Origin of the sequence: Bacillus sp. ISL-55, from assembly GCF_018613155.1 — a bacterium.
Classification (GTDB): Bacteria; Bacillota; Bacilli; order Bacillales; family Cytobacillaceae; genus Mesobacillus.
The window spans coordinates 1-57156 of record NZ_JAGGQU010000024.1; the positions used below are offsets into that span (position 1 = coordinate 1).

The following is a 57156-nucleotide window of genomic DNA, read 5'->3' on the forward strand; positions in this document are numbered from 1 at the left end:
TAAACGGGGGCACAGTTCATAGCTGGAAGTCTCTTTTTTCTATTAGTGGACTAGATTCCCCTTCGTTTGCGAGTTGTCCATCAGCCAGCTATTTTCCTCATTGGCGACCATTATTTCGTTGATGTCATATGTATTGTAATATTTTTCTTTGATGAAAGGATCTTTTTCCACTAATCTGATTGCTTCATCGATACCATCGCAGTTGAGGATGATCATGGCTTGCTCGTTATTTTTAAGAGGACCGGCAATTACTATTTGTCCCGCCCGATTCAACTGCCTAAGATGTTCAATATGCCTTGCCAGCAAGCTGGAATCCAGTTTGCCATTTCGTTTCCCCTTCAGGAACACAACAAATTTATTCATAAAAAAGACTCCTATCCTGAAAATCATCAGTTCATTATATCATTTCCAATATACCCCTTCATTTAAGCGGCATTTCGTTCGTTGTTAAAACTGAACAAAATTGTGTAAAAAAGCACCATGCCTTACGTGATCGGCAACTGGCATAACTTATTCTGTAGCTTGACATATCCAGAAAAAAAGAGGGAAGTAATTGTGCGCATTTGCGCTTTACCTCCCCTCCTCACTTATCGCTTCTTCAAGCAGCCTGGCAAACCTTTCTTCTCGATATGGCTCCTTTACGAAACTCTCGTCTGCTATTTTTTCCAGAAGCTTCCTTCTTACTGTTTCATCTTTGACAGCCGCTTTGATTTCTTTTCGGCAGGCTGCCAGGAACTCCAAGTAGCTCTCAAATTGCTCGTCAAATGTCTGTTCCAGCTGGGTGCAAATCTTTTTTGCCAGTACTGGACTTGCTCCCGATGTAGAGACCGCAATGGTCAATTTGCCTCTTTTCATGACAGATGGGACCTGGAAGTCCGATTCCTCTGGATGATCTGCAAGATTAACCAATTGATATGGTGCTGCATCCCTTTTAACTGCCAGATTCGTCTCTCGGTCATTAGTGGCGGCAACGATGAGCAAAGCTCCTTCAAGATCTTCCTTTGCATAAGGCTCAGGCCGCCAGGAAATCTCGCCTGTTTCGGATAGCCGCAGCAATTCACTTGTTAAGTCCGGGCTCACTACCTTCACTTTAGCTCCAGCATCCAGCAAGCCAAAGACTTTACGTTGAGCGACTTTGCCCCCGCCAATCACCACGACATTTCGATCCCGTATCTTTACATTTATAGGGTATAACATGCATCCACTCTCCATTTATTGGCGATGTTCACTGCGAATTATATTTTATTTGCAGAGTTCACGGTTTAATTGGCGCAAATAGAAATTTTATTGACGGTTTTCACAATTTTATTGGCGAAAATAAAAATTTATTGTCGGAGTTCACAGCTTTATTGGCGAAAATAAGAATTTATTGGCGGTATTCACAACTTTATTGGCGATGTTCACAATTATGTTAGCGAGGAGCTTTTTTATAGGTTTACCTCTCTCTTGCTTCATCAACTCTTTGAAGAAGCAGCTCGCCCAGGCGGTCATCGAAGCCGACTGGTTCGCACAGAACAATCTCTCTGTCCTGATCTTGAACCAAAATACTATTTATTGTTTCTTTCATTTTAACAGTAAAGCCGCCTGTATAAAGCAGGTATGGCAGAACGTACACCTTCTTTTGAACCTCGCTTGCCAATAGCTTTTCTCCATAGAATGGCTGTGTTGTTATATAGCTAGTTTCCACTTTGGATGGAACTTGTTCCTGAATCCTACGTGCCAGCTGTTCAAATTCCGCCGCAGCCTGGGGATCACGGCTGCCATGGCCGACGAGCAGGATGGTCTCTGACTTCAATCCTGAAAAGCCTTTTACCTTCAGACGGTCCATGACGATTTCCAATATCGTTTCATTCACACCAACCGGCTGTCCATAGAAAATCTCTATTTCCGGGTACTTTTGTCTGACCCTTTCCAGCTCCTCGGGTATATCAACATTTGCATGGATTCCCGGAAGCAGCAATACCGGAACGACGGTTACAGATGATGCTCCCTTTAAAATGCATGATTCAACCGCTTCGAAAATGGTAGGCCGGGCATTTTCAAGGAACCCATAGGAAGCATTCGTACTCTTTCCTGTTGAAATCACCTTCTCGATGAATGTTACAAACACCTTGTTTCCTTGCTCACTTCTGCTTCCATGGCTGATGTAAACTGTTGCTTCCATATCTTTCTCTCCTTTAAAAACAAATCCCTATACGTATGCCAGTTCAGACTCTTTTCTGGCCAAACAATCGACCAGGGCGGTTTTATTGGGAGTTTCTATAACCTCATTCGGACATATACCATATTCGGCTGCAGTTTCTGCTGTCCTAACTCCCATGCAGACAACCTTTGCTGTGTTCAGGAGCTGCTGGGGAATAATTTCCTTCAGAATCCCTTCTTCAATAATTGTTTTTACAGATCTGCTGCTTGGCAAAACGATCGTATTAACAGAAGCTTCTTCAAGAACCCTTTTAAAAATCGGAGTGAATTGCTCGTCGATGACCTTTTTTGATGTTATGAACATTTCACCATGTGGATAACTCTGTGAAAAATCGTTGTCATCTACTATTAACAGCTCGCCAGTCAGCGGCATCTTCCCTTCCAATTCTGCAAAAAAACCTTTTTCGTTTAATGCTTTAATAGACTTCGTTGAACAGCCGTAAAAGTTTGCTTTCACCTTTCTGATGTCGATCCCTTCAGAAAATATGATCTCAAAGAATTCCCTGACACCTTCAGGAGATGTAAAAAGAATCTGTTCGTATTCTGAAATTCTATTGACCACCGCATGATCTACAGGCACGGATACCCTTTTCCATTTTGGGAATTCAATTACGTCTGCTCCCTGCTCCACCAACTCTTTGGCTAGTTCACTCTCATCCGTTCCTGTTCTGGCCAGCAATATTTGCTTCCCAAATAACGGCTTTTTTTCAAACCAATTCAACTTTTCCCGAAGTGAAACGATATCACCTACAAGTGTGATGGCAGGATTGGTGAAATTCACTTCCTTCGCCTTTGCGGCAATATTGGACAGAGTTCCTTCTAAAGTCTGCTGCCGGGAAAAAGTTCCCCATTGGATGAGGATCACTGGTGTGTCCGCCGGTTTTCCATGCTTGATTAAATTTTCGCTTATATAAGGAAGATTTGAAATCCCCATGTAAAAGGCAATGGTGTCAATGCCTGTGGCAAGTCCCTTCCAATCCAGTTTTGGCTGTCCATTTTCAGATTTATCATGGGCAGTCACAACTGCGAAAGATTCGCCAAATTCGCGGTGAGTGACGGGAATTCCTGCATAAAGGGGTGCTGATATTCCTGATGTGATTCCCGGTACAATTTCAAACGAAAGACCATTTTCAGCCAAAGCCGCTGCTTCCTCTCCTACACGCCCAAACACGCCAGGATCACCGCCTTTGAGACGGACAACGATTTTTCCTTCAAGCACTTTTTCAACCAGAAGGTCGTTGATTATTTCCTGGCGAAGGACGTGCCGGTCCGGAAGCTTGCCGCAGTATATCAGCTCGCAATCTGCATGAGCATAATCCAGCAGTTTTGGATTGGCAAGGCGGTCATATAGAATGACCTGCGCCTTTTTAATAGCTTCCATTCCCTTTACTGTGATCAACTGTACGTCTCCCGGCCCAGCTCCGACTAAAAATGCTCTTCCTTTTTCCATTGTGTTCCCGCCCTTTCAATGCTGCATAAAGTGTACACTTTTCACAATTAGATTAGTGTCCAGCTCCAGCGCCTAGCCCCTCGTGTCGCTTGCGCTTTTTAAAATTGAGAGGGACGTTCCCCCTCTTAGGTCATATTGTTATATACACTTCATTTTCGATTACTTCAACATAATATGTTCTTACTCCGCCTGTATCTGGTGCCTGTACTTTCCCGTCTTCCAGCGATATCTTCAGGTCGTAGACTGGACAGTAGATAAACTTCCCGCTTACGAGTGCATCGGCAAGGGTCCCGCCTTTTCTGTGGGGACTGCGATTTTCAACCGCTTTGACATCTCCATTGGATATCCGGAACAAGACGATGTTCACGCCATCTACTGTAACTGCCTGCCCTGCCCGTTCAGGCAGGGAATCATAATCAGCCACTTTGATTCTCACTTTTGTCATTTGCATCTTCATCCATCCTCCCTATTCGACTGTTACGCTGCGGACTTGATAGTATTTTTCTTTAATTTCGTTATCAGAGATTGCTTCCTGCCATGGCTCGTTATATCGTTCCAAAGTTTTATCCAGTCTTTCGTTCAACTGCTTTCTCATGCTCTCATCGGCGAGGACTTCTTTAACATGATAAAATCCCATCCTTTCAAGCCAAGGAGCAGTCCTTTCAAGATATGCAGCTGTTTCACGGTAGTATTGGAGGTATGCTCCTGTTATTTCCATTGCCTCTTCTTTTGTTTTAACGGTATCAAGCAGGTCGGCAGCACGCAGGTCAGTTCCGCCATTCCCGCCGATATAGATTTCCCAGCCGCCATCGACTCCGACAAAGCCAATATCCTTGATTCCGGACTCCGCACAGTTCCTTGGGCAAGCAGAAACTCCCATCTTCACCTTATGTGGTGTATCGAGTCTCTCAAACTTTTTCTCGAGCTCGATTCCAAGTCCCATTGAATCCTGTGTGCCAAATCGGCAGAACTTTTCACCAACGCAGGTTTTTACAGTACGCAGTGTCTTCCCGTACGCATATCCAGAAGGCATCCCCAGGTCTTCCCACATTGCAGGAAGATCCTCTTTGTTGACACCGAATAAGCCAATCCTCTGTCCGCCCGTCAGTTTTACCAAAGGCACGTCGTACTTCTCGGCAACTTCGGCAATTTTCTTCAAATCTGCAGCAGTCGTAACGCCACCATACATTCTTGGTACAACAGAATATGTTCCATCTTTCTGGATGTTGGCATGCATTTTCTCGTTGACCAGCCTTGAATCGCGTTCATCCTTATAGCCGCCATAATTGACCATTCCTAGATAATAGTTGATCGCCGGACGGCATTTCGAACAACCTTCCTCCTGGGACCAGCCGAGAACATTCATGACTTCCCTGACATTCGTCAAGCCTTTCTCTCTGATTTCGGCCACAATTTCATCTTTGCTTAAAGTTGTGCAGCCACAAATCCCTGCCTTTTTCGCCGCAGTATCATACTGGTCGCCAAGCGTATATGCGAGGATATCGGATATAAGCGACTTGCATCTTCCGCAAGATCGGCCAGCGTTTGTGCAGCCACCCACTTCATCGACAGTAGTCAACTCATTTGTCCGGATCGCCTCAACAATCGTTCCTTTTGTGACACCATTACAGCCGCAGACTAGCTCATCATCGGCCATCGCCGCTACATCGCCTGCTTCCCCGCCGCCGCAGCATCCGCTTGCTTCTAAAATTGATACGCTGGTCATTCCGCTGATGTCTTCTCTTTTCGTCAGCATCCTGAACAGTCGGTTGCTGTCCTTTGTATCACCATAAAGCACAATCCCGGCAATCATGTTGTCACGAATGACTATTTTCTTGTAGATTCCATCAAACTCATTGTGAACCTTGATTGATTTCGTTCCTTCATCATCACCAATTTCACCTGCTGAAAACAAGTCACAGCCTGAAACCTTCAACTGGGTGCCGCAAATCGTCCCTTCATAAGGGTTAGCCGTAATCCCCGCAAGGTTAGCTGCAAGTACTTTTCCCTGTTCACACAGCGGTGCCACAAGGCCATAGACGATTTCCCTATGTTCAGCACATTCGCCAACGGCATATACATTCTCTACATCTGTCTCCATGTAATCATTGACGACAATCCCTCTGTTGACAAAAATGCCGCTGTCTTTGGCCAGCTGAACATTCGGGCGGATCCCGACAGCCATGACAACAAGGTCTGCCTTTATTTCGGTACCATCAGAGAAGCGAAGCCCGGTTACTCTTTCATCTCCTAAAATTTCTGCCGTCTGTTTTTCAAGCAAGAAATTCATTCCCTGGTTTTCCAGCTCTTTTTTCAGCATTCCGGAAGCTGTCTCATCAAGCTGTCTTTCCATCAGATGCGGCATCAAATGGACAACATCGACTTCCATCCCCAAATTCAGCAACCCTCTGGCTGCTTCCAGGCCTAACAGCCCACCGCCAATTACAGCTGCCTTTTTATACTGTCTGGAATCTTTGATCATCATTTCACAATCATGGATATCACGAAATCCGACTACTCCCTTTTTATCAGACCCGGGCACGGGAAGAATAAACGAGCTGGAGCCTGTAGCAATGATCAACTCATCATAATCAACCGTACGTCCCTGGTCTGACATTACCAGTTTCTTCTGCTTGTCTATCCCGACTACAGCCTCCCCTGTATAAAGCCGAATACCATTACTCTTGTACCATTCCCAATCATTCATGATAATGTCTTCGATTGACTTATCTCCCTGAAGGACAGTGGACAACATAATTCTATTGTAGTTAGGATGTGGCTCATTCCCAAAAATAGTGATCTCATATCCATCTGGCTGAAGTTTAAGCAGCTCTTCAATTGTCCTTACTCCTGCCATTCCGTTTCCTATCATGACTAGTTTCTTTTTCATCTTGTTTGTCCTCCCATAGTTAAAGCTTCTGTTCCGGAGTTTTCATTAATGATATTTCCTCTATGTATAAATTGTATTGTGATTTAAGTCTCTTGTTTGTGAAGTTCGTCACATTCTGAGGTGAGTATGTGCATGATTTCACAAATGCTTCAAAATTAGCAATTTCCACCTTTCTTATGATTAGCAGTTATGTCATGGCCTAAATTGGGTATTGTACTTGTAATGGAATTAATGTAAAAGGAGGCAAGCTTTATGATTATTGTTTATATAAGTATCGCTGTTATCGTGGCAGCTCTGGGTTATCTTGGATATGTTGTTTATAAAACATATAAAGATGCCAAGCCAACGATCGATAGTCTTCAAGAGACTGCAACCCGGGTACAGAACAAAACGAATGCCATCAAAGAAGAAACCGATTCACTGAAGTTTAAGCAGCAGAAGCTGATGACTGATTTTGATAAGAAAAAGAAAGCTGTCAATACCGTTGTTTTTTCAGTAAAACAGACACCAGTTGAATTCAAGAACGCACTAGTGGCAAAACCTGTCGCTGAACTTGAACAGAAGTATAAGGCAAGACAGTGGAACCGCAAGCGTCGCAACCGAACAATGCAGCCGCAATAAAACAGGGCACTCGCCCTGTTTTTTTATTTGCCTCAGCCTGGTGACTATCTTCCTATATCCTCATTCAGATTTATTTCCCAACAACGTAAAAATCAAGCAACATCAAGGTTTATGTTACCGAGACAAATATTTAGGAGTTTTGTACGATAGCCGAAATAATATTTAGTTATTATCATGTATAAATATACAAAATATTTTTTTTCGGAGGAATACATAAATGAAACATAAAAAAATTATCTCTGGTTTAGTAGCTGCAAGTTTGCTGGCATCCTCACCATGGACTCCAGCGCTCGCTGAGTCGTTAAAATGGAATTATGTAAATGCATACGAAGAAAAGGACGGCAGCTTGTTCAACAGCGAAAACTATGATTTTATGAAATTCTCGGAAATCGGCGACAAGCTTGCTCAAATCGAGAAGCAATCCAATCGTGTGAAGGTCGAAGTAAAAGGCCAATCATCAACAGGCCAGCCTCTTTATGTCGTGACGATTGCTGCCCCTGACTCTCATGGCAAGTTCGGCAAGATTCAAGCATTAAGAAAACAAATGTTCAAAAACCCTGGCAAAGCACAGGACTGGATTGAAAACAACCCAGACTTCAAGGTGCCCATCATGATCAATGGCTCCATTCATGGTACGGAGTTCATCGGCAGTGACGCGGTCATGCAGCTGATCGAGCGCTTTGCTCTTGAAAATGATGACACAACGAAGGAAATCCTGGATAATAACATCCTGATTTTCAATGTTGTTCAGAATCCTGATGGCCGGATTGATGCTACACGTTTCAACGGAGAAGGAATCGACTTGAATCGCGACTTTATCACCCAGTCACAACCGGAAACTCAGGAGACCGTTTCCCTGATCAAGGAGTGGAATCCGATGGTCTTCCTTGATACACATGGCTATGTTAAAAATTATGCACCGAACAAGCAGGGGCTCATTGAACCTTGTACGGTTCCTCATAACCCTAATTACGAATATGATTTGTATGAAAAGTGGGCAATGGACCAGGCTGAAGCAATGGAAACTGAAATCATGTCGAACAAGGACAATTTTACTGGTAACTTGTATCAAAATATGGTCGGTACCTATATTCCTCAGCGTGATGACGCAGAAGGCTGGGATGATTATCCGCCAATCTTCACGCCAATGTATGCAATGTACCATGGCGCATATGGCCATACGCTTGAAGCGCCAACAAATGATGAAGACGGCGTTCGCTGGATGTATGACGCCATCATGGGCGCATTGAAAAATGCTACAGATAACAAGCAGGAAATGATCAAAGACCAAATCGAGATGTTCAAGCGCGGCATCAATTTTGATCACCCATTCCATGAAGAGGGCTTCTTCCCGACTGCCTATGTGCTCCCTGTTGATTCCAAAGATCCAACCGTGACACAAAAGGCTGTTAATCATCTTCAGAAAAACGACATCGAAGTCGTCCAGTCTTCGAAGGCTTTTACAGCGGATGGCAAGTCTTATCCTAAAGGCACCTATATCGTAAAAATGGATCAGGCAAAAGCGGGGCTTGCCAATACGATGCTTTGGGATGGTGAGAACATCACCGAAGACGTTGATGCCATGTATGACATCTCAGCATGGAGCCTGCCAGAGCTCTGGGGCTTCGAGGCAATTGCGGTCGAAAGTGATTTTGATGTGACAGCTACGAAAGTGAACCAAATACAGGAACAGGGATCTGTCAGCGGCAAAGGTCCATTCCTGATTCCGAACAGCTCAGTGAAAGCTGTTAACCTTGTGAATACTCTTCTTCAGCAAGGCGTTAATGTAAAGCGCGATTCTGAAGGCAATTTTTATACAAAAGCAGCTGCGAACGTGATTTCAGCAGCAGTAAAACAATCCGGACTGCATATTGAATCAACTAAGGTTCCGGATGAAGCGGTTGAAGTGGCAGACATGAAGGTCGCAATCTTGAAGGATGGCGGCATGAATAAGGCTCAGTCGCACTCTGGTACAAAGCTCGCCCTTAAACGCCTGGGCTTCAAGGTTATTGAAGTAACTCCGGCAGAGGTGGCAGAAGAAGGTCTTTCCAGCTTTGACGTCTTCGTTTACAGCGGCACGGAAGGATTGATTGCCAAAACTCAGTCACGTGATGGCAATAAAGAGTTCGGGTTCCAAAATCCAGCTCAGTTTGATAGTTTCAAAGCGAATGTAGAGGAATTTTTAAATAATGGCGGCAAATATATCGCAGTCGGTGCTGGCGCATCGCTCGCAACAAAGACATTGGGACTAACTGATGACGATATTGTCGTGGCAGGCTACAGCAGCAACGGCATTGCAAAGGTTGATTACAGCGGCGAAGGTGTGACTGGAGGATATGGCGAGGATGATCTCGGTTTTGTTTATCGCCCTGTCTGGTATGAAAACACCGGTAACGACGAGATATCCGCAACATTTGACGACAACTCCGACTTCTTCGTCGCCGGCCACTGGAAAAACAATGGTGTAGCACAGGGCAAGGCAGTCATCGTCAAAGAACAGGATAAGGACGTTACAATGATCGGCCTGGAAGCTGGTTTCCGGGACCATACCGATTATCTGTTCCGACTTCTTTCCAACAGCATTTTTGAAAAATAAGAATGTAAAAAGCATCGGGTAATTTGCCCGATGCTTTTGTTAGTTATGAGAATAGTATTTTTCAAGAAGCAGATAATCCCGAGTCTTCACGATTTCGATATTATTAGCAAGAGCAAACTCTTCAAGCTCACCTATCAGCTGTTCGCTATTAAAGTAGGCCACACTGAAATTGAAACCTCCCCTCACCTTCACCACTGCATTCTTCGTCGTCCAGCCAATCCGGCCGAACTTTATATTTCTGATATTCTCAGTTGTAAGTACTTTTCGGTATATTGTTATATTTGAGATGGTCATTTTATATTCAAGTTGATTTGAAGAAATCGTTAAATGGAATCGAAGATAAATAATTAGAACTAAAGCAATCGGAATCAGTAATTGAAAGAACCTGTTAAAGTTTGATGAGAAAGGCATAACAACTAACAATGAAGATATTATGTATATTGGTGCCCTGCCAGAATAAGTCAACTAACTCCCCCCTCATTCATTTTATTTTACCAGATAAATCCAGATTATGATATAGAAAAAGACCACCTTCACAGGTGATCTGCTTTTTCATAGGTAAAGTCCCGCAAGAAAAATCCCCAATGCTTCTTCATAAATCTCATCGAATTGCGAAAGCGGCAGCGGGTTTATTCCGAAGCCGAGCTCGACGGTAAAGCCCGGGCGCCGCCAATCCTGGATGAACCAGTCTTTATAGCCGGCATAGCTCTCAATCGTTTTGACCGGCTGGTAACCGCTCACCCTGGCAAATTCATTGACCATTGCTTCTGATTCAGGCGGCTCTAGGTTATCGAACCCCCAATAAATGACTTCTCCCTGGGTATGGAACGCCAGAACCCTGGCAAAATCGCGTCTTCTTGTCATTTCTGCCATCGCAACCGCTTCTGGTTCGGATAATGGATTTGGCCCAACATAATCCCTCGGGCCAGGCTGAGTTGGGTTCCGATCTCTTTCAAGTTCCCATTTTGCCGGAAATTGGTCGTTCAGGTCCACGCCTCTTATATTCGCCTTCCAACCGCTGAAATCGAGGCTTCCTCTATTCAATTCTACTACTCTTTCATTCCATGGTTCCGCATCAGGCGGACCATTGAGCACGAGATTGACTCCATCGGGATTGACCATCGGTACAATCGATAATGTCGTCTGTCCATAGAAATTCTGCATCGACAGGCCCCGTATTGAGGACTTATTTGTCAATGCCAGCAGATAGTCGTTCAGAAAAGTCATGATGATCGGAGTGGTAATCCATTCATTGGCATGGAACGATCCATTATAATGAACCCGCTTATTGCCGTTCCCAATCAAAGTTTCTGGTATGCTTTTACCTAAGACAGAATTGCCAATGGAAGGTACCCTCATGAAAGGATAGACATTTTCCAATCGTCGCAAATCACTCATCAGCGAGGCATAATCATAATTCTTTTTCCCCTCGACGATTCTCCAGGTAATTCTTAATGGGACCTTGATCATCTGTCCAATGTAAAGCCCATTTGGATTAATATTGCGGTTGGCCAGCAGCAGTGCATCGACCTGCAGATTCCTGCTTTGGGCAATTTTCCACAGAGTATCCCCTGCACGGATCCGATAATCCACCGCTGCAAAACCGGGAATCCTCACCGTCTGCCCCACATCCAGTGCATTCGGGTCGATATCACGGTTGGAATCTATGATCAACTGGAGAGGGATGTTGAAAATATTGCTGAAATACCAAAAGGAATCTCCTCTTCTCACATATATATCCATAGCGCGCCTCCTGTTCTTTCAAAGTTGCATCTATACATATGTATATGAGTGGCTTTGGATTCTATTTCAGAAGATGAAAATTAGCCTTATTTTTTCAAGCCTTTGATCAAGGCTGCGACTGCGAGCTGGTAACTTTCATCCAGATCCAGCGACATCCCGAACCCCCTGCTTTGTTCCAGTGATGCAAATCCATGCATCAAACTCCTTAACCCGCGGACAGCATGGATGGCTTCCTCTTCCATTAATCCAAATGGTTGGATGGCTGAAATGACGAGACCAACAATTTTTTTACCAGCGTCATTGACTGTCTCATCTGCAGGGTCAGGGGCTGCTAGCGCGAACTCGTACAGTCCAGGATTTCTTCTTGCAAAGGTTAAATACGCCTGGCTTAATGCCATGATGGCTTCGTCTCCTTTAGACTTTCCTTGCGCTTCCTCCGCCAAACTGTTGTACAGTTTTTTAAGGGAGTAAACGGCCAGCTCTCTTTTAATTCCCGGCAGGCCATCAAAGTGATTGTATAAGGAAGGCGGTTTGATGCTGAGTTTTTTTGCAAGCATGGCAAGCGTTACATATTCACTTCCCTCCTCATTCGCTAGCTCCGCAGCTGCTAAAATGATCGTATTTTTATCAAGTGCAATTTTCGGTCTTGGTGACATGTTTTCATACTCCCTTATTTTGTAAAAGTTGCCTCAGCTTTTTGGATGGCTTTTTCAATATCTGTTCCAGGATTTCGAAGTAATTCACCGTGCCCAACAGCCAACAGACTTGGGTTTAACCCATGAATTTTCCGTGCACTTTGCAAGGCGGTTTCTCTATGCCAGGTCGCCATCGCCGGAAAAGGAAACCATGGGACTGTCACCCCTGAAACGGCTGTACCGCCCCTGGTTTGAAAAGCATCCCCCGCAATCAGCATATTGGTTCTTGGGTCGAGGAATGAGATCGAACCTGGTGTGTGTCCAGGAGTTGAGATTGCCTGCAAAGAACCGATATAATCCCCTTCCTTTACAAGGATATCCGGTCTTGTTTTGATCTTCTTTGGTACGCCGCCACGAATAGGCGTTTGGGGTTCTGTTGAGTCAAGAGAGGTATCACCAGCTAAAAGGCGCGAATCCCGGCCAGAAATATAAACCGGAACTCCCAGTTTGTCTTTCAGCTCATCAAGCGCACCAATATGGTCGCTGTGAGCATGTGTCAAAACAATCCTTTTGATTTGCTTTCCGATTTTTTCAGCTGCCTGCAAAATTGGCTTCGCACTGTTCGGAAGTGCCGCATCAATTAAAGTCAGTCCATCCTCCTCCTCGATAAAATAACAATTCACAGGAAAAACCCTTGGCATGAATGACAACTGATATAAAAAACCCTCTTTGATCACTCTCATTTTAGTGAACCTCCCAAAAAACTAATATCGTTAGTTTTATTTTAACTAATGTCATTAGTTTTAGCAAGCATTAATAGGATAAATTATGAAAAATGTACCGGTTCCTCCCCATATCTTAGATTAATGCTGATATTAGACTGCTTTGATGGCTATCTATTGTGTGATTGGCAGTGAACTTATCAGTTTTTCGATGGTCAATTGGTTTTGTAAAGTGAATTTACGGTTGGAATCAATATTTTTACGGTTGAACAATTTTTATTTACGGTTGCACAGCTTTTATTTACGGTTGCACAAATTTATCTCCAGTTAAAGCAGATTTATCTCCAGTTGTACAACTTTTATCTCCGGTTGAAGCAGATTTATCTCCAATTGTACAACTTTTATCTCCGGTTGAAGCAGTTTTATTTACGCATGTCCAAAAAAAAGAAGCACCGACGATAAAAAAATCGGGCTTCTTCATCAAACTATAATACCTTGCTCAAAAACGCTTTCGTGCGCTCATGCTGTGGATTTTCAAAAATCTCATTCGGCTTGTTTTCTTCCACAATCAATCCGCCGTCCATGAAGATGACTCGGTCACCGACTTCGCGGGCAAAGCCCATTTCGTGGGTGACGACGACCATCGTCATTCCTTCGCGCGCAAGCTGTTTGATTACCTCTAATACTTCTCCGACCATTTCTGGATCAAGGGCAGAAGTTGGTTCATCGAACAGCATGATTTTTGGCTCCATGGCAAGGGCGCGGGCGATCGCCACCCGCTGCTTTTGCCCGCCGGAAAGTGATTCCGGGTAGGCTTCTGCTTTGTCCTCAAGCCCTACCTTTTTCAGCAGCTCCATACCTTTCTCCCTTGCCTGCTGTTCGGAAACTCCTCTTACCTTAAGCGGAGCCAGCATGATGTTTTCGATTACTGTCTTATGAGGGAAGAGATTGAAGTGCTGGAATACCATCCCGACCTCTTCGCGCACTTTGTTGATGTCTGACCCCTTATCCGTAATGTCTATATCTTCAATCAGCACATGTCCATCCGTAATCGTTTCGAGCAGGTTTATGCAGCGGAGAAAGGTGGATTTGCCGGAACCCGAAGGACCGATCACGACAACGACTTCCTGTGGCTGGACCTCAACATTTATTCCATTCAACACCTTGTTGCTGCCGAAGGTTTTTTGCAGATTAGCGACTTTGATCATTCTGTTTTCAGCCTTCTTTCGAGGAGATTTAGTAAAAAGCTAAGCGATAGCGTCAATATTAGGTAAATGACAGCAGCGGTAAGGTATGGCTCCCAAACACGGGAATACTGTCCTGACATCGCCCGGCCCCAGTACATAATTTCCGGCGTCGCGACAACCGCCGCAAGTGATGATTCCTTGATTAGTACAATGAACTCATTTCCAAGAGGCGGAATCATCCGCTTGAAGGCCTGGGGTAAAATGACATACCTCATTGCCTGGACATGGGTCATTCCAAGAGAGCGGGCTGCTTCCATCTGCCCGCGGTCGATCGATTGGATTCCAGCCCTGAAAATCTCGGCGATATAGGCTGCCGCATTCAGCGACAGAGCGATGATTGTTGCGACAATTCCGTTTGTCTCCCCAATGAGCATAGGGACAACACCAAAATGAATCAGCAGTATTTGCACAAATAACGGCGTACCGCGGAAGAAAGTTATATACCAGATAAATGGCCATGTCAGTACTTTCCGTCGCTGGATCTTGCCGAGGCCGATGAAAAGTCCGAGGATTGTCCCAATTAAGATCCCGGCCAAAGACAGCCCGATCGTCAGCAAGGTTCCTTTTATTAGATAAGGAGAATATTCAACAATAATATCAAAACGAAAATCCATAGCTTGCCCTCCAAAGCCCCGAGGCCTGGGACTAGATTTTGAGATGTACAAAAAAATGCGTAACGCTGTTTTTCAAGTGTTACGCATCATCGAAGATTCATAGTTTATGAGTGGTTATTCTGATGCTTCTTGTTCCGCCTTCAGCATTTCCATGTTTGGCTCCTGGCCGAACCATTCTTGATAGATTTTTTCATACGTTCCATTCTCGACGATTTTCTTGATTGCTTTATCAAAGTTCGCCTTCAGATCGGAGCCTTTAGGGAACAGGATTACATAGTATTCTGCCTCGAAGCTGCCACTGTCTTCAATGACCTTCAGTTTTTCTTTCGGATTGTTTTTGGCATATACTTCGACAACACCGTTATCGGCAACGACTGCATCTGCACCGCCAGAAAGCATTTCCATGATTGCCAGGTTGTTATTATCGAATTTTTTGATATCTTCGTTATTTTTGCCAAGGAGCTTATCCATTGCTGCCTGTCCGGTTGTGCCATTTTGGACAGCCACTACCTTGCCCTTCAGATCAGCGGCACTTTTAATATCGCTGTCTTCGCGGACAAGGATTTTATTGGTGGACAAGAAATACGGCAGTGAAAAATCATAAGTCTGCTTGCGCTCATCATTGATAGAGATCGAGGATACTGCCAGATCAGCTCGCTTGCTCTTGATCTCAACAAAAATCGGATCCCAGCCGACATTCTCGATCTTCAGCTCATAGCCAGCTTCTTTCGCGGCAGCTTTTAGAAAATCAATATCAAAACCAACAATCTTGTCCCCTTCCATGTACTCAAATGGTGCATACGCTGCGTCCGTGACCACCCTTAGTTCCTTGGATCCTGTTCCTCCTGAGCTGCTTGAACCACAGGCCGACACTACAAGCGCCATGATTGCCAACATCACGATCGCAAGAAATCTTTTTTTCATTCTGATTGCCCCCTCTTATTAAAAAACGTGCATAACTTTTAATAATTTATATGTAGAGAAGCAGGCTTGTATTACTTTTTACAGTTATAAGAAAAACTTATATTTATAGTTTCACACCTTGTCATTTCCTTATGTTTCCTTTTAGATTATGATTTTACTAGGGAGGGGATTTCATATGACATATAAATTCAAAGCAATTGACCATGTTCAGCTGGCAGCACCTAAGGGATCAGAAGATCAGGCCAGGAGATTTTTCGGAGAAATAATTGGTTTTGAAGAAATCGAAAAGCCGGCAGAATTGAAAAAGCGAGGCGGAGCATGGTTCCAGTATGGAAATTGTCAAATTCATATCGGGATTGAGGAACCTTTTGTACCTGCACGCAAAGCGCATCCGGCATTTGAAATTGAGAATATCGAGGGATTGAAGGAGCATTTGTCCTCTTCAGGAATCGAATATATTGAAGATGACAAGCTACCAGGCGCGAACAGGATATATGTGAACGATCCGTTCGGGAATAGAATTGAATTGCTCGAATGGCAACACACACTAAAATAGTGCCTGCTTGCTCGATTGGTTTTCAATCGAGCAAATTTTTGGTATCATATTTAGAAAAGCGAAATATTCGTTCTGAGAAAGAAGTGTTGATGGAATGACCCAGCAGCAAAAGGCGAAACGCAACTTGATGATCATGTGGTTCGCAAACTTTTTCATTGCCGGCAGCATGACAATGGTAATGCCTTTTCTCTCATTGTACATCGAAACTTTTGGAGATTTTTCAGAAAGGTATGTTCAAAACTGGTCAGGCCTTACTTTCAGTATTACGTTCGTAACAGCCTTCCTATTTTCACCTGTGATTGGAAGACTGGGTGACACATTCGGCCGCAAGAGAATCTTGATCTTTATGGGAATCGGGATGGGGTTAGCTGTCTTCCTGCTTGGATTTGCAACTTCCGTGTGGGAGTTATTTTTACTGAGAATGTTCATGGGATTATTCTCTGGCTTCATTCCTGTATCACAGGCACTTATTTCAACGCAAACTTCAAAGGAAGAAGCTGGCAAAGTATTAGGGACCCTACAGACAGGCAGTATCACTGGCTCCCTGCTCGGCCCAATGCTCGGTGGTGTTCTTGCTGACTCCTTGGGATATGCGACAACCTTCCAATCGACCTCGGCCTTCATCGTCCTTTCTGGTCTGCTCGTATTTTTTGTCATGGAGTACAGAGTCGATATCAAGAAAGGAACAAAAACAAATTACAGCCGCAAAGAAGTTCTTCAGCATATTTTTAAAAATCCGATCATGGTCAATGTCCTGCTCATGTCGATGCTTGTGCAGATTGCTCATTTCAGCATCCAGCCTATCCTTTCACTGTATGTGGGAGAGCTGCATGGACCGGAAAACCTGGCATTCTTTTCTGGAATCGCCTTTTCTGCAGCGGGGCTTGGCAATTTGTTAATGGCAAGGAAATGGGGCCAAATAGCCGACCGGATTGGCTATATTAAAATACTTGTCGTGCTCCTGTTTTTATCGGCAATCATCTATCTGCCAGGCGGTTTTGTCGATAACATCTGGCAGCTCGTCCTGATTCGGTTCCTGCTCGGAATCACGATTGGCGGCATTATCCCTGTCCGAGTTGCCTATATCAGGCAGGAAGCACCTGTTGCCATGCAGGGAGAAGTACTCGGCTACAACACGAGCCTCCGCTTCTTCGGAAACATCATCGGGCCGGTGCTCGGCGGTTTCCTTGCGGGTTACTTTGGCTTCACCTCGGTATTCGTCCTGACAAGCGGACTCCTGCTGGTGAGCGGTATTGTCCTGTATGCCTCGATGCAGCGCAATCCCCAGTTCGTTAGAGATACTTTTTAAGCATGCCAACAAAGACTGAATCTTTATGGATTCAGTCTTTTTTCATTTACTTTCGATATATAATCCTCCCTCTTCTCCTATCGTTTGCCTTCAGTTGGAAGAATTACTGTTTTTTAACCGCAGTCTGGGGAATCATTTACATTAGAGGATGAAAAAAATTCATTTTATATGAAGAAAATCGGGTGATTTCAGTTGGAAGTACAAGCATTGCAGGAAGTCGAAAAACTGGCTTTAAAAAAGTACAAAATTTTTAAACAGAGCAGGACACGCTATCTGGCCAGGGCTGCCCTCGCTTCGATGTTCATCGGCTTTGGAGTTATCGTTGCATTCAAGACGGGAAATCCATTTTATGTGGAACACTCGCCCTTTGCCTATCCAATAGCTGCCATTACCTTCGGTGCCGCGATTATCCTGATTGCCTACGGCGGCGGTGATTTATTCACTGGCAATACTTTTTACTATACTTTTGCCGCGCTGAGGAAAAAAATGGCCTGGGTCCAGGTCGTCAGAATGTGGATTTACAGCTATATCGGCAATATCATTGGCGCAGCTGCGTTTGCTTTTTTAATTTACACAACCGGATTGTTTGATGATCATTCCGTAAACGGATTCTTGCTAAGTGTTGCTGAAAAAAAGACACTTGCACCAACTTCAGAACTTTTTTTCCGAGGGATTCTCTGTAACTGGCTCGTCTGCCTGGCGTTCTTCCTGCCGATGTCAATGAAGGGCGACGGCGCAAAAATGTTCGCAATGGTGTTTTTCGTCTATTGCTTCTTCATTTCGGGTTATGAGCACAGCATCGCCAATATGTGTACCTTTGCGATCAGCATGGTCCTTGACGACCCGCAATCTGTTACTTTTACAGGCGTGATTCACAATCTGATACCCGTGACGATCGGCAACCTCATTGGCGGCGGAATCATGATGGGCTGGATGTATTACTATGCGAACAAACCATTTTTTGAGGAATGATAAAAGGCTCAGTGTATACCTGAGCCTTCCCTTTTGTATTTGATCGCTATTTGAGCCGTCAGCAGGGTGGATCCTATAAAAATAGCGGCAAGCAGTATTTGATTCCTCAACAACTCTTGTGAATACACTGCTCTAGTCATTAAAAACCAAAACAGGCTGCTGATTCCAGCGGCCGCGAAGAACAACCCCCATATGAACTCCTTGAACTTTCGGTAGCTACGGCTCCCCTGGAGATGCTTTATGTAAAAATAGAACAATATACATAGGACCAAAACTACCAAAGAATAACTGTATGGAAAATGTGCAGCCTCTTCCACCTTATCCACCACAGCGATATTCCCTAGAAATAGCAGTTGAAAGATAAGAAAATGCAAAACGACATATAAGAATAAAATCCACTCTGATATGTATATAATAATCTTTCTGTAAATTATCGATCCCTCCTCCAAAGGCATGTATCTTTATATTTCTTTTTCAAGCATAATAATCCTTCATAAAAAAACAGGATATAGAAATTTCTATACCCTGTTGATCCTGCAGTGACATATTCATCACCGAATGCAACTGCCCTCTAATGTTTCTGCTTATAATAGGTAATCCCGAGTGCAAAAGCCAGCACAGTTCCTTTCACAATGTCCATCGCGTAATAAGGGACAGACATCATCACAAGGCCATTTTGCAAAATGCCGATCAGCACTGCACCGACAAAGGTACCGAATGCATTTGGCTTGCCTGCCCCCAGGACGGAGAAACCGATGAAAGCTGCCGCTACCGAATCCATTAGATATGGTGAACCTGCATTGATTTCCGCCGTCATGACACGGGAAGCAAGAACGATTCCGCCAATTGCCGCGAATAAAGCAGACAGCAGGTAGGCGGCTGTTTTATAGCGGTTGACCGGTATGCCTGAAAGCCTGGCCGCCTCTTTATTGCCGCCAATCACATACATATAGCGGCCGTGCTTTGTGTATGTCAGGAATATATGAACAATGATGACAGCCACGGCCATGATCAGGATGATCCATGGCACCTGCCCTATTTTAGCGAAAAACGGGCTGATACTTCCTGTTGAAAAGCTGCCATCAGGAAGAATCATATTTTCCGAGACAGTCGCGCCATTCGTATAAGTCAGCGCCATTCCCTGGATGATGAACATCATGGCCAGTGTCATAAGCATGTCCGGAATCTTCAGCTTTACGATCATCAAAGAATTGAGTGCACCGACAATCAGGGCAGCTGCGATTGCTGATAATACGGCAATCAGAGTGTTGTGCGAGAACCAGACGAACATCGAAATGACGATGGCGTTGGACAGGGATGCGACAGAGCCGACAGATAAATCAAAGCCGTCAACTGTCAGCGAGATGGTGATGCCGATCGCGATGATGGTTACGATGGAAATCGAACGAAGGATATTAATGACATTATCACCGTTGATAAAAGAAGGATTCGCTGCCGCGAAGACGGCGACAAGGACAAAGATTGTCAAAATCGTCCCATATTTATATAGAAACTGGAATAGTTCGAATGTTTTTTTCGGCGTCGGCTCTTGCTGTAATGGGAGTTTCGCTTCCATCCTATCTTCCTCCTGTTGAATAAAATAAAAGTTCCTCTTCTGTTGTTGCGGCCGTTTCGAGCTCCTTGACAGGTTCACCGTCATAGAGCACATAAACCCTATTCGTGATGCCGACAATTTCGGACAGCTCAGAGGATGCATAAATGACGCCTTTCCCTTGTGCTGCGAGCTGGGCAATCAATTCAAAAATATCCCGCTTCGCACCTACATCCACACCCTTGGTTGGCTCATCAAAAATATACACGTCCGCATCGGCAATCAGCCATCTGCCAATCGCTACCTTCTGCTGGTTGCCGCCTGAAAGATTTTCAACTTTGGCATTTTCTGATGAAGTTTTGATACCGAGAGCCTTGATGTACTCCTGTGCGGTGTTCTTTTCTGCCCGTCTGTTGATAAAGCCTAGTAATCTGGTGAACTTTTTGAGGTTGACCGCCGTAAGATTGGAGGTGACGGACTCTGCGACAAGGACTCCTTCCTTGCGCCGCTCTTCAGGCACCAGGGCCAAACCGCTTTTTACAGCAGCATGAGGACTGGTCAGCTTTAGGTTTCTTCCTTTTAGCTTTACGGTTCCGCTTGTTGTTGGTGTCGCGCCGAACAGCGCTTTGCACAGCTCTGTCTTTCCCGCTCCGACCAGGCCGGCAATCCCGACAATCTCCCCTGCTTTTACATTGAGCGAAGCATTTTTCACTTTGATTCCATCCGTTAGGCCTTCGACTTCCAGAATGGTTTGACCGAACGTGCTGACCCTTGCCGGAAATTGGTCTTCCAGCTTCCTGCCAAGCATGTACTCAATCACCTGGTGGGTGTCGACTTCAGGAATACCTTTTTTTATTACCAACTCACCATTTCGCATGATCGTAATCTCATCACATAATTCAAAAATCTCCGGCATTCGGTGGGAGATGAAGATGATGCCAACATTCCTTTCAGCCAGTTCCCTCGTGATTCGGAACAGTTCAGATGTTTCTGTATGGCTGAGCGGAGCTGTTGGTTCATCGAGGATCAGGAATGAGCATTTACTTGAAATCGCTCGGGCAATCAGGACCAGCTGTTTCTCCGCAAGCGACAGCTCCCCGGCAAGCTTTTTTACAGGAATGTTAAGGTTCATCCCGGAAATAATCTCTCCTGCCTGTTTGAAAAGCTGTTTCCATTTCACCCAGTGTTTGTTTTCTGTGTCCTGCACGGTGTGATTAAGCATGATATTTTCAGCAACAGTCAGCGACGGGATAATCGCTGTATCAACTTCCTGGTAGACCGTCTGGATTCCGAGTTTCTGGGCATGAGCCGGCGTCCTGATTTCGACTTTCTTGCCATCCAGCTGTATTTCCCCTGTGTAGTGGTCATGGGCACCAGAGAGCACCTTCATTAAGGTCGATTTACCAGCGCCATTTGCGCCAATCAACGCATGGATTCTGCCAGTTTCCGTGCTGAAATCCACACCATTCAGCGCACGCACTCCCGGAAACTCAATGGTGATGTTTTTCATTTGAAGTTTCATCCGGGTTCCACCTCCCTATCAATCTGGAAAGCAGACACTCTTTTTCGTTTTGAGAGTGTCTGCTTTGTTCGCTTAACTGGAAAAAATCGAGTGAAATTTCCAATTCGCTATAAAATTGAAAAAGTCGCTATAAAAATATTTTTTTCGCTATAAAAACTTCCATACCATCAATCCACTACCATATTCACTGCTTCTTTTCTTACTTTTTATAGTGATCCTTCAACCTTTCCATCCAATCTTCCAAAAATGCGTCTGATTTGCCCCAGCCTTCGATGATTTCAGCTAAATTGACCATGTTCACCGGATTTTTTGACTGCTGCAGCTGTTCCTGTGAAATCAGTGAGGCTTCAAGGTCATATGTTGCTGGTGTTTCTTCGCCAGCCAGCTTTTTCGCCAGCAATCTCATATTCACTTCTCCGATCAGCTTTGGATCAACGGCGGCAGTGTATTTCCATGGGCTATTTTCTCCCTGGATTTCCTGAAGGTCGGCATTGGATACATCGATTCCGTAAATCTTGATTTCATCTCGGCCAGCTTCTTTGATCGCACGAGCCGCGCCAATCGCAAAAGCATCCCATGTCGCGAAAATCGCATCAATTTCTCCTTTTGGATGCTTGTTCAGCATAGCGGACACTGCATTTTGTGTCTGAACGCTTGTATCGGCTGCAGCCACTCCGAATCTTTCAACCTCTTTAATTCCCGGGTTCGCCTTCAGTGTTTCCTGGTAAACTTTATTTCTTCTGACCATTGGCGGGAAGCCATCGACCCATAGGTAGACAATATTCGCTTCACCATTTTGGTCTTTCACAAGCTGGTCCAGCGCCTGTGTTGCAAGTGCTTCATCATCCTGGGATGTAAGTGTGACTCCTTCTACTTGAGCCAGATCCGGATTTGAATCGAAGGTAACAACGCTCTTACCTTTTTCAACTAATTTCTTAACATCATCTACAGTTGCTGCGTCATCGCCATGGGAAATGATGAATCCATCATAGTCCTGCTGGAGGCCCTGGTTGATTGCGTCATGGAATTTGGCTGTATCCCCATTCGCTGTAAAAACGTCTACTTTAAAGCCTAGTGCTTCACCTTCAGCCTTTGCTCCGGCTAAAAATTGTGCCGTATGGTCATCTCCGCCAATTTTGCGGATCACTTTGATTTTAACTTCCTCGCCTTTGGCAAATCGCTCCGGCACTCCTTCTACCGGACCGCTGGCCGTCTTCGTCTCTCCGCCTCCGCAGCCAGTAAGCAGCAAAGCAGAAGCTACTGCACCTAAAAATACTTTTTTAATTCCATCTTTCATCTGATTCTCCCCCTTTGATTGATCTGCATTACTAAACCAAATAAAAAAACCTCTCCAGAAAAGAGAGGTTTCAAACGCAGTAGAATACAAAGGTCGGATTCCTCTCTTATCTTTCAAAACAAATAAATGTTTTGCAGGATTTAGCACCAATTCCGGTTGGAACGGTTGCTGGGCGTCACAGGGCCAGTCCCTCTGCCACTCTTGATAAGAGAATTTCTTTATTAAGTTAATGTTGCAAATCGATAAATCCCACTTTAAACTCCTATACTCATATTGTCAATATTATTATGAAAATTTAATTATATTCTTTTTTCCGTTTCAAACAAAAAGGAAAATCCCAAATCGGAATCTTCCTTTTTCGATTAGCCTCTGCCTGCCGCGGTCATCCATTCGTACTGGCGTAGTTTTACTTCATAAAGTGTTAATGGATCACGGTACAGTTCAGGATTGATTCTCATTTTTTCAAGTTCGTTCTTTCCGTACTCGATTTCGGATTTTGCTTCTTCTACTGCTCCTTCAAGAACGTTGAATGGGTTTTTGAAGAACAGATTCACATCACGTTCAATCGATTTTTCGAAAATCTCGAATTGCTGCAGAAACCTTTTCGCAATGGTTACGCCGATTTCATAATAATCCTCAGTCTCGAGATAGGTCTTGTATCTGTTATAAAGCATCGCATTGTTTTGCGGCAGTACTCCGAGCAGCTTGCCAGCGCTTTTCAAGAAGAACTGCTGCGGCGTCGAGCGGTTCATGATGTTGACCTTTTCATAGTGGACCCCGTTCGTCATCCGGTCGGCATCGCGGCGCCAGTCATCTAATACTCTGAAATCACAGTCCAGGCTAATCCTTTCATCTCCATACATGGAGTTAAAACCCTCGGCCATTTCATTTAAATAGTTTTGGCTTTGGTCGAATTCGTCTTTCGAATGTTGAATCCAGCCTTTCAAATCTTCATGGAATTTCGGCAGTACGCTTCCATCGAGATATTCCTGGATTCTCTTGTTCATATCTTCGTCCATTTCAGCATGGATTTTTCCGAAATCACTGTCCTCCGTCACCAATTCCGAACAACCACGCAATACTTCAGGAATTTTCTCAATGATTTCCGCACGGGTTTCATCTTTAATTTTTCGGTATGACTTCTGAATAGAACTTGACTTCTCTTCTTCAATATCTCCCAGCTGGTTGATGGCACCGTTAAGCTTGCTCACCATATCTTCGTTCCAGCTGATTGATTCCATATGGTTATTCTCGATTTCAATCCGTTTATCAAGCAAATACGTGATTGCCCGTCTGACGAAGAATTGCAGTTTTGCCGTACGCTCCTGCTCAAAGTCGACTGTGCTTCTGTTTGTTCGTATGAAATCAGAGAAATCCCTCAGCTGCTTGCCTTTATCGTAATTAGATGAGAAAGCAAACATTTTAGAATCAGGATAATACTGGCTGATTTCAGCCCATGTTTGGTCAAAAACATCTACTGCCTCCTGCTGGCTGTATATCATATCTATTTTGTTCAGCAGGAAATGAACAGGCAGATTCGGGAAGTACTCTGAAATTTTCGCGAGGATTTCCCTTTCTTTTTCCGTAAAAGGATCATTCGCATTGAGCACGAAAAGCAGACTATCAGCAAATCTCAAGTAATTGTACAATGGATGCTTGTCATAGTTATTACTGTTGATCCCTGGAGTATCAATCAATGCCAATTCGTGTTCCCGCAGGAATGGGAACTCTGCCTTGAAATCAATGATTGTCTCATTCTTGTGCGTCTGACGGCGAACTCCTGACGCTTCCTTGAAGTCCTCAATATCCGTGATTTGGCGGACGTCTGTATCCGTTATTTCCTGGATTTCCGGGTTCTCTTCATTCTTGAAACGGATGACAGCAGCAGTTGGTGCCGTGATCAGCTCTTCCCCAACAATGGTATTGACGAATGAGGACTTCCCATTGCCAGTTATACCGGCGATCAACAGATTATGAACATTGGATTCCTGCAGGTCCTGGACCATCCACTTGATCCTGTTGCCGACCTCTATCTCATGATTTTCCGCCCATTCAATGATCGTCTTGAATAGCTGCATGCTATCCTCATAGCCATTATGATACTCGCGTGAATTCAGCACAAGATTTTCGGCATCGTGAATCGCGGACGAGGTGATGGTCCCTGGAAATACTTCATTCCACGCAATAATAGATGATGCTGATACAAGGCTGTTAACAGGGCTTGTGATTTTCAGCCAATTGGTAAGCAATTCAGGAATCAACGGTGAAATTTCCTTAATCAAACGATCGCCGTTAATCAATTCGAAATATGTGTCCTGGTAGACCGCTGACAGATGGGTCCAGCCATCTTTTAGATTGCCGTCCATCCCGCTGAACAATTGGTTGAATTCCTTTAGCCATGTCATGTAAGAACTTTGTCCCTTATAGCTTTCCCACAGGGATACTGCCAACTGTTCAAACCGGCTTCTGTCCACCTGGAAAAGAACAGATAATGCTTCGTTAAAATAATCTGGTGCGAAACGTGCAGTATGTCCCTGTTCTACATATTGATTCAAAACGTCGAACCACTTAGGCGAACCTGTGCGCACACCTTCATTGACTGCCAGCTCGACTGCATTGTCCCAGTCATGATGCTCTTCAAAGAAAGCACGGGCAATCTCCGTTACGCCAGGATAATCCGGATCAAGCGCCACTGATTTCTTGATGACCGCAATCGCTTTTTCAAGCTTTACCTGCTCTATGTAGAGAGATAAAAGCTGTAGGCCACTTTCGATTTTAAGAACATTGCTCTCTGTTTCAATCGACAGGTACAGCTCCTCCGCGGAAGTAAGCAAACCAAGCTCAAGAAATGCATCACCCATGTTCTTTTTCGCCCAGGGCTCGAATTCATTCGTAATGTTCTCCCACTTAAAAATCGCTGCTTCAAAATCTTTATTGTGAAAATATACCTCTCCCTGAGCAAAACGGATATACGACAGATCCGGCATATCATTCTTCTGCTCTTCAAGGTAAAGCTCCCCGAGAACACGAACAGGATGTGTCCTGTTTCCTGATTCCATATAAGTTTCAAAATACGACTTTTTGATTAATTGCTCTTCAAATGTCATGACTTTCCTCCGACTTCTTTATAATATCAATCCAAAAAAAGAGCCTTCGGACTCCTTCAGGCATAAAAAATTGTTTTAACTGACTCTACTTTTTCCCTTTGCCGGCTTGCCATCAAACCTTATCATTGTATTCTATCAAACTATTTTTCATTCAATATTTCAGCCAGCTTTCAGTTTTGCAACAAGCACTGCAAAATTTGTAATCTTTTTAATAAATGACCCAGTTATTTGCCAGTTGCTGTCGAATGATGCCGCTACCTATATCTTTCGAACTATATCCGGATTTTATGGGGACTTAATGAAGTTTGTCACACCGCAGATAGGGCAAAATCATTATAATGAAGGTAACAAGTCGACCGAATAAAGGAGATTATTATGCTTATTTTGAAACTTATGGGTACTCCTCTAGAACATATTAAATCACAACATATCAAAAACAAGTCTGTCATGAGGAACAACAAAACGCTTGCTACAATCAAGGAAAGTGGAAACGAAGTTGAATTCCAGATCGATCCATACCTTGACCTTGATGAATTTCAATTTTTACGGGATATAATCATGGAGCTCAGCTATGGAAACGAAGACGCCATCGATGAAAGAGACTGCCAGCTAGGTTATTTGGAGAATGGTGAGAAAGCTTTTTTGATTAAGAACTGGGAAGAGTGGAAGGTATTCTTGATGAAAGCCAAGTTAAGGACACTTGAAGGCCAGAACGTTCAGGCCTTGAATCCAGAAGGCGAAGAACTCGGATCAGGCCTGCTGGCTGAGTATGAAATTGCTGAAAGCCCGTTCCGGATCACAAGCTGCACATTGATCACCCTTTTCGGTGAAAGGAAGTTTGAAGGGGAAAATATTAGGATTGTCCCGACTAACCAGTTTAGCTAAAAATAACTCACACCTAAAGAAAAGCAGCGGACCAATTCCGCTGCTTTTTCATTATTCTTTATTCAACTCATCAATGAGCTGTTTCGTCCGTTTTGCATTACCTTCAGCGAAGTTTTCAAGGCGTTCCTTTAGTTCAGGATCGTCGTGGACTCTTTCAGCTGTTATTAAGTAAGTACGCATCAAATCTTCTTCAATCTCAACGGAATTTTCAAGTACTTCCTCGATTGATTTTTTTTTGCTGTCGTCATGAAAAAAAGAATGGGAAACCACGTTCATACCTCCCTTTTTCAGCCTCTTTCTTAATGTTTGGTCAAACTTCCATTAAGAAAGGAGCTCTTCTTTTATCATCGCCACCAGCTTACTTTTTATACTCTGCCTTTCTCCAAATGAAGAAGGCCGTTGTTGCCAACAGAGTCGAAATCAACGCGACAATCACCGCACCATATACACGCTCATCTTCTTGGCCATAATAGCCTTCGATGGCATTGGATAGCGAGAACACGTTAATGGCAAGGAACAGGAAAATCGAGAAAAAAGCAATTCGTTTTTTATCCATGCCTTACTTCCCTCCCTACTGCAAACACCTTGCCATCCTTGATTTCAAGCAGGATCTTCGGAAGTTCGCGCTGCGGCGGCCCTGCCATTGGCTGGCCGCTGTCTACATTGAAATAACCTTTGTGACAAGGGCACAGCAAGACATTTTCCTTATGCTCATAAAAGACTGGGCATTGAAGGTGAGTACATTTATTATTGTACGCGACAAACTTGTCCTCCGGTGTCCTCACCAAAATGGCCGGTTCATTCTTCGTCGGATAGTTGAAGTTCCTGGATTCCCCAATCGCCAGGTCTTCGATATCGGTGACTTCCACCCGCTTCACTTCACCGTTTTCATCGCGCAGGAATGTGAAGATCCCGAATGGAGTCGTTGCCAATCCGATGGCAACTGTTGCCCCGAACGAAGCTTTCAAAAACGCTCTTCTATTCAAATGGACATCGTCTTTCCTGTTCAGATTATCGATCAGCTTGATCATATCTTTATCATCTTCATGATGGGTCTGTTTTTTATCATCACTCATAGCCAAATCCTCCTGTTCCTAGAGCTGAAACTTAGCATCGATTTTTTCTGCCAGGTTTAGATATTCCTTGAATAGCGGTGTGTTTTCCTCTGCAATCGCAGGTGTCTCACTATTCTCATCCGCTTCCTGAATTGGCAGCTGTCCCAGCAAATCTGTACCCAGCTGTGCTGCAAGCTCCTCGCCGCCGCCTTTGCCAAAAATGAAATATTTCTGGTCACTGTCTTCAGGCTTGAAATAAGACATATTTTCGACTACACCGATGACTTCATGCTTGCTCTTGATCGCCATTGATCCTGCACGCTCTGCCACGAAGGAAGCAGCTTTATGCGGTGTTGTTATGACGATTTCCTTGCTCTGTGGAATCATCAGGTGCATATCAAGCGCAACATCTCCCGTACCAGGAGGCATATCTAGAATGAAATAATCCATCTCTCCCCACAGGACGTCTTCTGTAAAATGCTGAATCATTTTTCCGAGCATCGGGCCGCGCCACACAATCGGTTCATTATCCTTCACAAGGAAGCCCATTGACATCACCTTGATGCCATGTGCCTCAACCGGAATGATTTTTCCATTGAACGTCTTAGGTTTTGCATCTATATTAAGTATTTTCGGTACACTGAATCCGTATATATCAAGGTCGATGATCGCAACGGACTTGCCAAGCTTTTGCAGCGCGAGCGCAAGATTCACTGATAAAGAAGACTTTCCAACTCCACCTTTTCCGCTTGTCACCGCCAGCACATTTCCTTTTAACATGTTAAGCACCTCTTTTTTAGGATGGGGTATTTATTCCCTACCTTATATCAAATTAGTTGAAACCCAACTGGAAAAAATCGTTGAAAATTTCCAAGTCGCCAATATAATTTTATTTTCGCCAATAAGTTGGTGGTTTTCGCCAATAAAATCCGATTTTCGCCAATAAACTTGTGAAAACCGCCAATAAACTCAGATTTTCGCCAATATCGTAATAATCGATCTAAAAACAGAGCCGGCCCTAATGAACTTAGCGCTCTTTTCCGGCCGGCTCCATTTAATTATCCTGTGAAAACTTATACTTACTTCGAGAATTGTCCAGCTTCAGCGCCTAGCCCCTCGAGACGCTTCGGTCCGCCCAATGAAGTCAAAGAACGACTTCACCGGTCGGCCCTCCAGCGCTTGTCGGGGCTGACCAAGGCGCTTCCGCATTTCTAATTATGATTGTGAATCAGTATAAACTCCGAAGAATTCAGGTACGTAATCCCATTTGTTGCCCTCTTGCGGCTTTTTGCCTTCAACCAGGTTCATCTGGGTACGTTTTCTGCGCAATTGCTGCATTTCATCGAAGTCGATGAAGCGGATTGCATCACTCGGACAAACAGATGCACACATTGGCGCGATATCATGACGGGTTCTGTCATAGCACATATCACATTTGTACATTTTGTTCGTCTCGAAGTCGAATTTAGGAATACCGAATGGGCATCCGAATGTACAGTTGCGGCATCCGATGCATTTTTCTTCCATCGCAGACAGCACGACGCCTTCATCCGTGATCTGGATGGCGTTGGCAGGGCAGACACGCGCACATGCCGGGTCTTTACATTGCATGCACAGCATCGGGAAGGTCTGGCGAGATTCAGTGAAGTCAACGTATTCTACATAGTTCCGTTCCTTGGCATCATGGTCCCCACACTCACGGCAGGCTGCCTGGCAGGCACGGCATCCTATACAGCGCTCAAATTCTAGATACATTATTTTATTCATAGTGGCCGTTCCTCCTATTTAGTCAGTTTTTCAAGCTTTACAGCACAGACTTTAAATTCAGGCATCCTTGAGAATGGATCCAGTGCCGGGCTGGTCAATTGGTTGACTGCCAGCTTCTTGCCCCAGTGATAAGGGACGAACATTGTGTCTTTGCGGATTGCTTTTGTTATTTTAACCGGTGTGATCATCTCACCACGCGGTGTGGAAAGCTTCACTCTTTCACCGTTTTCAATTTGATACTTGCTTGCCAGTTCTGGGTGCATTTCTACGAATGGCTCAGGGCATTGCTCCATCAGGAAGTCAACGCGTCGTGTCTGGTTACCTGATAAGTAATGGAAGACAACGCGGCCTGTTGTCAGCCATAAAGGATACTCGTTTGATTGAACCTCTGTAGGTCCCCTGAAATCGCAAACTGCAAGATTTGCTCTTCCATCTTCCGTAGCAAAACGCTCCTGGAAAATGGATGGAGTTCCCTTGGAGTCTTCTGTCGGTGCCGGCCAGAAAACGCCGTCCTGCTCGTCGATTTTTTCATAAGTTACACCGTAGTAATCAGCCTTGCCGCCTTTTGAAGCGTGGCGAAGCTCGTCAAAAATCTCTCTTGGTTCGTTGTAATCGAAGTACTTGCCTTTACCTAGACGTTCAGCGATCATGCTCATGATTTCCCAGTCCGGCTTCGATTCTCCAATTGGATCAACCACTTTACGGATACGGATGACACGGCCTTCGATGTTTGTAGTCGTTCCTTCGTCCTCCGCCCAAGTCGTTGCTGGAAGAACTACATCTGCAAGCTCAGCTGTTTCTGACATGAAGAAGTCGTTTACGACAAGGAAATCAAGCTTCTCTAGTGAATCCTGGACATAGTTGATGTTTGGTGATGAAACAACCGGATTCGAACAGATGACATGCAATGCGCGGATTGTTTTGTTCTGCATCAGGTGGAACATTTCGTATGCGGAAACGCCTTCCTTCGGCATTTCTTCTGGTTTGATGCCCCAAACTCCTGCCACATGCTCAACATCCTTAGGGTTGGCGATTTTACGGTATCCAGGAAGCGCGTCTGCTTTCTGTCCGTGCTCACGTCCGCCCTGTCCGTTGCCCTGTCCTGTAAAAGTTGCTACGCCTGATGCGAATTTGCCGATTTGACCTCTCAACAATGCCATTGATGTATAAAGACTTACATTATCAACGCCTGAAGTCTGTTGTTCCGCACCGCGTGCGAACATGACGACAGAGCGTGGTGATTTACCGAAAATGTGCGCTGCCTTGATGATTTTCTCAGCTGCGACACCTGTAAGCTTTGATGTATATTCTGGCGTGAATTTCGCCGTCATTTCTTTTAATTCTTCAAAATTGTTGCAGCGTTCCTGGACATATTCATTATCCACGTAATCATGCTTGATTAGGAGGTGCATGATTCCGTTCGCCAAAGCTGAATCTGTTCCTGGAAGCAAGTCTAGGTGTACGTCAGCTACACGTGCTGTTGCAGTTTCACGCGGATCAGCTACGATTAGCTTCGCGCCTTTGTCCTTCGCCTTCCAGAACCACTGAATGCTTGTGGGATGGCATTCCGCTGTGTTGGAACCTGCCATGAAGAAAGTATCCGTGTGCTCAAGCTCAGTCCAAGGAAGCGTCGAACCACGGTCCATGCCGAGTGTTTTGTTGAAACCTCCGGCAGCAGAGCTCATGCAGTAACGGCCGTTATAGTCAATGTAACGAGTTCCAAGGCCGACACGAGCGTACTTACCAACAAGGTAGCACTTCTCATTTGTCATCGACACGCCGCCGTAAACTCCCACCGCATCTTTTCCGTAGTTTTCCTGGATTCCTTTGTATTTGCTCTCGATCAAATCAAGTGCTTCGTCCCACGTTGCTTCTACGAACTTGCCGTTCTTTTTGATCAGAGGAGTTTTGATTCGGTCTGGGTGATCGATCGTCTGGTAAGCAGTAACCCCTTTAGGACACATCTTCCCTTTTGTTAAAACCCAGTCATAACGCGGTTCTACACCGACAACCTTGTTATTCTTTTCATCAACGCGGATGTGCATGCCGCACTGCATGCCGCAGTAGCAGCAGTGAGTTGTGACTAGTTTTTCACCTTTGCGGATCTGGTTCTTTACGCCTTCTTTAACGAGAAACTGGCTCATCGATTTTTTCCTCCTTTGAATCCTGGTCAAGTCCGTAAAATTCTTCTGAACGCTTTTTGCTGAAGCCTGATATGTGAATACCGTTATTTGTATTTACCGGTCCGTATGGATTGCCTTTTGGTGCTTCAAGATTCATCTGTTTCAATGCTCTCATCCTGCGGCGGCAGCCTGTGCAGTAGTCTGACAGGTAAGTGCCATCTGCAAGCTGAAGGTCGAAATTCTGGCTTTTTAAAATAGCCTGGACATCCGCAATCTGGTCATCATTGCTGTATGGCTGTCCGCAGCTCTTACATGATTTCGTATCCACTTTGACCACCTCTTGATAACTCATTGGAACTGCTGTAGCCAGCGGCCTGATTGGCACGTGGAACAGTTTTCCGAATGGGAAGTACATCAGCATGATGATGACTGTAACCTGGTGGATCAGCGACATATAGTGGTGCATCCAGCCATCAAGGAATGTGTATTGAATTGTCAGGATCAAGCCTGTTACTGTTACTGCCAAGAGAATGATCAATGGCAGAATGTCGAACTCGAATCGCTGGGTTACTTTTACGTCATAATCAGTGATGCGTCGGTAGAGGGCCATTCCCGCTCCGATCAAAACCATGATTGCCCCGATATTCAAACCGTTATAGACGATTTCAGCGAAAACTCCGTGAGCAGCCATCGTGATGGTCGGCATGTCGAACACGATGATCTGGTATGTTTCCGGGTCAATCAGGTCGAAACGCATCCAGCCGAATGTAAGCCCAAATGTGATTGCGAATGAGATGATGCAGCCCCAGGAAATCATGAAGTGCTGTATTCCTCGGTAGATCCCGCGCTGGAAAATGAATTTTTGCAAAATGATATTATCGATTAAAGTTTTAACTAGTGCTTTTGAATTTCGTTTCAATCTTTCTTTATTAAAAAGGTTATCAACACTTCGCTTTGCCACCCTGTTCGTGGCTTTTCGCCACATCCAGAAGCTCATCCTGATTGTTAAGCCAATCGCAAAGACTGCTGATGAAATTGCATATCCCAGAAGCGCCATATCGATATGGACAAACCTCGATGTTGAATACCACATTGAGAAAAACAAGACCATCACAACGACAAAGGAATACATGCTTGTTTTGGAGTAAAAAGATCTCTCGAATTTGTACAACTTTGCTACCTCCCTGTAAATCGTTCCCGATTTCAAAATTCATCTTATCATGGAAAAACAGTCTAAATAGGATTAAATTGTAAACACTTTGTGAATAGTGAAAAATTGATTTAATAATGTTTAGAAGCCCTAACCTCCACGGTGTACCTTACTTATCTAAATCTTAAGGGAGGCAGATTAAAAGATATGTGAAGTCCGTCACACCAGATTAAGTGGACACAAAATCGTAATATATTCGTGATGGACTTAACATTTCGGAAGTTGGTATTAGGCAACAACAAAAGTCATATTCAGCCTTTTTAGTGAATGGTAAAATGATGACCTTGAGTAAGTTGAGTTATTAGAAGTCCGGCATGCTTATGCCCTATACTGAAACTATCAAGCTAGAAAGGTTGGGAGTTATGGACAATTTCAAAGCTTTTATGGTGAACAAGACAGATAATGATTTTTCAGCAGAAGTAAAAACGGTTGGACTGGAGGATTTGCCTGCTGGTGATGTGGTGATCAAGGTTGCCTATTCAAGCGTCAACTTTAAAGACGGGCTTGCGAGCATTCCGAATGGCAAGATTGTCAGGTCCTATCCATTCATTCCTGGCATCGACCTTGCCGGCACGGTTGTCCGTTCAGATGACAGTTCCTTCAAGGAAGGTGATGAAGTCATCGCCACCAGTTATGAAATAGGGGTTTCCCACTATGGAGGGTTCAGTGAATATGCCCGTATCCCATCAAAATGGATCGTGCCTTTGCATAAAGGATTGAATTTAAGGGAAGCCATGGTTTTCGGAACAGCCGGTTTCACTGCAGCATTGTCCGTGCACCGACTGGAAGAGAACGGACTTACTCCAGAGAAAGGGAAGGTTCTCGTTACAGGAGCAACCGGAGGAGTTGGCAGCGTCGCTGTGGCGATGCTGGCGAAAAGAGGGTATCACGTCGTTGCCAGCACAGGGAAAGCTTCCGAACACGAATACCTTCGCAAAATTGGAGCTAAAGAAATCATCAGCCGGGAAGAGCTCGTTGGTGAAAAGACAAAGCCTCTCGATCAGCAGCTTTGGGCAGCAGCCGTGGACCCCGTCGGCGGGAAAACTTTATCTGCAATCCTCAGCAAGCTTGAATACAATGGTTCTGTCGCAGTCAGCGGTTTGACTGGCGGAACAGATGTCCCAACAACTGTTTTCCCGTTCATACTGAGAGGAATTAACCTACTTGGCATCGATTCCGTGTACTGCCCAATGGCGACGCGAAAGCTTCTTTGGCACCGAATGGCAACCGACTTGAAGCCAGAGGGGTTATTGGAAACGATTGAAAACGAAGTGTCATTAGAAGAATTACCTGGCGTCCTGGCCAGCATCTTAAAAGGTGCGAACCGCGGGCGAACAATTGTAAAAATGTAAAAAAAATCCCGAACCCAGCAGACTGGATTCGGGATTTTTCACAAGAATAATGATTAATTTTGTGCTGCCAGCTGCTCCACTTTTGCCAAGTGCCCGCAGTCGTTCAGGAACATCACTGCCTTTTGCCCGCCGTTCACCTTAAGCAAGTGGATTCCGGTATCTCCTGTAGGAAAATAAGTATCTGATAGAACTGGCAGATTCAAGAAAGCTCTTAACAGGTTAGAAATCATTCCGCCGTGTGAAACAATCGCGATTCGTTTCTTTCCTGCGCTTTCTGCAAGAATCTTTGAAAAAACTGTTTTGGCGCGGAAACGAAATTCAATTTCCGATTCACCCTCCTCAACGCGCTCATGAGGTTTCCTGCCTCCCTCTGGCTCCGGATAGCGGAGCTTTGCTTCCGCATATGGCAGCCCTGCCAAAACTCCATTATTAAACTCTCTCAAACTATCCTCTTCGATGACCGGAATTCCCGTTTCCTGACTAAGAATTTCTGCCGTTTCTCGAGCGCGTTTTAAAGTACTTGCCCAGATGACCTCAGGCATGTACTTCTCTTTTACCACTTTCGCCATTTCCTTCGCCTGCCTGCGGCCATGGTCCGTCAGCAGCAAATCAGCCCTGCCTTCATGCACCTGAAGGATATCCCCTTCCGACTCACCATGCCTGATCAATAGAATTTCCATGTCGTTTCCCCTTTTTAAAAAAGTATATTAAAAGTAATTCTGCATGTTCATGAAAATTCCTTTTAACGATGGTGGCATTTGGATTTTTTTTCCTGATTATACTCTTTTTTTTCCATAAAAAAATGACTCACATTTTCACATGAGTCATGTTCCTTATTTTACAGGACCAAGGCTTGACCTTCTGATTACCTGGTTAATAACTTCAGAAAAGACTAGTCCAACAGCGATTGCACCGGAGATCATCGAGGCTTTCGCTGCTAAAGACAAGGCAGTGCTGTAATCATTCTCCACGAAATTCCTCATTGCATCGTAGGCAAGACCGCCTGGTACCAGCGGGATAATTCCCGCTACACTAAAAATAATGATCGGCGTCCGGTAAGCCTTCGCGAATACCTGGCTGACAACGGCAATTAAAAATGAGGCCATTAATGTTGCAAAAATCGTCCCAAAACCATTCGTATCAAGCGCAAAATAAACCATCCAGCCTACCATGCCGGAGATGCCGCATTTAACCAATGATTCTCTCGGCGCGTTGAAAATAATACCGAACGCAGCGGACGCAATGAAACTCGTTATTAGCTGTTCAACATAAATCATCGCAATTTCTCCTGCCTATAAAAAAGATAAAATCGCCGCAATTCCTGAGCCAATCGCAAACGCCGTCAGCAGCGCTTCTGCTCCTTTTGATAACCCGGATACTAAATGGCCGGCCATCAGATCCCTGACCGCATTCGTGATCAGCAAGCCCGGCACAAGCGGCATCACCGACCCAATGATAATTTTATCAAGTTCCTGCCCCAGGCCAAATTTCACAAAAAAGAATGCTACCATCCCAATAAAGAAAGAAGACAGGAATTCGGCGAAGAATTTTACCGGTACAATCCTGTGAAAATAAACGACCAAGAAGAAACCAATACCTCCTGCTGCCATTGATGGCAGGAAGTCGAGCCAGCTTCCCAGGAACATAATTGTAAAACAGCCACTCGCAATCGCTGCTGCAAGGATTTGAATCATAAACGAGTAGGTCAGGTTGGCTTCCTCAATCTCCCCAAGGAGCTTGCAGGCTTCCTTCAAACCAACCTCGCCGCTGCTGATTTTCCGCGAAACGCTGTTGACCATCGCCACCTTCCTTAAATCGGTTGTGCGGTCAGAAATCCGTACGAGTTTCGTTCTCTCGGGGCCAACCCCTTCTACTGAAAAAATAATGCCGGTTGGGGTCACATAGCTGTGCGTCTTATCAATGCCGAACGCAGAAGCCATCCGTGACATCGTATCTTCCACCCGATATGTCTCAGCGCCGCTTTGAAGCATTATTTTCCCCGCTAGCATGCATGCACGCATCACTTCAAATGTTTGATCCTGATTCTCCATAAAAGTCCTCACTTACCAATTCGTACTGTCTAAATTTCTTTATCAGTTTAAATCAAAAGAGCGCCAATAAGCAACCATAGAAAAAACCAGCCCTTCACACAGGGCTGGCTTCTCAGGAAACAGCTTCCTCCGGCTGACGGTTAGCTTTTGTACGTCTCCCCTTTAAAATGGTCAGAACTAATGCTATTAAGATAAATCCACTGGATATCTGGAACAAAGTTCCCAGTTCAATATACTGGGCCAGGACGCCGAAAACCAACCCGCTTAAACCGATTCCCAGGTCAATGGAAGAGAAGAACATTCCATTCGCGACTCCACGTCGGTTTGGCGGTGTAATCGATAATGTCCAGGATTGCAAGGTTGGAATCAATGAACCGAATCCTATACCGAATAATACTCCAGCAACAGCAATCATCATATTAGAATGAGCAAATGACAGCACCCACATACCTGCAAATGTTATGGAGATTGTCAGAATAACGAGACCGATTGGTCCTTTCTGATCAAACCATTTTCCGGCAACCGGACGTGAGAGTGATGCAAAAATTGCATTACACAGGTAAAACAAGAATATCTGCTGTATCCCGCGTTCTTCGCCAAAAATGACAATGAATGTGACAATCGTTCCATAACCCAGACTGATCAACAACGTCAAGACCGCAGGGAACCAGCCAGATTTCTCAACAAGCGATCCAAGATATGTGAACTTTAAATCTTCTTTCTTCGTCTCTAAAACTTGATCAGGAGTTTGGTAGTGAACCGATGCAAGCAGCAGCAAGGCAATGACGCCAAGTACTCCCGAAAAGTAAACGAGGTTTTCAAAGGAAGTAACCTGGTATAAAAAGATTCCCAGACTAGGTGCTATAATCATTCCGATTGTTATCGAAAGACCAAAATAGCCCATTCCTTCCCCGAGCCGGGAGTTGGGTACAACATCCACTGCTGCCGTTCCGTTGACTGTTGTAGACCAGCCCCATGCAAGACCATGCAACAATCGAAACGCAAGAAAAATGATAACGACCTGAGACAGCGGGTATAGGAATGTAATCAACAGAAGCATCAGGGCACCGATCAGGACAAGCGGTTTACGCGCTTTGTATTCAAGCATAAATCCAATGAACGGCCGGCTCAAAACAGCCCCTATCGAGAAAAGTGCGGTAACAAGACCAATTTCCGTCCCGCTGGCACCGATTGATTTTATATATGGTGGCAATGTAGGAATCAGCATCTGGAATGACATAAAGATAAATAGATTCCCTACCATCAATTTGATGAACGAAGAGGTCCATAATGGCTCTTTTAATTGTGACAATGTATATCTCCCCTTTTCCTAAAAAAAGAAAAAAAATCTTCTGCAGAAGAAGATTTTCATGTGTATTTCGCATCTCTAAATAATAGCACAGCACACAGTATAAATAAAAGGGAAATTTTGTTTTATTGAGGCTGTTTTCGTAAGGATAGTTGTTAAAATCCTAAAGCCGATTTTAACGAATATATACCTATTTCGGAGGTCGGTATAAAGTTTACATGCTCTTTTCTCATAAAAAAGCGTCTTCTTTACAAGGGTAAACAGCTAATTCTATCCAATTTTGTCTTCAATAGCAACAAAGTTTGAGAAAAGAGCCTTTATTGAAGGTATTTAGGATGCTGCTGCTCATTTGATTTATTGAGTTCATCGAAAATGTCAGGCTTTGCCGATTCCGGCTTCTCGTCCATTTTCATGACCATTGCCGGTAGATAATCATTCAATATCTTTTTAAACTCTCCGACAGTGAGAGGTTTTGCGTCATCCTTCAGTTCATACCCAAGCTGGCCATTAGGTTCGATTGTTGCATATTTAACATCTTCCAGTTTTGTAATCCCTTTATTCCTCAATCTCATCTCCAACTGGTCAACTGTCAGCCTAAGCTTCTTCAAATTCTTGATATTAAGCTGCCCATTTTGGATGATGATTTTTGATTTCCCTGTGATGAACTTTTCAAAGAAATTAAATTTAAGCTGTAAATATTCCAGAATCACAATCGCAGCGACAAAGATTGCTGCCCCGGCAATCGCCTTCCACATGCTCTTTTGCACAATCGGCTGGACAATGATCGTTCCAAGTGAAATCATAACAACTGTTTGTGCCAATGTCATTTGGGAAATCGACTTCCTGCCTGCGATTCTCAATAATAGAATTCCTGATAAAATCAAAAAAGCCGTTTGCCATACAAAAGTGAAATTCATAAGCGCCTCCCAGAAAAATTTCTACCATTAATTTCTCCATTGGAGGATTATTTATGAGAATAAAAAACGGCACTACATGGAGCGCCGTCCTATAAACCCTATTTATGATGTTACTGGCTTTTCGATTACAATTTCTGTTCTGGTGACATTCACCGGATTTGAGATTGTATCATCCACCGGACATGTTTTCCCAATGAAATCTGCCAGAGCCCTGATGTTTTCTTCCGGAGATGGCGACTTAATATAGTAGGTATAGCGAATATCTGAATAGCCGCGGCGCACATCAGATTTGTTCATGAACCCGTCGGTATCAAGGTCGCCTTCCAATTCGACGCGGAAATCCTCTAATTCCACTCCAAATTTTTGGCTGTACACTCGGGCCACAATGGATTGGCAAGCTCCCAATGCTCCAAGAAGCATTTCTACAGGATTCATCCCTTGGTCGGTTCCTCCTAAATTGACAGGCTCATCAATCGTGATATGGAACCCCCTGGCCTGAACATCAACCTTCACCCCTTCTTGCAATGCAGCAGTGGCTTTGAAAATTTCTTTTGGCATGATATTCCCTCCTTTATATTTACACCTCCATTTTCCTCCTTTTTAAGCTGATTTCCTTCTTGAAATAGCCAATGACACAAAAGATTCATGATGTTTTGTACAGATTGTGAAATGATGAACATTTCACGAATCTAATATTTTCCCAACTTTATTTAGGTTTCTTGCTAACTTGCTTGGGATAAATAAAAATGTATGAATTTTCACACATTTTTAAAGGAGGAACATATGAAAAAGATCAGTATTTTTGCAGTAGCACTCGTGTTATTTAGTTTTATTTTATCCCCATCATTCTCCAGCCCAAAAGCATCCTTGCTTTCAGTTGAGCTTGACCCGAAGCTTGAAAGCCTGCTGGCTAATCCATTGAGCAATGAAGAAGTTGAACTGATCATCACTTATAAAGACATACCATTGCTTTCGGATATTAAGCTTTTAAAACTATTAGGTTTCGAGGTGAACCCTTTCAGCGAGCTTCCAATAGTGGCAGTTAAAGGGAAGATTGGCCTTGTCAATGAACTGCTCCTTACGGCAACCAATATTCTCTCGATTTACGCAAATGATGATCTGGAATATTTCCTTCGTGACAGCAGGGCGCTAATCGGCGCAGAAGCAGTTTGGAACGACCTGGGCTACACCGGGAAAGGAGTTACTGTTGCTGTAATTGACAGCGGCATCGATGCCACCCATCCTGATTTGCAGTACGGTGAAAAAGTTATCCAGAATGTGAAATTCGTTGTTGGTGACCTTTTCGGCAACCAGCCTCTTTACCTTGAGAACCAGTTAAACACAGACACCACCTCTGGCCACGGCACCCATGTTGCCGGAACAATTGCCGGTAGCGGGACCTCTAGCGATGGCCTATATAAAGGAGTTGCTCCAGACGCTAAATTAGTCGGGCTTGGCGTTGGTGAGGCGATCAATATTCTTTGGTCACTGGAAGCTTTTGATTATGCCATTAAGAATCAAGAAAAGTACGGAATCGACATCATCAGCAACAGCTGGGGTTCAACCGGGGAGTATTCTCCTGATCACCCAATCAATGTCGCTTCCAAAAAAGCGCATGACGCAGGCATGACCGTTGTGTTTGCAGCAGGAAATGAAGGTCCAGATGATAACACGCTAAACCCATATTCAGCGGCTCCTTGGGTCATAAGTGTGGCGGCCGGAACCAAGGATAAACAACTTGCCGACTTCTCATCACGCGGTGTGGCGGGAGATGAATACCTGCACCCTGATATCACAGCTCCAGGCGTGGATATCGTGGCAACCCGTTCTTCCACCGGCATTGTCATGAATCTATTAGGTACAGTCACCGATGTCTCTTATATCGATGGAGTTCATCTGCCTTACTATACAACATCAAGCGGCACAAGTATGGCTACACCACATATTTCTGGTGTTGTTGCTTTAATGAAGGAAGCTAACCCTTCTCTCAATCCGGATCTGGCACTCGACCTGATGATTCAAACCGCCGATCCAATGTCTGGATACCAGCTCCATGAAGTGGGTGCAGGCTATGTCAACGCCTATGAAGCAGTCCAAGCAGCCTCATCCAGTAAGTAACCACACTATCAAATAAAGGCAAGAAAAAATAAACCAGAATCCTCCTCGATACCGGGGAGGATTTTTCATGTGACAAATACCAGACTACACCTCTTGTATTTCCCACTAATATGGGTTACGTTTGAATCAAAAACCAGAATATTCGGAAAGGGGATGCTTTGGATGCTTGATTGCAGGGATGAGGTTTTATTTTATACGAAGCAGCTTGTGAACATCGGGAGCATTGTCAACACAAATGGAGAGAACGAAATTGCCCAGGCAATTTATACGATGATTTCATCGTTTCCTTATTTTATAGAAAATCCGTCACACGTCAGCAAACCGCAAACCCAGAATGATGTACTCGAACGATACAATGTCATGGCTTTTGTAAAAGGTACAAAAGGAAACAGCAACCGTACGGTCATTTTGATGGGACATCTAGACACAGTAGGCATTGATGATTTTACACAGCTGGCTGATTTGGCATTTGATCCGGACCAACTGCTTGTTGAGCTAAAAAAGGAAAAGCTGCCACCGCTTGTAAATGAACATGCGCAATCAGGTGAATGGATGTTTGGCCGCGGGGTTCTTGACATGAAGAGCGGCGTCGCTTCCAACCTTTATCTCCTGAAATACTTTTCTGAACACCCGGAGGAGCTCGATGGCAATCTTGTTTTTTTAACGGAGTGTGATGAAGAGGATAGTTCGTATGGAATCCTCTCTGCCGTCAAAGACCTGAACGTTTGGAAAGAAGAGCATAACTTTGAATATGTCGCTGCAGTCAATAGCGACTTTGTCTCACCAAGGTTTTCGGGAGATAAGAATCGCTATATCTATAAAGGGACTGTCGGAAAGCTGCTCCCTTCTTTTTATATTACAGGCTCGGAAACGCATGTCGGTTCCGCTTTCGAAGGCCTTGATCCGAACCTGATCGCTGCAGAATTGACGAGACAAATCGACTATAATCCTGACCTGTGCAATGAAGCATTCGGCGAAACGACGATTCCGCCGGTTTCCCTGAAGCAGATGGACCTGAAGCCTAACTATACGGTGCAGACGGCTCTGGCTGCTTATGTTTATTACAACTTCTTCATTCACTCCTGGACGCCAAAGGATGTTTTGGAAAAATTGAAGGAGCAAGCTCATATTGCTTTTGAAAAAGCATTGAAGCTGTACGAGGAGCGTTATCAGCATTTTTGCAAAATCAGCGGCGAGCCAGGCAGGGAGATTCAATGGAAGCCGAGGGTAATGACTTATGAAGACATGGAAGCTGAACTCATCAAAGTCCATGGCACTGATTACACTGCCCACATGGTGGAATTCAAGGATGACCTCCTTCTCGATGACAGCCTGGACCTGAGGATGTACGCAGCGCGGGTTGTTGAGGAAGCATGGAAATGGATGCCCGACCAGAGTCCGGCAATCATTATCTTTTACTCTTCCCTCTACTCGCCAAGGATTGAAGTGACTGATGAAACAGAGGATGAGCGAAACCTGGTTGAAGCCTTGGACAGTGCTGTCGAAACGGTACAGCCTGGCTACGATGAGCCAATCGTTGTCCGCAGTTTCTTTCCTTATATATCTGACATGAGTTTTGTCGCTTTGAGTGATGATGATGAAGCTTTGGACTTCGCTTCCCGGAACAATCCGAGCTGGGGGACGAAATTTTCCGTGGACTACCAGGAAATCCGCGAGCTGAATGTGCCAGTGATCAACATCGGACCTTACGGGTTGGACGCCCATAAACGATATGAAAGAATGGAAATAGACTACTCGGTTAAAATAGTCCCTAACCTGACATACGAACTCATTAAGAATGTTTTAGCCAAATAATCTGCAGGTGCCTTTTTTAAGGCACCTTTTTGATATTTCACTACTTGTTTTTCCGCTTTTTTCTTATTACTATATAGTTCAGTGGAAATATATTATAGTTATCATTAAAATAAAGATAATGAGACTGATCAAAGGAAAGGCTGATTACAATTGGAAGAAAACTCTAATTTTATAAAAACGATCATAAAGGAAGATTTGGAGAGTGGCAAGCGCGATAAAGTCGTGACTCGATTCCCTCCAGAACCAAACGGATACCTACATATCGGTCACGCAAAATCCATCGTCATCAACTTTGGGCTTGCTGATGAATTCGGCGGCAGGACAAATCTTCGTTTTGATGACACAAACCCATTGAAGGAAGACCAGGAATACGTTGATGCCATCAAGGAAGATGTAGAATGGCTGGGTTATGAATGGGAAGGTTTGTTTTTCGCTTCTGATTATTTTGATGAAATGTATGACCGTGCTGTCCTGTTGATCAAAAAGGGACTGGCATATGTCGATGATTTGTCAGCAGATGAAATCCGTGAATACCGTGGCACCCTTTCCGAACCTGGCAAGGAAAGCCCTTACCGAGATCGTTCAGTTGAAGAGAACCTTGGACTGTTCGAAAAGATGCGCAACGGTGAATTTGCCAATGGTGAAAAGGTATTGCGTGCAAAGATTGATATGTCATCACCGAACATCAACTTGCGTGACCCGGTCATCTACCGAATTTCCCATGCAACACACCATAACACAGGCGACAAATGGTGCATCTATCCAATGTACGCTTTTGCCCATCCGATCGAGGATGCGCTCGAGGGTGTTACCCACAGCTTGTGCACAACCGAATTCGAAGACCAGCGTCCGCTTTACGACTGGGTTGTTCGTGAGTGTGAAATGGAAGCAACGCCTCAGCAAATCGAATTTGGCCGCCTGAACCTGACAAATACGGTCATGAGTAAGCGCAAACTGAAGCAGCTAGTTGAGGAAAAGTATGTTGATGGCTGGGATGACCCTCGCCTGCCGACGATTTCCGGCTTGAGAAGACGAGGTTTCACACCTGAAGCGATTCGTGAGTTCGTAAAAGCGGCTGGAGTTTCCAAAGGCTACTCGACTGTTGACGCGCAAATGCTTGAGCACTTTGTACGCGAGGATCTTAAACTGAAGGCTCCGCGTACGATGGGAGTTCTTCGTCCCTTGAAAATCGTCATCACGAACTATCCCGAAGGCGAAGTGGAATGGCTAGATGCCGACATCAACCCAGAGAATCCGGAAATGGGAACCAGGAAAATTCCATTCTCCCGCGAGATTTATGTTGAGCAGGATGATTTCATGGAAAACCCTCCAGCGAAGTACTTCCGTCTCTTCCCTGGCAATGAAGTCCGCTTGAAGCATGCTTACTTCATCAAATGCAATGACGTAATCAAGGACGAAAATGGCGAAGTGGTTGAGCTTCACTGCACATATGATGTAGAAACAAAGAGCGGATCTGGCTTCACTGGCCGCAAGGTAAAAGGAACTCTCCACTGGGTAGACGCAACACATGCGCTACCAGCAGAATTCCGACTGTATGAGCCGTTGATTCTTGATGATGAAGAAGGAAGCGCAGACGAAGCTGAGAATAAATCATTCCTGGATCAGGTCAATGAAAAATCCCTGGAAATCGTGAACGGCTTCATCGAGCCAAACATGAATGACGCCAAGCCGCAGGACAAATTCCAGTTCTTCCGCCACGGCTACTTCAACGTCGATCCGAAGCACACAACAGATGATAAGAAAGTTTTCAACCGCATTGTTTCGTTGAAAAGTTCGTTTAAGCTTTAATATTTGGTTTAGTGACCTCCCCGGGTATGAGTTAGGATTCGGGGAGGTTTTTGTTTGCTGCTGAGTTCGGGTTGAGTGATGTTTTTGTAAATTCGGAAAGATAATCTACTTTTGCCTGCTAACCTGACCGAACTTCCTTCTTTTTCTTGACAGCTTTTTCGTGTTTACCCCCGAACCTGTCACAATTACGGCTTTTTCTTGACAGCTTTTCCCCGCTCACCCCCAAACCTGTCACAATTACGGCTTTTTTTTGACAGCTTTTCCACGCTCGCCCCCAAACCTGTCATAATAACGGCTTTTTCTTGACAGCTTTTCCATGCCCACCCTCAAACCTGTCACAATAATGATTTTTCCTCGCTCGCCCCCAAACCTGTCACAATAACGGCTTTTTCTTGACAGCTTTTCCCCGCTCACCCCCAAACCTGTCATAATAACGGTTTTTTCATGACAGCTTTTCCCCTCTTGCCCCCCAAACCTGTCACGATTACGGCTTTTTCTTGACAGCTTTTCCATGTTCACCCCCAAACCTGTCACGATTACGGCTTTTTCTTGACAGCTTTTCCATGCTCGCCTCCAAACCTGTCACAATAACCGCTTTTTCTTGACAGCTTTTCCGTGTTCACCCCCAAACCTGTCACAATAACCGCTTTTTCTTGACAGCTTTTCCGTGTTCACCCCCAAACCTGTCACAATAACGGCTTTTTCTTGATAGCTTTTCCGTGTTCACCCCCAAACCTGTCACGATAACAGCTGTTCCTCGCACACTCTCTCTCTGCCTAAATCACAAATTCTCTTTTTAAAAGGAAAACCTGCTGCTAATCTAGAACTCTATAAAGCAACGATTTTTACAGAGGTGAGCATAATGGAAATTCGACGATTAAATGGCGGGGATGCTGAGAGTTATCGATCCCTTCGCCATGAGGCCTTAATTAAGAATCCTGAGGCATTCAGCTCGAGTTATGAAGATGAGATGTATTATGAGGCATCGGATTACGGGCAAAGGCTAGATAGTAAATTCACATACACTTTCGGAGCATTCAACGGAAGACAACTTGTTGGAGTTGTTACCCTTGTTCCTGAAGGGAAAGTTAAAATAAGGCACCGTGCTAATATTTTTGCCATGTACGTGACTCCTTCACAGCGCGGTAATGGCACTGGAAGACTTTTAATGAAGATGGCCATCCAACAGGCAACTGAGTTAACAAATGTAGAGCAGATTTACCTGACAGTAAACGCCAGCAATGAGCCAGCGAAAAAACTGTATGCTTCTCTTGGGTTTGAAATTTATGGAATAGATAAAAAAGCCATGGTCATTGATGGAACCTATCATGACGAAGAATTGATGGTGTTATTTTTATAAAAGGCCTTAATTGGCCTTTTTTTCATGTTTATTTCTTGCTGAAAAAGGAAGTAGGTATAAGATGAGTCTTTTCAGGAAAGGAGATTGTCCATGTTTTTAGACGCTTATGTTAACCAAAAGGTGCAAGTTAAACTGAAGAATTTTCCCGAAAGCATGATTGGAGATATCACGGGAATCTTTCAGCCGGATGAATGGTATCTTGTAAAAATGGTACATGCCGAGAATATGGGGATTTGGGTTGAAAATCCTTGCTATAAGCGGACTCCAGTCCAAAAGGAAGATGGAACCGCCATACCCGCCGAAGACCAGGTCGAGGAAACCTGTATCACCCACATGTTCCTGCGCTGGGATTATATCGCCTCTGTGATCACCTTCCCGGATGCAGATCCAACAGCTGATAAAAAAGCTAAGTTAATAGGGTTTCAGCCTGATATTGACTAGAATCAAAGTAAAAACGCTGCCAAACACGGCAGCGTTTTCTCTTTTCAATTCAAGTTTACTATTTCGCCTCACTAAACTATTTAATAAATAAAATTATCTGTATAATAGTTTACAAAAGATTGTATGGAGGTTCCCTATGATAAAAGTTGGAGTGATTGGCCTGGGTGCGATTGGCCAGCGTTTGATAAAAGGTTTTCAGGAACACCCGGAAATGGAAATTGCGGCTGTGTGTGACGCTATGGAAGCAAGATCGAAGGAAACGGCAGCCGAACTTGGCGGTATTCCGGCATTCACAAACCATCAGGAAATGCTAAAGGAGACGCATTTAGATCTTGTTTATGTCGCTGTTCCCCCTAAGTTCCACCATGCCGTAGCATCTGATGTTCTCACTAAGGGCATACATATTTTGTGTGAAAAGCCGCTGGCAAACTCGGTTGAGGAAGCTGAAAGTCTATTGATACAAGCTGAAGATGCAGGTGTGGTACATGCGATGAATTTTCCGCTGAACTATAGCCCAGGCAGCAAGACGTTCGCGAAATTAATTCAGGATCATTATGTTGGCAAGCTGAGAAGAGTCCAATTGAAGATGCATTTCCCAGAGTGGCCGCGCCCTTGGCAGCTGAATGCGTGGGTTGCGAGCAAGGAACAGGGTGGTTATGTTCTTGAGGTTGGGGTTCATTTCATCCAGCAACTGCAAAAGATTTTCGGTGTGGTAGAAGTGAAGGATGTCCAGATTCAATTCCCTGAAGACCCACAGGCTAGTGAAAATGCGATACTAGCCATTCTCGAGATATCGGATGGTACTCCTGTACTGATTGATGGCATGAGCCAGATTGCTGGCAAGGAGGAAATTTCCTTCACTGCCTATGGCGATGAAGGAACATTATCACTCTTAAACTGGGGGCAACTCGAAGGCGGCAAGCTTGGCGAGGAGATTGGTCCTTTGGAAGCCGACGAGAGCCTGACAGATTCATTGGTTGATAATCTTGTAAAAGCGATCAAAGGTGAAGAAGCAACGATTATTGATTTCGCCGCCGGTTATGAGGCACAGGTTATTTTAGAACAACTACGGAAAGGTTGAGAGCGCGGATTTGCGCTCTCTTTTTTAATGACTGCTTGTCAGCCAATCCCCAAATATAGCCTGGACAAGTTCACGCTTCTCAACATGCAGCATATGGCCAGCACGATCCAATACAGCCATTGTGGAATTCGGGAGCTTATCCAGTAAAAAGAAATGGTCTTTATATCCGCATATATAATCCTGCTTGCCAAGGATCAACAGTGCCGGATTCGGTATAGCCTGCACTTCGTGAAATGGTTCATCAGTCATGTAATAATAATTGGCCTTCCAATCCGAAGCAAGAAAATCGCGATTGGCCAAAAGCCTGCCAGGCTGGATTTCTTGCTTGAAGGTTTCGAATGTTGCTTCATTTTGGTGGATGAATAAAGTTTCAAATGCGGTGCGGATATCAGGCTCAAGATTTGAAAGCAGCTCTTCATCCTTCTCTAAAACATTTCGTTCTGGCAGGTTCCTTTCTTTTACATGCAGTGCTGGAGCCAAAAGGCAAATCCCTTGTACCTGTACTCTTCTCTTATGGAGAATACCTTGTGCTAGATAACCGCCAAAGGAAGCACCAATCAGCGAAAATTTTTGTTCCTCAAAAGTATCATCAATAAAGTCAAGCAGATTTCCTAGTATGTCATCCGTTGATTTCACACTATCGTCAATAGTACTCCGCCCATGGGCAGGTAAATCAATATATACTCTTTGGAACCCTTCAATCTTATTAAAAACAGGTTCAAGCCAGCCCTTCATCGAACGATGGTCTGTACCCATGGCATGAAGGATCAGCAGGGGGAACCCTTCCCCATTGACTTCATAATGAATATTGCCCTTTCTTACTTTGCAATCCACAACTTCATCACCTCTTTTTCAGCCATTCTTCATTCCACTTGAAATCAGCCTTTTCACTATCCGCTTTAATAAAAATGCTCTCAGGATAAGGCAACGCCAATTCCGGCTTGTTTTCATTGCTGAAATATCGGAGTTCCACAGTCTCGCTGTCGAATGGATTGTGCTCTCCCCCGACGGGTCTGCAATCGAATACGAACACAACATATTCAACTTTGTGGCCATTCGGGTATTCATATCTGAACTCTTTGCCTCCGTAAACACCCAGTAATTTTTCTGGTACAACATGCAGACCGGTTTCTTCCCATACTTCGCGTACAACGGCTTCCGCCGGGGCTTCGCCTAATTCGATTGCTCCCGCTGGCAAGCTCCACTTCTCTCCATTTCCTTTGTTCTGGAATAAAATTTCCTCAGCTTCATTCCTGATTATTCCTGCCACGCTGGGCATAAAAATCAGGTCACTTCCCAATTTATTACGAAGATCTTGATAGTAACTCGACATTCCCATTAAACTCTCACCACCTGTCTATCCATTCGCCACTTCACCAGTTTTTTCCTCTCTTAGGCTAAAGCCCATCACTCTCCGCGTTTACCTACATATTTTATAGAGAATTTTATTTTCAGGCTAAAACTAAGGAGTGTGCCCGTATGTATCCGAATCACTATGCTTACAGTCCGCATCAATTTGACCCTTATACTCATTATGATTTCAACTATTACACGCAACAGCAGGAACCACATGATCACGCAAGGCAGCCGGCTCTTGAACGGAGGGTCAATCAGCTTGAACGGCAAATCCAGGTTCAAAAAACAGAGCTGGATAGACAGAATAAAGAGATTGGCCGACAAAACAGGGAGATTGCAAGGCTTAACAGGGAAATTGGACGTCTTAATAATGAGGTTACCCGTTTAAATCAAAATGACGAACGACACACCCGCCGCTTAAATCGATTGAACCAGAGGCTGCGGACAGTTGAAAACCGGTTGAATATTCCATTCCAGGCCACTGATGGAGATTTTTAATAAGAAAAGCGCAAGCGCCTTGTTCAGCCCCGACAAGCGCTGGAGCTAGACAATTCTCGAAGTGAAAATTCATACTTTCTTATCTGGTAATAAACAGGACCGAATCCAATTCGGTCCTTTGTATATTTTTCCAAATGGAAGAGAAGATAAATTAAAAATAATCTTAATTTTAATTGGATGAATTGTGCTACTATAGAAAAGTAACACTTATTTAAATTGCGTAAGCTACTGCTTACTTTAGGAGTCAAGAGATGAAAAAAAAGCAATATGTCCTAATCTTTTTCATACTGAGCATTGCCTGGATTTTCGGAACCAATTACCTGCTGAATTTATACGCTCCTTCAGACTTTGTTGCCATTATTGAACATACTAAGGAAGTCCTTTATGTTTTGTTGGCAGGATGGTTTTTCTATTTTTTCATCTCGAAGATGGAAGAATTGAGTGCGTCAAAAGAAGAAGAAGAGCGACTGTCCACACTGATCAATTCAATGGTCGATTTCGTCAATTTCAAGGATGGAGAAGGCCGATGGATACAAGCCAATGATTTTGGTTTAAAACTGTTTGATATTGAACACGTTGACTATAGAGGAAAGAAAGACTCGGAGCTTGCGGAATACAGTAATTATTTCAGCGATGCATTAAGATATTGCGAGATATCCGATGAAGAAGCATGGAAGGCAGGCGGAATAATCCGTGTCGAGGAAGTGCTTCCACAGCCGGACGGAACAACCAAGACGTTTGATACGATTAAAGTGCCGCTTTTCAACGATGATGGAAGCCGGCAAGGTCTTGTCATCATGGGACGGGATATTACTGAACGGAAACACGTTGAAACTCTCCTTGAAGAGAGCAGGCAGCAATACCGGTCATTATTTGAGTATAGTCCTGATATTGTTTCTATGCTCGACTTGAATGGGACGATCACAAATCTTAATCCACAGTTTGAAAGAATCACTGGTTATAGCAGGGACGAGTATATCGGAAAAAACCTTGCAGATTTAATTCCGGATTCCCACAGACAGATTGTTTTAGATAAGGTTGCCAATGTGGTGGAAAATTACTGTCCACAAATGTTTGAACTGGAATTACTGCAGAAAAACGGTAAGCCACTCATTTTCCAGAGCACTTCCCTGCCGATTATTGTGAATGATAAAATTGCGGGAATAATCTGCAACTCCAGGGACGTTACGGAACTTCGCCAAACTGAGGAGCGTTTGCGAAGAACGGACAAGCTGTCTGTAGTTGGTGAGCTATCAGCGAGCGTAGCCCATGAAATCCGCAATCCTCTTACATCTTTAAAGGGACTTGTCCAGCTATTGCAGATGGAGGACGAGAAGCATCAGCTATACTACCAGATCATGATCGATGAACTGAACAGGATCAACCATATCGTCAGCGAATTGCTATTATTGGCCAAGCCGCAGCAAATTAAATACTCGGAAGCAGATTTGCAGGTTATTTTACATGATGTCATTTCACTTTTAAAATCAGAAGCGAGCCTGCATAATATCCAAATCGCGTTTCAGGTACAAAGTGAGCCTGTCATGATTGAATGCGAGCCGAATCAGCTGAAGCAGTTGTTCATCAATATTTTAAAAAATGCAATTGAAGCATCTTCAGCGGGTGATGTCGTCAGCATCACACTCGAGAGCTTTGATAACAATGTTACAGTTATGGTTAAGGATCAGGGTGTAGGAATATCAAAAGCGCTCCTTGAAAGAATTGGCGAACCTTTTTATTCTTCCAAAGAAAAAGGTACCGGACTTGGAATGACTGTCAGTTTCAAAATCGTTCAATCCCATAATGGCACAATCAAGTTTAATAGCGAGCCTGATAAAGGTACAGAAGTAATCGTTCAATTGCCGATCAAGCACGAGGATAAAATGAAAAGAGTCGAACCATCTGCGAACTAAAAACGCGAAAGGATCAGTCCTTTCGCGTTTTTTTAATCCTCATCTTTAATGTCAATATCCTCAGGCACCGGTTCATTCATGATTTCCTCGACAAGTATCTTATATTTCTCCATCTGTTTCATGTGCGAGTTGAATTGATCTTTATAGATCAAATAGTTTTGGTCGCCATCGTGAATGGCCCTTATTTTCCGCTGAAAAATCATCTTTTCTACTTTCGATTCGGGGATCGATAAATATTCTGCTGCTTCCTTTACTGTCAAATACACCTTGAATTCAGTCCTTTTTCTTATTTTCAGCTCCAAGCCTATCAACCAGCTTTTCTGCTGTCCTTCTGTAAAAATTACTTATATTAATGAGTGAAGCAATCAATAATACCGTTTCGAGTTCCTCAGGTTCATCTGCTTCCAGCCTCTTCACTTCCTGTTTAACATCTTGTTCCGTTTTCAGGACATCCTCGCTGAAAATTTCAACATTCTTCTCATAAAGTTTCAAATAACTTTGATAAAAGTGGCCTAATGGCATATCCTTCGACTCAGTCTTCTGGTTAACCCCTTCGAGTGTCTGTTTGATATCCTGAATCGATAAACCACCTTTTAGCTGATAGATCAAACTGATCAGGATCAGGTGCTCCTTCGAATACTTTTTATTTTTTATAGGGAAGAACAGCTTCCCTTTTGCGTAATTGTTAATCATTGTTTTCGTCAGGACTTTTTCATCCTCATTCCGTGTCGAGCTTCCAAAATTCTTTTCGAATAGCTGGATCACCTGGTCCATGTACAAGTCGATTTCCGGGATGTCTTCCAGTGTGATATTATTTTCAAGTTTAAGCTCAGCCAGCAGCTGTTCTAAATTATTCAATAGTAATCCCTCATGTTTTTATTTTATTATAATGCAAAAAAACACAATCGTAAACATTGACTACGTATCGTTATGTGTATATTATTATAAGTAGTTATCAATACTACATAAAGTGATATGGGGGTTAAAAAATGAACAGCTACATCCGCGAACCAATTAATGGCCTGACTCATCTTGCCGGTGCTTTACTATCCTTTGCAGGCCTCCTTGCGCTCGTCATCAAAGCTTCGCTTACCACCGGCTCAGCGCTGGCTATTACTTCTGTCACAATTTTTGGCATCAGCATGATCCTTCTTTATACTGCATCTGCGACCTATCATATGGTCATCAGCAAAGATAGCGTGATCGCTTTCCTTAGAAAAATCGACCATTCCATGATTTTCGTATTGATTGCCGGCACCTATACACCGTTTTGCCTGATCAGCCTTAATGGAGTCACAGGCTGGACATTGTTCGGCATCATTACATTCGCTGCTTTGTGCGGAATCCTCTTTAAGATGATTTGGTTCAGCAGTCCAAGATGGCTGTCTACCTCTATCTATATTGTCATGGGCTGGATGGTAATTTTCGTCGTCTCCCCCCTATCATCCGTCTTGAATCCTGCCGGTATATTCTGGCTGGTTGCCGGAGGAATACTGTACACAATCGGCGGCGTCATTTATGCGTTGAAACCTGACTTCCTTCGTTCCAAGCATCTCGGTTTCCATGAAATATTCCACATTTTCATCATGCTCGGAAGCACTGCCCATTTCCTGAGCGTTTATCTATATGTCCTATAAAAATACAAAAGGTGCCTGAGAAAACAGGCACCTTTTCTAATAAAACATCCTTCTTCTTTGTTTTTGCGCAGGCTGGTACTTTCGCATTGGACCATAATCCAATACTTCCTTCAAATAATAATCACCATTTGGGTTTTGCTGCTTTAGCAGTTCCGTCAAATATGTAATGTCATCCATCGCCCTGTGCGTCTGGAATTTCGAAATGTTATGCGCCTGCAATAAAGTCAGCAGCTTGCTGTTTGGGAAGCCGTGGTTCTTCCATTTAACATTCTTCATCGTGCAATACCATTTCAACTCGTTGACTTCTGGATACATCCTTAATAAAAAGCTTCTGTCGAACGAGGCATTATGGGCAAAAATCGCATCCGTGCGATTGAAGTATTCCATGATCTTCTCGTCGTAAAATGTTTTGCCGCGTACCGTATCATAATGAATTCCATGAATCCGGTAGGCCCTGTCATAATTTCTTTGCGCTGTTGTCGATAGCGGTTCCCTTAAATAAGAATCTTCATCGAGAAAATCGATAATCTCTCCTGATTCCTCATGAAAGGAAAAGAGCTTCACAGCCAGTTCTATTATTTCATCTGAATCCGGACCAAGTCCAGTTGTCTCTACGTCCACTACCAATCCAAGCTTGTTCTCTTTGTTCAAAAATGTCACCCTTTTCAGCTGGAATATATGACTCTATTATTTATCATATAGCAGGAATTCATCCATTTCCAGCTAAAGACATAAGTAAGAAACTATTTCCAAATTATAGCTTACTGGTCATCTCAATACTTCCACCAGCATTTCTCAGAAAAATTTTCAAAAGAACAAAGCCTAATGTCGCCCCAGCCAGTGAGCTCGCAAGGAACGCGGGAATGAATCCGAATACAGCTGCCTCCTGCCCAAGAAAAAGTACCGCGATTGGATAGCTGGCAATTGCACCGATGATTCCTGTGCCAACTACCTCACCGGCAAAAGCAAAACCTATTTCCTGCGTTTTTTTATATAAATAGGCAGCCAGGAGTGCACCAATCATGCTTCCTGGAAAGGCAAAGACTGAACCAGTCCCCATCAAATTTCTCAGCAGTGAAACGCCAACCGCCTGGGCTAGCGCGTAATATGGTCCAAGCAGCACGGCAGACAAAATATTGATGAAATGCTGCACAGGAAATACCTTCACAATACCAAGCGGGATAAACAACATATGACTGGTCATTGTACCGATGGCTACCATCATAGCAGTAAGTGTTAGCTTTTGTGTGTTTCTCATTTTACCCTCCATTTAGTGAAAAATTTTTCCTCTTAATTTGGCTGCAGCTTCTCTGACGTCATCTGCATGGCTGATCGCCGTAATCACTGAAACTCCATCTGCTCCGGCTTCGATCACGAGCGAAGCATTCTCAGCGGTAATTCCTCCGATACCGACAATCGGAGTCTCAAAATCTTTTAACTCCTTGATAAGTGCAGTTCCCTGAACATCTCTTGTATCCTTCTTTGTTTCTGTTGGGAAAATCGGGCCAATCCCAAAATAATCCGCACCTGCAAGCTTTGCCTTTTCTGCCTCTTTTACACAATGCACCGATACTCCGAGAATTTTGTCACCGATTTTTTTTCGGACCTCCTGTGCATCCTCATCCTCCTGACCAATATGGACGCCGTCCGCATCTAGCTCAAGAGCCAGGTCGATATCATTGTTCACAATGAACGGAATGCCGTTTTCCTTGCAGATTCTTTGTAGCTCTTTTCCCAGCGCCAGCTTTTCCGCCCCTTCAAGGCAATTGCTCCCTTTTTCACGATACTGAAAAAGAGTGATGCCCCCGCGAATCGCCTCTTCCAGCACGGTTCGAGGATCCTGCAGGCAGTTCGTGCTGCCGGTGATAAAATACACCTTGAGCAAGCTTCTCATTTTACCAGGACTTATCTTTGCCATGTCGAGGTCCTTCCTTTCTCGCTGTTAAAAGCCCAATGGTTTGTCGGGCCGTGACCGTGGCCAATATTCAGCGGGTTTGCAATGGCTGCATGGATGAACTCCTTCGCTACAGATACTGCTTCATATACCGTCAATCCTTTCGCTAGCTGTGCAGTGATAGCGGCGGAAAAAGTGCAGCCAGTTCCGTGAGTGTTCTTCGTTTCAATTCTCGGAACTGAGAAGAACTCAAAGTCTGCACCATTAAAAAGGAGATCAACAGACTCTTTTGCATCCTCATCATGACCGCCTTTTATGACGACGTTTTTTGCTCCAAGTTCATGGATGCGCCTTGCTGCTTCCTTTTTGTCATTTTGACTGTGAATAGTCATCCCGGTCAGCACTTCTGCTTCGGGAATATTCGGTGTGACCACGAGGCAAAGCGGCAGCAAATGCTCTTTCATGGCAGAAACAGCTTCATGCTGAAGCAGAGATGCCCCTCCTTTCGCAATCATGACCGGATCGACAACGACCTTATCCCAATCAAAATGCTTTATTTTTTCAGCAACGGTTTCAATGATTTCAGCGTTAAAAAGCATTCCAGTTTTCAATGCATCGACCCCTATATCTTCTCCGACAGATTGAATTTGCCTGGCGACTGCTACTGCCTTCATCGAATAGACTCCCTGGACTCCAAGCGTATTCTGCGCTGTCACAGCGGTCAGCGCGGACATCCCAAAAACTTTCAGCTCCTGGAAGGTTTTCAGATCTGCCTGGATGCCAGCACCGCCGCCGCTGTCGGATCCGGCAATTGTTAAAGCATTTTCCATATCAATCGACCTCCTTTTGAGAAAAAGACATTTTCTCAATCAGATCGTTTCCGCAAATCAGGTAGAGCTGGTTTAAAAATTCAATTTGAAAACTTCCAGGTCCGCGATCAGCACTATTGTCCACAGCCATTTCCGCTGCCACTCCATAGATGGTTACTGCTGCTGTTGCGGCTTGGAGGATATTTTTTTCAACAGCAGTGAATGCGCCGATTACGGAAGTCAGCAAACAGCCGGTGCCCGTCACTTTTGTGAGCATGTGGTGCCCATTCTGGACAATAAATGCAGTATGTCCGTCAGTAATAATGTCATCTTTACCAGTAAGAACAACAACCGTCTTCAATTTTTTCGCAGCCGAAACAGCAAGCTCGAAAACATCCCCACTGGATTCACCTGCATCCACTCCTCGTATACTCCAGCTCTCCCCGGCAACATTGGCAATCTCGGATGCATTCCCTCGGATAATCGCAATCTCCAATTCTTCCATCAGCCTTCTTGCCGTTTCGGTGCGATACACAGTCGCGCCCGCACCTACTGGATCGAGAATGACCGGTACACCTTGCTTATTTGCCTCTTTCCCGGCAATCAGCATCGACTCTACAACTTCTGGCCTCAGCGTTCCGATATTGATGACAAGACTTCCCGCCATTTTGGCCATTTCAGCAACCTCCTCATGAGCATAGGCCATTACCGGAGAAGCACCCAGAGCCAACAATCCATTGGCGGTGAAATTGGTCACCACCACATTGGTGATATTATGTACGAGCGGGTTCTCCCTGCGGACTCTGTCCAGCAGTATAACAATCTCTTTCTTTTCCATCCTGAAACCTCCTTAATAAAATAAAAAAGCCAGATCCATATAAATGGACCTGGCTTAAAAGCAAAGTAAGAAAAACATCTCTCACACTACTTTCCTACGCTGGTATTACCCAGATCAGGTCCGAAGGGTTAAAAGACTTAACGTCTTCCTCTCAGCCCGTGACAGGGCACCCCTAGTAGTAAATTCAATATTCAATTATTTCCATCCTAACCTTAACTTTTATTTATGTAAAGCATAAAATCCTATTCTGCTATTTTTCGTTTTTTAGCAAATCTTTGATTTCTTTGAGCAGTTCATATTGCTTTTCCTGTTTTTCCATGATTCTGTCAGCCAATTTTTACAGTGTAATCGTGATGGACCAGAGCGACAGCATCAGAACAATAATTACTCCAATATCAATCATCATTTGGCTTTTTCCCCTCAGTAAGATCATCAAATGGAGTATAGTTGTTGCTTGGCAATTTTCCGGATGTGATTATTTTGTAGATCGAATAAAACACGACAGACAGGACAATAGCGGTTAAAACATATCCCATAATTCCCCAGCCTCCTTTTCACCATTATACCTCAAAAATTGAATTTTGAGATTCCTTTAAAATGGCGTTTCTGATGTTCTATGCTAATATGAAAATATACATAGTAATGGGAGATGAATGGTAATGAAAAACGAGATCATTGAAAGATTCACTTCATATGTGAAAGTGGACACCCAGTCCAATGAAAACAGTGAGACCACTCCATCGACAGAAGGCCAGCTGACACTTGCCAACATGCTTGTACAGGAGTTAAAAACGATTGGAATGGAAGAAGTGACGATTGACGAAAATGGCTATGTGATGGCGACACTTCTTGCCAATACCGATAAAAAGGTCCCAACTATCGGCTTCCTTGCCCACGTCGATACGGCCACTGATTTTACCGGCAAAAATGTCAATCCGCAGATTGTGGAAAACTTCGAT

At 44.2% G+C, this 57156-nt stretch carries 59 protein-coding genes, 1 pseudogene and 2 riboswitches (1 of these 62 only partly in view); of the genes and pseudogenes, 17 read left to right on the forward strand and 43 right to left on the reverse strand.

The window, feature by feature from the left end:
- Positions 1-42: 42 nt before the first annotated feature.
- From J7E32_RS13100 to nirB, 6 genes are all read right to left on the reverse strand, one after another.
- Positions 43-363: a YciI family protein gene (locus J7E32_RS13100; RefSeq protein WP_214907959.1), complete on the reverse strand. Its 321-nt coding sequence runs from the start codon at positions 361-363 to the stop codon at positions 43-45.
- 207 nt (positions 364-570) lie between these two features.
- On the reverse strand, positions 571-1197 hold the full coding sequence (locus J7E32_RS13105; protein WP_214907961.1) for an NAD(P)-binding protein: 627 nt from the start codon (positions 1195-1197) through the stop codon (positions 571-573).
- Positions 1198-1435: 238 nt separating this feature from the next.
- Positions 1436-2164, reverse strand: a complete 729-nt coding sequence (locus J7E32_RS13110; RefSeq protein ID WP_214907963.1) for a sirohydrochlorin chelatase — start codon at positions 2162-2164, stop codon at positions 1436-1438.
- Positions 2165-2191: 27 nt separating this feature from the next.
- On the reverse strand, positions 2192-3652 hold the full coding sequence (gene cobA, locus J7E32_RS13115; protein ID WP_214907965.1) for a uroporphyrinogen-III C-methyltransferase: 1461 nt from the start codon (positions 3650-3652) through the stop codon (positions 2192-2194).
- Positions 3653-3782: 130 nt separating this feature from the next.
- Entirely contained in the window at positions 3783-4103 is a 321-nt protein-coding gene (locus tag J7E32_RS13120) for a nitrite reductase (NAD(P)H) small subunit (protein WP_214908121.1), read from the reverse strand.
- A 15-nt stretch (positions 4104-4118) separates the two neighbouring features.
- A complete protein-coding gene (nirB, locus tag J7E32_RS13125; RefSeq protein WP_214907966.1) occupies positions 4119-6542 on the reverse strand; it encodes a nitrite reductase large subunit NirB in 2424 nt (807 codons plus the stop codon).
- 252 nt (positions 6543-6794) lie between these two features.
- On the opposite strand from nirB, the gene J7E32_RS13130 reads away from it, so the two are divergent.
- On the forward strand, positions 6795-7163 hold the full coding sequence (locus tag J7E32_RS13130; protein ID WP_192469498.1) for a DUF948 domain-containing protein: 369 nt from the start codon (positions 6795-6797) through the stop codon (positions 7161-7163).
- A gap of 217 nt (positions 7164-7380) precedes the next feature.
- On the forward strand, positions 7381-9759 hold the full coding sequence (locus J7E32_RS13135; protein WP_214907968.1) for a M14 family zinc carboxypeptidase: 2379 nt from the start codon (positions 7381-7383) through the stop codon (positions 9757-9759).
- A 39-nt stretch (positions 9760-9798) separates the two neighbouring features.
- Here J7E32_RS13135 and J7E32_RS13140 read toward each other — a convergent pair whose 3' ends face one another.
- The 8 genes from J7E32_RS13140 to J7E32_RS13175 all read right to left on the reverse strand — a co-directional run bounded on the left by J7E32_RS13140 (position 9799) and on the right by J7E32_RS13175 (position 15644).
- The gene (locus J7E32_RS13140; RefSeq protein ID WP_214907970.1) at positions 9799-10224 is read right to left on the reverse strand and encodes a hypothetical protein; all 426 of its coding nucleotides are present in this window, start codon (positions 10222-10224) and stop codon (positions 9799-9801) included.
- Positions 10225-10311: 87 nt separating this feature from the next.
- Entirely contained in the window at positions 10312-11502 is a 1191-nt protein-coding gene (locus tag J7E32_RS13145) for a M14 family metallopeptidase (RefSeq protein ID WP_214907972.1), read from the reverse strand.
- An 86-nt stretch (positions 11503-11588) separates the two neighbouring features.
- Positions 11589-12158 carry a TetR/AcrR family transcriptional regulator gene (locus J7E32_RS13150; RefSeq protein ID WP_214907974.1) on the reverse strand — a complete coding sequence of 190 codons (570 nt, stop codon included), beginning with the start codon at positions 12156-12158 and terminating at the stop codon, positions 11589-11591.
- A 14-nt stretch (positions 12159-12172) separates the two neighbouring features.
- Positions 12173-12880: an MBL fold metallo-hydrolase gene (locus J7E32_RS13155; RefSeq protein ID WP_214907976.1), complete on the reverse strand. Its 708-nt coding sequence runs from the start codon at positions 12878-12880 to the stop codon at positions 12173-12175.
- 280 nt (positions 12881-13160) lie between these two features.
- The gene (locus J7E32_RS13160; protein WP_214907978.1) at positions 13161-13340 is read right to left on the reverse strand and encodes a hypothetical protein; all 180 of its coding nucleotides are present in this window, start codon (positions 13338-13340) and stop codon (positions 13161-13163) included.
- Positions 13341-13344: 4 nt separating this feature from the next.
- On the reverse strand, positions 13345-14067 hold the full coding sequence (locus J7E32_RS13165) for an amino acid ABC transporter ATP-binding protein (protein ID WP_214907980.1): 723 nt from the start codon (positions 14065-14067) through the stop codon (positions 13345-13347).
- Positions 14064-14720: an amino acid ABC transporter permease gene (locus J7E32_RS13170; RefSeq protein ID WP_214907982.1), complete on the reverse strand. Its 657-nt coding sequence runs from the start codon at positions 14718-14720 to the stop codon at positions 14064-14066. The genes J7E32_RS13165 and J7E32_RS13170 overlap by 4 nt, the downstream gene beginning before the upstream one ends.
- A 114-nt stretch (positions 14721-14834) precedes the next feature.
- On the reverse strand, positions 14835-15644 hold the full coding sequence (locus J7E32_RS13175; protein ID WP_214907984.1) for a basic amino acid ABC transporter substrate-binding protein: 810 nt from the start codon (positions 15642-15644) through the stop codon (positions 14835-14837).
- Between the two features lie 175 nt (positions 15645-15819).
- On the opposite strand from J7E32_RS13175, the gene J7E32_RS13180 reads away from it, so the two are divergent.
- The 3 genes from J7E32_RS13180 (at position 15820) to J7E32_RS13190 (ending at position 18481) form a co-directional block, all read left to right on the forward strand.
- Positions 15820-16200, forward strand: coding sequence for a VOC family protein (locus J7E32_RS13180; RefSeq protein ID WP_214907986.1), 381 nt, complete (start codon positions 15820-15822; stop codon positions 16198-16200).
- 94 nt (positions 16201-16294) lie between these two features.
- The gene (locus J7E32_RS13185; protein ID WP_214907988.1) at positions 16295-17509 is read left to right on the forward strand and encodes an MFS transporter; all 1215 of its coding nucleotides are present in this window, start codon (positions 16295-16297) and stop codon (positions 17507-17509) included.
- Positions 17510-17701: 192 nt separating this feature from the next.
- Positions 17702-18481, forward strand: coding sequence for a formate/nitrite transporter family protein (locus J7E32_RS13190; RefSeq protein ID WP_214907990.1), 780 nt, complete (start codon positions 17702-17704; stop codon positions 18479-18481).
- 571 nt (positions 18482-19052) lie between these two features.
- Here the strand turns inward: J7E32_RS13190 and J7E32_RS13195 are convergent.
- The 5 genes and pseudogenes from J7E32_RS13195 to J7E32_RS13210 form a co-directional block, all read right to left on the reverse strand.
- Positions 19053-20057, reverse strand: coding sequence for an ABC transporter permease (locus tag J7E32_RS13195; protein WP_214907992.1), 1005 nt, complete (start codon positions 20055-20057; stop codon positions 19053-19055).
- Between the two features lies 1 nt (position 20058).
- Positions 20059-20949 (reverse strand): ATP-binding cassette domain-containing protein, encoded by an 891-nt coding sequence (locus J7E32_RS23335; protein ID WP_483297608.1) that lies wholly within the window; start codon positions 20947-20949, stop codon positions 20059-20061.
- A gap of 102 nt (positions 20950-21051) precedes the next feature.
- Positions 21052-21555: pseudogene (locus tag J7E32_RS23340) on the reverse strand (ATP-binding cassette domain-containing protein); the annotation flags it as partial.
- Positions 21556-21754: 199 nt separating this feature from the next.
- A complete protein-coding gene (locus J7E32_RS13205) occupies positions 21755-22852 on the reverse strand; it encodes a sugar ABC transporter substrate-binding protein (RefSeq protein ID WP_214907994.1) in 1098 nt (365 codons plus the stop codon).
- Between the two features lie 103 nt (positions 22853-22955).
- Positions 22956-23063: riboswitch (SAM riboswitch) on the reverse strand.
- Between the two features lie 151 nt (positions 23064-23214).
- Positions 23215-25959 carry a dynamin family protein gene (locus J7E32_RS13210; protein WP_214907996.1) on the reverse strand — a complete coding sequence of 915 codons (2745 nt, stop codon included), beginning with the start codon at positions 25957-25959 and terminating at the stop codon, positions 23215-23217.
- Positions 25960-26334: 375 nt separating this feature from the next.
- Here J7E32_RS13210 and J7E32_RS13215 point away from each other — a divergent pair, with 375 nt between their 5' ends.
- The gene (locus J7E32_RS13215) at positions 26335-26844 is read left to right on the forward strand and encodes a hypothetical protein (protein ID WP_214907998.1); all 510 of its coding nucleotides are present in this window, start codon (positions 26335-26337) and stop codon (positions 26842-26844) included.
- 51 nt (positions 26845-26895) lie between these two features.
- On the opposite strand, the gene J7E32_RS13220 is transcribed toward J7E32_RS13215, so the two are convergent.
- The 7 genes from J7E32_RS13220 to J7E32_RS13250 form a co-directional block, all read right to left on the reverse strand.
- Entirely contained in the window at positions 26896-27114 is a 219-nt protein-coding gene (locus J7E32_RS13220; protein WP_286183202.1) for a hypothetical protein, read from the reverse strand.
- Between the two features lie 88 nt (positions 27115-27202).
- Entirely contained in the window at positions 27203-27400 is a 198-nt protein-coding gene (locus J7E32_RS13225) for a hypothetical protein (RefSeq protein WP_214908001.1), read from the reverse strand.
- Complete coding sequence (locus J7E32_RS13230; protein WP_214908003.1) at positions 27393-27920, reverse strand: QcrA and Rieske domain-containing protein; 528 nt, start codon at positions 27918-27920, stop codon at positions 27393-27395. The genes J7E32_RS13225 and J7E32_RS13230 overlap by 8 nt, the downstream gene beginning before the upstream one ends.
- A gap of 18 nt (positions 27921-27938) precedes the next feature.
- The gene (locus J7E32_RS13235; protein WP_214908005.1) at positions 27939-28679 is read right to left on the reverse strand and encodes an Mrp/NBP35 family ATP-binding protein; all 741 of its coding nucleotides are present in this window, start codon (positions 28677-28679) and stop codon (positions 27939-27941) included.
- 435 nt (positions 28680-29114) lie between these two features.
- Positions 29115-29666 (reverse strand): 4Fe-4S dicluster domain-containing protein, encoded by a 552-nt coding sequence (locus J7E32_RS13240; RefSeq protein ID WP_023625614.1) that lies wholly within the window; start codon positions 29664-29666, stop codon positions 29115-29117.
- A gap of 14 nt (positions 29667-29680) precedes the next feature.
- Positions 29681-31810 (reverse strand): formate dehydrogenase subunit alpha, encoded by a 2130-nt coding sequence (gene fdhF / locus J7E32_RS13245; protein WP_214908007.1) that lies wholly within the window; start codon positions 31808-31810, stop codon positions 29681-29683.
- Positions 31791-32960, reverse strand: a complete 1170-nt coding sequence (locus J7E32_RS13250; protein WP_286183205.1) for an MFS transporter — start codon at positions 32958-32960, stop codon at positions 31791-31793. The genes fdhF and J7E32_RS13250 overlap by 20 nt, the downstream gene beginning before the upstream one ends.
- A 401-nt stretch (positions 32961-33361) precedes the next feature.
- On the opposite strand from J7E32_RS13250, the gene J7E32_RS13255 reads away from it, so the two are divergent.
- Entirely contained in the window at positions 33362-34351 is a 990-nt protein-coding gene (locus J7E32_RS13255; protein ID WP_214908009.1) for an NADPH:quinone oxidoreductase family protein, read from the forward strand.
- A gap of 53 nt (positions 34352-34404) precedes the next feature.
- Here J7E32_RS13255 and J7E32_RS13260 read toward each other — a convergent pair whose 3' ends face one another.
- The 6 genes from J7E32_RS13260 to J7E32_RS13285 all read right to left on the reverse strand — a co-directional run bounded on the left by J7E32_RS13260 (position 34405) and on the right by J7E32_RS13285 (position 39186).
- The gene (locus J7E32_RS13260; protein WP_214908012.1) at positions 34405-35031 is read right to left on the reverse strand and encodes a histidine phosphatase family protein; all 627 of its coding nucleotides are present in this window, start codon (positions 35029-35031) and stop codon (positions 34405-34407) included.
- A 153-nt stretch (positions 35032-35184) separates the two neighbouring features.
- Positions 35185-35628: a threonine/serine exporter family protein gene (locus J7E32_RS13265; protein ID WP_214908014.1), complete on the reverse strand. Its 444-nt coding sequence runs from the start codon at positions 35626-35628 to the stop codon at positions 35185-35187.
- A 15-nt stretch (positions 35629-35643) separates the two neighbouring features.
- On the reverse strand, positions 35644-36402 hold the full coding sequence (locus J7E32_RS13270; RefSeq protein WP_214908016.1) for a threonine/serine exporter family protein: 759 nt from the start codon (positions 36400-36402) through the stop codon (positions 35644-35646).
- Positions 36403-36514: 112 nt separating this feature from the next.
- Positions 36515-37666: an MFS transporter gene (locus J7E32_RS13275; protein ID WP_214908128.1), complete on the reverse strand. Its 1152-nt coding sequence runs from the start codon at positions 37664-37666 to the stop codon at positions 36515-36517.
- Between the two features lie 362 nt (positions 37667-38028).
- Positions 38029-38628, reverse strand: a complete 600-nt coding sequence (locus tag J7E32_RS13280; RefSeq protein WP_214908018.1) for a DUF421 domain-containing protein — start codon at positions 38626-38628, stop codon at positions 38029-38031.
- A gap of 102 nt (positions 38629-38730) precedes the next feature.
- Positions 38731-39186 (reverse strand): OsmC family protein, encoded by a 456-nt coding sequence (locus J7E32_RS13285; protein WP_214908020.1) that lies wholly within the window; start codon positions 39184-39186, stop codon positions 38731-38733.
- A gap of 225 nt (positions 39187-39411) precedes the next feature.
- Between J7E32_RS13285 and J7E32_RS13290 the strand changes: the two genes are divergently transcribed.
- The 3 genes from J7E32_RS13290 to J7E32_RS13300 all read left to right on the forward strand — a co-directional run bounded on the left by J7E32_RS13290 (position 39412) and on the right by J7E32_RS13300 (position 44370).
- Complete coding sequence (locus J7E32_RS13290; RefSeq protein ID WP_214908022.1) at positions 39412-40746, forward strand: S8 family peptidase; 1335 nt, start codon at positions 39412-39414, stop codon at positions 40744-40746.
- Positions 40747-40908: 162 nt separating this feature from the next.
- Entirely contained in the window at positions 40909-42561 is a 1653-nt protein-coding gene (locus J7E32_RS13295; RefSeq protein ID WP_214908025.1) for a M20/M25/M40 family metallo-hydrolase, read from the forward strand.
- 150 nt (positions 42562-42711) lie between these two features.
- Positions 42712-44370, forward strand: coding sequence for a glutamine--tRNA ligase/YqeY domain fusion protein (locus J7E32_RS13300; protein WP_214908027.1), 1659 nt, complete (start codon positions 42712-42714; stop codon positions 44368-44370).
- A 237-nt stretch (positions 44371-44607) separates the two neighbouring features.
- Here the strand turns inward: J7E32_RS13300 and J7E32_RS13305 are convergent, their stop codons facing one another.
- Positions 44608-44883, reverse strand: coding sequence for a hypothetical protein (locus J7E32_RS13305; RefSeq protein WP_214908029.1), 276 nt, complete (start codon positions 44881-44883; stop codon positions 44608-44610).
- A 349-nt stretch (positions 44884-45232) separates the two neighbouring features.
- Here J7E32_RS13305 and J7E32_RS13310 point away from each other — a divergent pair, with 349 nt between their 5' ends.
- The 3 genes from J7E32_RS13310 (at position 45233) to J7E32_RS13320 (ending at position 47252) form a co-directional block, all read left to right on the forward strand.
- The gene (locus J7E32_RS13310; RefSeq protein WP_214908031.1) at positions 45233-45730 is read left to right on the forward strand and encodes a GNAT family N-acetyltransferase; all 498 of its coding nucleotides are present in this window, start codon (positions 45233-45235) and stop codon (positions 45728-45730) included.
- A gap of 90 nt (positions 45731-45820) precedes the next feature.
- A complete protein-coding gene (locus J7E32_RS13315) occupies positions 45821-46171 on the forward strand; it encodes a hypothetical protein (protein WP_214908033.1) in 351 nt (116 codons plus the stop codon).
- A 136-nt stretch (positions 46172-46307) separates the two neighbouring features.
- Complete coding sequence (locus tag J7E32_RS13320; RefSeq protein ID WP_214908052.1) at positions 46308-47252, forward strand: Gfo/Idh/MocA family protein; 945 nt, start codon at positions 46308-46310, stop codon at positions 47250-47252.
- Positions 47253-47276: 24 nt separating this feature from the next.
- On the opposite strand, the gene J7E32_RS13325 is transcribed toward J7E32_RS13320, so the two are convergent.
- Positions 47277-48086 (reverse strand): alpha/beta fold hydrolase, encoded by an 810-nt coding sequence (locus J7E32_RS13325; RefSeq protein WP_214908054.1) that lies wholly within the window; start codon positions 48084-48086, stop codon positions 47277-47279.
- A 7-nt stretch (positions 48087-48093) separates the two neighbouring features.
- Positions 48094-48591, reverse strand: coding sequence for an NUDIX domain-containing protein (locus J7E32_RS13330; protein WP_214908056.1), 498 nt, complete (start codon positions 48589-48591; stop codon positions 48094-48096).
- 140 nt (positions 48592-48731) lie between these two features.
- Between J7E32_RS13330 and J7E32_RS13335 the strand changes: the two genes are divergently transcribed.
- Together J7E32_RS13335 and J7E32_RS13340 are read left to right on the forward strand one after the other, a co-directional pair.
- Complete coding sequence (locus J7E32_RS13335) at positions 48732-49106, forward strand: hypothetical protein (RefSeq protein WP_214908058.1); 375 nt, start codon at positions 48732-48734, stop codon at positions 49104-49106.
- Positions 49107-49357: 251 nt separating this feature from the next.
- Positions 49358-51019, forward strand: a complete 1662-nt coding sequence (locus tag J7E32_RS13340) for a PAS domain-containing sensor histidine kinase (protein ID WP_214908060.1) — start codon at positions 49358-49360, stop codon at positions 51017-51019.
- A 32-nt stretch (positions 51020-51051) separates the two neighbouring features.
- On the opposite strand, the gene J7E32_RS13345 is transcribed toward J7E32_RS13340, so the two are convergent.
- Entirely contained in the window at positions 51052-51285 is a 234-nt protein-coding gene (locus J7E32_RS13345) for an excisionase family DNA-binding protein (RefSeq protein ID WP_214908062.1), read from the reverse strand.
- 7 nt (positions 51286-51292) lie between these two features.
- Entirely contained in the window at positions 51293-51877 is a 585-nt protein-coding gene (locus tag J7E32_RS13350) for a DUF1836 domain-containing protein (RefSeq protein WP_214908064.1), read from the reverse strand.
- Between the two features lie 131 nt (positions 51878-52008).
- Here J7E32_RS13350 and trhA point away from each other — a divergent pair, with 131 nt between their 5' ends.
- The gene (trhA, locus tag J7E32_RS13355) at positions 52009-52656 is read left to right on the forward strand and encodes a PAQR family membrane homeostasis protein TrhA (protein ID WP_214908066.1); all 648 of its coding nucleotides are present in this window, start codon (positions 52009-52011) and stop codon (positions 52654-52656) included.
- Between the two features lie 36 nt (positions 52657-52692).
- Here the strand turns inward: trhA and J7E32_RS13360 are convergent, their stop codons facing one another.
- The 6 genes from J7E32_RS13360 to J7E32_RS13385 form a co-directional block, all read right to left on the reverse strand.
- A complete protein-coding gene (locus J7E32_RS13360) occupies positions 52693-53307 on the reverse strand; it encodes an exonuclease domain-containing protein (protein ID WP_214908068.1) in 615 nt (204 codons plus the stop codon).
- Positions 53308-53410: 103 nt separating this feature from the next.
- Positions 53411-53914, reverse strand: a complete 504-nt coding sequence (gene thiW, locus J7E32_RS13365) for an energy coupling factor transporter S component ThiW (protein WP_214908070.1) — start codon at positions 53912-53914, stop codon at positions 53411-53413.
- 12 nt (positions 53915-53926) lie between these two features.
- Entirely contained in the window at positions 53927-54574 is a 648-nt protein-coding gene (gene thiE / locus J7E32_RS13370) for a thiamine phosphate synthase (protein ID WP_214908072.1), read from the reverse strand.
- Positions 54562-55380 (reverse strand): bifunctional hydroxymethylpyrimidine kinase/phosphomethylpyrimidine kinase, encoded by an 819-nt coding sequence (thiD, locus tag J7E32_RS13375; RefSeq protein WP_214908074.1) that lies wholly within the window; start codon positions 55378-55380, stop codon positions 54562-54564. The genes thiE and thiD overlap by 13 nt, the downstream gene beginning before the upstream one ends.
- A gap of 1 nt (position 55381) precedes the next feature.
- Positions 55382-56197, reverse strand: coding sequence for a hydroxyethylthiazole kinase (gene thiM, locus J7E32_RS13380; protein ID WP_214908077.1), 816 nt, complete (start codon positions 56195-56197; stop codon positions 55382-55384).
- Between the two features lie 74 nt (positions 56198-56271).
- A riboswitch (TPP riboswitch) is annotated at positions 56272-56381 on the reverse strand.
- A gap of 211 nt (positions 56382-56592) precedes the next feature.
- Positions 56593-56733, reverse strand: coding sequence for a hypothetical protein (locus J7E32_RS13385; protein ID WP_214908080.1), 141 nt, complete (start codon positions 56731-56733; stop codon positions 56593-56595).
- 123 nt (positions 56734-56856) lie between these two features.
- On the opposite strand from J7E32_RS13385, the gene pepT reads away from it, so the two are divergent.
- Positions 56857-57156, forward strand: the start of a protein-coding gene (gene pepT, locus J7E32_RS13390) for a peptidase T (protein WP_214908082.1). Its footprint extends 933 nt past the window's final position; the window shows 300 of its 1233 coding nt (coding positions 1-300); it begins with the start codon at positions 56857-56859; its stop codon lies beyond the right edge, outside the window.

Excerpts from the sequence above, each read along its gene's own strand:
- J7E32_RS13100 (WP_214907959.1), bottom strand. The coding sequence starts at position 363 with ATGAATAAATTTGTTGTGTTCCTGAAGGGGAAACGAAATGGCAAACTG.
- J7E32_RS13105 (WP_214907961.1), bottom strand. The coding sequence starts at position 1,197 with ATGTTATACCCTATAAATGTAAAGATACGGGATCGAAATGTCGTGGTG.
- J7E32_RS13110 (WP_214907963.1), bottom strand. The coding sequence starts at position 2,164 with ATGGAAGCAACAGTTTACATCAGCCATGGAAGCAGAAGTGAGCAAGGA.
- cobA (WP_214907965.1), bottom strand. The coding sequence starts at position 3,652 with ATGGAAAAAGGAAGAGCATTTTTAGTCGGAGCTGGGCCGGGAGACGTA.
- J7E32_RS13120 (WP_214908121.1), bottom strand. The coding sequence starts at position 4,103 with ATGCAAATGACAAAAGTGAGAATCAAAGTGGCTGATTATGATTCCCTG.
- nirB (WP_214907966.1), bottom strand. The coding sequence starts at position 6,542 with ATGAAAAAGAAACTAGTCATGATAGGAAACGGAATGGCAGGAGTAAGG.
- J7E32_RS13130 (WP_192469498.1), top strand. The coding sequence starts at position 6,795 with ATGATTATTGTTTATATAAGTATCGCTGTTATCGTGGCAGCTCTGGGT.
- J7E32_RS13135 (WP_214907968.1), top strand. The coding sequence starts at position 7,381 with ATGAAACATAAAAAAATTATCTCTGGTTTAGTAGCTGCAAGTTTGCTG.
- J7E32_RS13145 (WP_214907972.1), bottom strand. The coding sequence starts at position 11,502 with ATGGATATATATGTGAGAAGAGGAGATTCCTTTTGGTATTTCAGCAAT.
- J7E32_RS13150 (WP_214907974.1), bottom strand. The coding sequence starts at position 12,158 with ATGTCACCAAGACCGAAAATTGCACTTGATAAAAATACGATCATTTTA.
- J7E32_RS13155 (WP_214907976.1), bottom strand. The coding sequence starts at position 12,880 with ATGAGAGTGATCAAAGAGGGTTTTTTATATCAGTTGTCATTCATGCCA.
- J7E32_RS13160 (WP_214907978.1), bottom strand. The coding sequence starts at position 13,340 with ATGAAGAAGCCCGATTTTTTTATCGTCGGTGCTTCTTTTTTTTGGACA.
- J7E32_RS13165 (WP_214907980.1), bottom strand. The coding sequence starts at position 14,067 with ATGATCAAAGTCGCTAATCTGCAAAAAACCTTCGGCAGCAACAAGGTG.
- J7E32_RS13170 (WP_214907982.1), bottom strand. The coding sequence starts at position 14,720 with ATGGATTTTCGTTTTGATATTATTGTTGAATATTCTCCTTATCTAATA.
- J7E32_RS13175 (WP_214907984.1), bottom strand. The coding sequence starts at position 15,644 with ATGAAAAAAAGATTTCTTGCGATCGTGATGTTGGCAATCATGGCGCTT.
- J7E32_RS13180 (WP_214907986.1), top strand. The coding sequence starts at position 15,820 with ATGACATATAAATTCAAAGCAATTGACCATGTTCAGCTGGCAGCACCT.
- J7E32_RS13185 (WP_214907988.1), top strand. The coding sequence starts at position 16,295 with ATGACCCAGCAGCAAAAGGCGAAACGCAACTTGATGATCATGTGGTTC.
- J7E32_RS13195 (WP_214907992.1), bottom strand. The coding sequence starts at position 20,057 with ATGGAAGCGAAACTCCCATTACAGCAAGAGCCGACGCCGAAAAAAACA.
- J7E32_RS23335 (WP_483297608.1), bottom strand. The coding sequence starts at position 20,949 with ATGCCGGAGATTTTTGAATTATGTGATGAGATTACGATCATGCGAAAT.
- J7E32_RS13205 (WP_214907994.1), bottom strand. The coding sequence starts at position 22,852 with ATGAAAGATGGAATTAAAAAAGTATTTTTAGGTGCAGTAGCTTCTGCT.
- J7E32_RS13210 (WP_214907996.1), bottom strand. The coding sequence starts at position 25,959 with ATGACATTTGAAGAGCAATTAATCAAAAAGTCGTATTTTGAAACTTAT.
- J7E32_RS13215 (WP_214907998.1), top strand. The coding sequence starts at position 26,335 with ATGCTTATTTTGAAACTTATGGGTACTCCTCTAGAACATATTAAATCA.
- J7E32_RS13225 (WP_214908001.1), bottom strand. The coding sequence starts at position 27,400 with ATGGATAAAAAACGAATTGCTTTTTTCTCGATTTTCCTGTTCCTTGCC.
- J7E32_RS13230 (WP_214908003.1), bottom strand. The coding sequence starts at position 27,920 with ATGAGTGATGATAAAAAACAGACCCATCATGAAGATGATAAAGATATG.
- J7E32_RS13235 (WP_214908005.1), bottom strand. The coding sequence starts at position 28,679 with ATGTTAAAAGGAAATGTGCTGGCGGTGACAAGCGGAAAAGGTGGAGTT.
- J7E32_RS13240 (WP_023625614.1), bottom strand. The coding sequence starts at position 29,666 with ATGAATAAAATAATGTATCTAGAATTTGAGCGCTGTATAGGATGCCGT.
- fdhF (WP_214908007.1), bottom strand. The coding sequence starts at position 31,810 with ATGAGCCAGTTTCTCGTTAAAGAAGGCGTAAAGAACCAGATCCGCAAA.
- J7E32_RS13255 (WP_214908009.1), top strand. The coding sequence starts at position 33,362 with ATGGACAATTTCAAAGCTTTTATGGTGAACAAGACAGATAATGATTTT.
- J7E32_RS13260 (WP_214908012.1), bottom strand. The coding sequence starts at position 35,031 with ATGGAAATTCTATTGATCAGGCATGGTGAGTCGGAAGGGGATATCCTT.
- J7E32_RS13265 (WP_214908014.1), bottom strand. The coding sequence starts at position 35,628 with ATGATTTATGTTGAACAGCTAATAACGAGTTTCATTGCGTCCGCTGCG.
- J7E32_RS13270 (WP_214908016.1), bottom strand. The coding sequence starts at position 36,402 with ATGGAGAATCAGGATCAAACATTTGAAGTGATGCGTGCATGCATGCTA.
- J7E32_RS13275 (WP_214908128.1), bottom strand. The coding sequence starts at position 37,666 with ATGGTAGGGAATCTATTTATCTTTATGTCATTCCAGATGCTGATTCCT.
- J7E32_RS13280 (WP_214908018.1), bottom strand. The coding sequence starts at position 38,628 with ATGAATTTCACTTTTGTATGGCAAACGGCTTTTTTGATTTTATCAGGA.
- J7E32_RS13285 (WP_214908020.1), bottom strand. The coding sequence starts at position 39,186 with ATGCCAAAAGAAATTTTCAAAGCCACTGCTGCATTGCAAGAAGGGGTG.
- J7E32_RS13290 (WP_214908022.1), top strand. The coding sequence starts at position 39,412 with ATGAAAAAGATCAGTATTTTTGCAGTAGCACTCGTGTTATTTAGTTTT.
- J7E32_RS13295 (WP_214908025.1), top strand. The coding sequence starts at position 40,909 with ATGCTTGATTGCAGGGATGAGGTTTTATTTTATACGAAGCAGCTTGTG.
- J7E32_RS13305 (WP_214908029.1), bottom strand. The coding sequence starts at position 44,883 with ATGGAAAAGCTGTCAAGAAAAAGCCGTAATCGTGACAGGTTTGGGGGG.
- J7E32_RS13310 (WP_214908031.1), top strand. The coding sequence starts at position 45,233 with ATGGAAATTCGACGATTAAATGGCGGGGATGCTGAGAGTTATCGATCC.
- J7E32_RS13315 (WP_214908033.1), top strand. The coding sequence starts at position 45,821 with ATGTTTTTAGACGCTTATGTTAACCAAAAGGTGCAAGTTAAACTGAAG.
- J7E32_RS13320 (WP_214908052.1), top strand. The coding sequence starts at position 46,308 with ATGATAAAAGTTGGAGTGATTGGCCTGGGTGCGATTGGCCAGCGTTTG.
- J7E32_RS13330 (WP_214908056.1), bottom strand. The coding sequence starts at position 48,591 with ATGGGAATGTCGAGTTACTATCAAGATCTTCGTAATAAATTGGGAAGT.
- J7E32_RS13335 (WP_214908058.1), top strand. The coding sequence starts at position 48,732 with ATGTATCCGAATCACTATGCTTACAGTCCGCATCAATTTGACCCTTAT.
- J7E32_RS13340 (WP_214908060.1), top strand. The coding sequence starts at position 49,358 with ATGAAAAAAAAGCAATATGTCCTAATCTTTTTCATACTGAGCATTGCC.
- trhA (WP_214908066.1), top strand. The coding sequence starts at position 52,009 with ATGAACAGCTACATCCGCGAACCAATTAATGGCCTGACTCATCTTGCC.
- thiW (WP_214908070.1), bottom strand. The coding sequence starts at position 53,914 with ATGAGAAACACACAAAAGCTAACACTTACTGCTATGATGGTAGCCATC.
- thiE (WP_214908072.1), bottom strand. The coding sequence starts at position 54,574 with ATGGCAAAGATAAGTCCTGGTAAAATGAGAAGCTTGCTCAAGGTGTAT.
- thiD (WP_214908074.1), bottom strand. The coding sequence starts at position 55,380 with ATGGAAAATGCTTTAACAATTGCCGGATCCGACAGCGGCGGCGGTGCT.
- thiM (WP_214908077.1), bottom strand. The coding sequence starts at position 56,197 with ATGGAAAAGAAAGAGATTGTTATACTGCTGGACAGAGTCCGCAGGGAG.
- J7E32_RS13385 (WP_214908080.1), bottom strand. The coding sequence starts at position 56,733 with ATGGGATATGTTTTAACCGCTATTGTCCTGTCTGTCGTGTTTTATTCG.